General features: G+C 52.1%; 51 protein-coding genes, 1 tRNA gene and 8 pseudogenes (2 of these 60 cut by a window edge). 23 read left to right on the forward strand and 37 right to left on the reverse strand.

The features are described from left to right. Positions 1-233 carry the final stretch of an NO-inducible flavohemoprotein gene (gene hmpA / locus A4S02_RS09285; protein ID WP_070323592.1) on the forward strand. 982 nt of this gene lie to the left of the window's left edge, so only the last 233 of its 1,215 coding nucleotides appear in the window; its start codon lies off the left edge, out of view; the stop codon is at positions 231-233. A 53-nt stretch (positions 234-286) separates the two neighbouring features. Here hmpA and A4S02_RS09290 read toward each other — a convergent pair whose 3' ends face one another. The 5 genes from A4S02_RS09290 to cysG form a co-directional block, all read right to left on the reverse strand. After that, the gene (locus tag A4S02_RS09290) at positions 287-961 is read right to left on the reverse strand and encodes a methionine ABC transporter permease (protein ID WP_070323593.1); all 675 of its coding nucleotides are present in this window, start codon (positions 959-961) and stop codon (positions 287-289) included. Further along, positions 942-1,925, reverse strand: a complete 984-nt coding sequence (locus tag A4S02_RS09295) for a methionine ABC transporter ATP-binding protein (RefSeq protein WP_003626376.1) — start codon at positions 1,923-1,925, stop codon at positions 942-944. The genes A4S02_RS09290 and A4S02_RS09295 overlap by 20 nt, the downstream gene beginning before the upstream one ends. Further along, entirely contained in the window at positions 1,922-2,734 is an 813-nt protein-coding gene (locus A4S02_RS09300; RefSeq protein ID WP_070323594.1) for a MetQ/NlpA family ABC transporter substrate-binding protein, read from the reverse strand. The genes A4S02_RS09295 and A4S02_RS09300 overlap by 4 nt, the downstream gene beginning before the upstream one ends. Before the next feature lie 98 nt (positions 2,735-2,832). Then, positions 2,833-4,260, reverse strand: coding sequence for an FAD-binding oxidoreductase (locus A4S02_RS09305; protein ID WP_070323595.1), 1,428 nt, complete (start codon positions 4,258-4,260; stop codon positions 2,833-2,835). 88 nt (positions 4,261-4,348) lie between these two features. Then, positions 4,349-5,752: a siroheme synthase CysG gene (cysG, locus tag A4S02_RS09310; protein WP_070323596.1), complete on the reverse strand. Its 1,404-nt coding sequence runs from the start codon at positions 5,750-5,752 to the stop codon at positions 4,349-4,351. Between the two features lie 399 nt (positions 5,753-6,151). On the opposite strand from cysG, the gene A4S02_RS09315 reads away from it, so the two are divergent. Next, positions 6,152-6,227 (forward strand) — tRNA-Glu (locus tag A4S02_RS09315). A 373-nt stretch (positions 6,228-6,600) separates the two neighbouring features. On the opposite strand, the gene A4S02_RS09320 is transcribed toward A4S02_RS09315, so the two are convergent. Both A4S02_RS09320 and A4S02_RS09325 read right to left on the reverse strand, forming a co-directional pair. Continuing rightward, positions 6,601-7,965 (reverse strand): IS1380 family transposase, encoded by a 1,365-nt coding sequence (locus A4S02_RS09320; RefSeq protein WP_070323597.1) that lies wholly within the window; start codon positions 7,963-7,965, stop codon positions 6,601-6,603. 334 nt (positions 7,966-8,299) lie between these two features. Then, a complete protein-coding gene (locus tag A4S02_RS09325) occupies positions 8,300-9,256 on the reverse strand; it encodes an alpha/beta hydrolase (protein WP_070323598.1) in 957 nt (318 codons plus the stop codon). A gap of 285 nt (positions 9,257-9,541) precedes the next feature. Between A4S02_RS09325 and A4S02_RS09330 the strand changes: the two genes are divergently transcribed. Further along, positions 9,542-10,018 (forward strand): MarR family winged helix-turn-helix transcriptional regulator, encoded by a 477-nt coding sequence (locus A4S02_RS09330; protein ID WP_228142342.1) that lies wholly within the window; start codon positions 9,542-9,544, stop codon positions 10,016-10,018. Positions 10,019-10,064: 46 nt separating this feature from the next. On the opposite strand, the gene A4S02_RS09335 is transcribed toward A4S02_RS09330, so the two are convergent. From A4S02_RS09335 to A4S02_RS09390, 12 genes and pseudogenes are all read right to left on the reverse strand, one after another. After that, entirely contained in the window at positions 10,065-11,294 is a 1,230-nt protein-coding gene (locus A4S02_RS09335; protein WP_228142343.1) for an amidase, read from the reverse strand. A gap of 49 nt (positions 11,295-11,343) precedes the next feature. Further along, complete coding sequence (locus A4S02_RS09340; RefSeq protein WP_014457352.1) at positions 11,344-11,820, reverse strand: flavin reductase family protein; 477 nt, start codon at positions 11,818-11,820, stop codon at positions 11,344-11,346. Further along, a complete protein-coding gene (locus A4S02_RS09345) occupies positions 11,817-12,575 on the reverse strand; it encodes a class II aldolase/adducin family protein (RefSeq protein ID WP_070323600.1) in 759 nt (252 codons plus the stop codon). Before A4S02_RS09345 ends, A4S02_RS09340 begins: the two co-directional genes overlap by 4 nt. Before the next feature lie 20 nt (positions 12,576-12,595). Then, positions 12,596-13,573: a ketopantoate reductase family protein gene (locus tag A4S02_RS09350; protein ID WP_228142344.1), complete on the reverse strand. Its 978-nt coding sequence runs from the start codon at positions 13,571-13,573 to the stop codon at positions 12,596-12,598. Continuing rightward, complete coding sequence (locus A4S02_RS09355; protein ID WP_070323601.1) at positions 13,570-14,529, reverse strand: PDR/VanB family oxidoreductase; 960 nt, start codon at positions 14,527-14,529, stop codon at positions 13,570-13,572. The genes A4S02_RS09350 and A4S02_RS09355 overlap by 4 nt, the downstream gene beginning before the upstream one ends. Then, the gene (locus A4S02_RS09360; RefSeq protein ID WP_014457356.1) at positions 14,526-15,260 is read right to left on the reverse strand and encodes an SDR family NAD(P)-dependent oxidoreductase; all 735 of its coding nucleotides are present in this window, start codon (positions 15,258-15,260) and stop codon (positions 14,526-14,528) included. Before A4S02_RS09360 ends, A4S02_RS09355 begins: the two co-directional genes overlap by 4 nt. After that, entirely contained in the window at positions 15,260-15,733 is a 474-nt protein-coding gene (locus A4S02_RS09365) for an aromatic-ring-hydroxylating dioxygenase subunit beta (RefSeq protein ID WP_070323602.1), read from the reverse strand. The genes A4S02_RS09360 and A4S02_RS09365 overlap by 1 nt, the downstream gene beginning before the upstream one ends. Then, on the reverse strand, positions 15,730-16,995 hold the full coding sequence (locus A4S02_RS09370) for an aromatic ring-hydroxylating oxygenase subunit alpha (RefSeq protein ID WP_070323603.1): 1,266 nt from the start codon (positions 16,993-16,995) through the stop codon (positions 15,730-15,732). The genes A4S02_RS09365 and A4S02_RS09370 overlap by 4 nt, the downstream gene beginning before the upstream one ends. 99 nt (positions 16,996-17,094) lie before the next feature. After that, positions 17,095-17,454, reverse strand: coding sequence for a hypothetical protein (locus A4S02_RS09375; protein ID WP_003625884.1), 360 nt, complete (start codon positions 17,452-17,454; stop codon positions 17,095-17,097). Between the two features lie 19 nt (positions 17,455-17,473). Next, positions 17,474-18,628 (reverse strand): acyl-CoA dehydrogenase family protein, encoded by a 1,155-nt coding sequence (locus tag A4S02_RS09380; protein ID WP_070323604.1) that lies wholly within the window; start codon positions 18,626-18,628, stop codon positions 17,474-17,476. Between the two features lie 229 nt (positions 18,629-18,857). Continuing rightward, positions 18,858-20,504 carry a carbohydrate porin gene (locus tag A4S02_RS09385; RefSeq protein ID WP_070323605.1) on the reverse strand — a complete coding sequence of 549 codons (1,647 nt, stop codon included), beginning with the start codon at positions 20,502-20,504 and terminating at the stop codon, positions 18,858-18,860. 446 nt (positions 20,505-20,950) lie between these two features. Continuing rightward, a pseudogene (locus tag A4S02_RS09390) lies at positions 20,951-21,990 on the reverse strand (IS3 family transposase); the annotation flags it as partial. A gap of 93 nt (positions 21,991-22,083) precedes the next feature. Between A4S02_RS09390 and A4S02_RS09400 the strand changes: the two are divergent. Beyond that, positions 22,084-23,469, forward strand: a complete 1,386-nt coding sequence (locus A4S02_RS09400) for an IS1380 family transposase (protein ID WP_070323251.1) — start codon at positions 22,084-22,086, stop codon at positions 23,467-23,469. 184 nt (positions 23,470-23,653) lie between these two features. Here the strand turns inward: A4S02_RS09400 and A4S02_RS09405 are convergent. Then, positions 23,654-23,806 (reverse strand): annotated as a pseudogene (locus tag A4S02_RS09405) (transposase); the annotation flags it as partial. A 252-nt stretch (positions 23,807-24,058) separates the two neighbouring features. On the opposite strand from A4S02_RS09405, the gene A4S02_RS09410 reads away from it, so the two are divergent. The 7 genes and pseudogenes from A4S02_RS09410 (at position 24,059) to A4S02_RS09440 (ending at position 33,407) form a co-directional block, all read left to right on the forward strand. After that, positions 24,059-25,546, forward strand: a complete 1,488-nt coding sequence (locus tag A4S02_RS09410) for an aldehyde dehydrogenase family protein (protein ID WP_070323607.1) — start codon at positions 24,059-24,061, stop codon at positions 25,544-25,546. Positions 25,547-25,551: 5 nt separating this feature from the next. After that, the gene (locus tag A4S02_RS09415; RefSeq protein ID WP_070323608.1) at positions 25,552-27,687 is read left to right on the forward strand and encodes a PQQ-dependent dehydrogenase, methanol/ethanol family; all 2,136 of its coding nucleotides are present in this window, start codon (positions 25,552-25,554) and stop codon (positions 27,685-27,687) included. Between the two features lie 35 nt (positions 27,688-27,722). Continuing rightward, on the forward strand, positions 27,723-29,048 hold the full coding sequence (locus A4S02_RS09420) for an MFS transporter (RefSeq protein WP_070323609.1): 1,326 nt from the start codon (positions 27,723-27,725) through the stop codon (positions 29,046-29,048). 24 nt (positions 29,049-29,072) lie between these two features. Further along, complete coding sequence (locus A4S02_RS09425; protein ID WP_070323610.1) at positions 29,073-29,648, forward strand: nuclear transport factor 2 family protein; 576 nt, start codon at positions 29,073-29,075, stop codon at positions 29,646-29,648. 237 nt (positions 29,649-29,885) lie between these two features. Continuing rightward, positions 29,886-30,644: pseudogene (locus A4S02_RS09430) on the forward strand (IS5-like element IS12528 family transposase); the annotation flags it as partial. A gap of 93 nt (positions 30,645-30,737) precedes the next feature. After that, positions 30,738-32,123 carry an IS1380-like element IS1380A family transposase gene (locus A4S02_RS09435; RefSeq protein WP_070323612.1) on the forward strand — a complete coding sequence of 462 codons (1,386 nt, stop codon included), beginning with the start codon at positions 30,738-30,740 and terminating at the stop codon, positions 32,121-32,123. 261 nt (positions 32,124-32,384) lie between these two features. Continuing rightward, positions 32,385-33,407 carry an IS110 family RNA-guided transposase gene (locus tag A4S02_RS09440; protein WP_070323524.1) on the forward strand — a complete coding sequence of 341 codons (1,023 nt, stop codon included), beginning with the start codon at positions 32,385-32,387 and terminating at the stop codon, positions 33,405-33,407. 543 nt (positions 33,408-33,950) lie between these two features. Here the strand turns inward: A4S02_RS09440 and A4S02_RS09445 are convergent. Both A4S02_RS09445 and A4S02_RS09450 read right to left on the reverse strand, forming a co-directional pair. Beyond that, positions 33,951-34,991: an IS110 family RNA-guided transposase gene (locus A4S02_RS09445; RefSeq protein ID WP_070323512.1), complete on the reverse strand. Its 1,041-nt coding sequence runs from the start codon at positions 34,989-34,991 to the stop codon at positions 33,951-33,953. 89 nt (positions 34,992-35,080) lie between these two features. Beyond that, positions 35,081-35,365 (reverse strand): annotated as a pseudogene (locus tag A4S02_RS09450) (transposase); the annotation flags it as partial. 336 nt (positions 35,366-35,701) lie between these two features. Between A4S02_RS09450 and A4S02_RS09455 the strand changes: the two are divergent. Further along, positions 35,702-36,802 carry a Hint domain-containing protein gene (locus A4S02_RS09455; protein WP_228142345.1) on the forward strand — a complete coding sequence of 367 codons (1,101 nt, stop codon included), beginning with the start codon at positions 35,702-35,704 and terminating at the stop codon, positions 36,800-36,802. A 79-nt stretch (positions 36,803-36,881) separates the two neighbouring features. On the opposite strand, the gene A4S02_RS16135 is transcribed toward A4S02_RS09455, so the two are convergent. Further along, positions 36,882-37,034: a helix-turn-helix domain-containing protein gene (locus A4S02_RS16135; protein WP_228142346.1), complete on the reverse strand. Its 153-nt coding sequence runs from the start codon at positions 37,032-37,034 to the stop codon at positions 36,882-36,884. A gap of 64 nt (positions 37,035-37,098) precedes the next feature. Continuing rightward, positions 37,099-37,488, reverse strand: coding sequence for a recombinase family protein (locus A4S02_RS16140; RefSeq protein WP_228142347.1), 390 nt, complete (start codon positions 37,486-37,488; stop codon positions 37,099-37,101). A gap of 257 nt (positions 37,489-37,745) precedes the next feature. On the opposite strand from A4S02_RS16140, the gene A4S02_RS09465 reads away from it, so the two are divergent. Further along, complete coding sequence (locus A4S02_RS09465) at positions 37,746-39,503, forward strand: Hint domain-containing protein (RefSeq protein ID WP_070323613.1); 1,758 nt, start codon at positions 37,746-37,748, stop codon at positions 39,501-39,503. Positions 39,504-39,599: 96 nt separating this feature from the next. Here A4S02_RS09465 and A4S02_RS09470 read toward each other — a convergent pair whose 3' ends face one another. From A4S02_RS09470 to A4S02_RS16150, 4 genes and pseudogenes are all read right to left on the reverse strand, one after another. Then, positions 39,600-40,139 carry a hypothetical protein gene (locus A4S02_RS09470; RefSeq protein ID WP_070323614.1) on the reverse strand — a complete coding sequence of 180 codons (540 nt, stop codon included), beginning with the start codon at positions 40,137-40,139 and terminating at the stop codon, positions 39,600-39,602. 43 nt (positions 40,140-40,182) lie between these two features. Next, on the reverse strand, positions 40,183-40,830 hold the full coding sequence (locus A4S02_RS09475; RefSeq protein ID WP_228142348.1) for a hypothetical protein: 648 nt from the start codon (positions 40,828-40,830) through the stop codon (positions 40,183-40,185). Then, positions 40,831-41,631, reverse strand: a pseudogene (locus A4S02_RS16360) (winged helix-turn-helix domain-containing protein). Further along, positions 41,631-42,041: a hypothetical protein gene (locus tag A4S02_RS16150; protein ID WP_228142350.1), complete on the reverse strand. Its 411-nt coding sequence runs from the start codon at positions 42,039-42,041 to the stop codon at positions 41,631-41,633. Before A4S02_RS16150 ends, A4S02_RS16360 begins: the two are co-directional and overlap by 1 nt. A gap of 415 nt (positions 42,042-42,456) precedes the next feature. Between A4S02_RS16150 and A4S02_RS09490 the strand changes: the two genes are divergently transcribed. The 3 genes from A4S02_RS09490 (at position 42,457) to A4S02_RS09495 (ending at position 45,431) form a co-directional block, all read left to right on the forward strand. Beyond that, positions 42,457-43,251, forward strand: coding sequence for a LexA family transcriptional regulator (locus A4S02_RS09490; RefSeq protein ID WP_070323615.1), 795 nt, complete (start codon positions 42,457-42,459; stop codon positions 43,249-43,251). 216 nt (positions 43,252-43,467) lie between these two features. Further along, on the forward strand, positions 43,468-43,743 hold the full coding sequence (locus A4S02_RS16155) for a hypothetical protein (RefSeq protein WP_070324424.1): 276 nt from the start codon (positions 43,468-43,470) through the stop codon (positions 43,741-43,743). Beyond that, the gene (locus A4S02_RS09495) at positions 43,740-45,431 is read left to right on the forward strand and encodes a Hint domain-containing protein (RefSeq protein WP_228142351.1); all 1,692 of its coding nucleotides are present in this window, start codon (positions 43,740-43,742) and stop codon (positions 45,429-45,431) included. Before A4S02_RS16155 ends, A4S02_RS09495 begins: the two co-directional genes overlap by 4 nt. Positions 45,432-45,472: 41 nt before the next feature. On the opposite strand, the gene A4S02_RS09500 is transcribed toward A4S02_RS09495, so the two are convergent. Continuing rightward, positions 45,473-45,691: a hypothetical protein gene (locus A4S02_RS09500; protein WP_019089924.1), complete on the reverse strand. Its 219-nt coding sequence runs from the start codon at positions 45,689-45,691 to the stop codon at positions 45,473-45,475. Positions 45,692-45,812: 121 nt separating this feature from the next. Then, positions 45,813-45,926 (reverse strand): annotated as a pseudogene (locus A4S02_RS16365) (LysE family translocator); the annotation flags it as partial. 1 nt (position 45,927) lies between these two features. Here A4S02_RS16365 and A4S02_RS09505 point away from each other — a divergent pair. Then, positions 45,928-46,422: pseudogene (locus tag A4S02_RS09505) on the forward strand (Hint domain-containing protein); the annotation flags it as partial. Between the two features lie 244 nt (positions 46,423-46,666). Beyond that, positions 46,667-47,056 carry a hypothetical protein gene (locus tag A4S02_RS09510; protein WP_070323616.1) on the forward strand — a complete coding sequence of 130 codons (390 nt, stop codon included), beginning with the start codon at positions 46,667-46,669 and terminating at the stop codon, positions 47,054-47,056. Positions 47,057-47,068: 12 nt separating this feature from the next. Here the strand turns inward: A4S02_RS09510 and A4S02_RS09515 are convergent, their stop codons facing one another. After that, positions 47,069-47,506, reverse strand: coding sequence for a lysozyme inhibitor LprI family protein (locus A4S02_RS09515; protein WP_070323617.1), 438 nt, complete (start codon positions 47,504-47,506; stop codon positions 47,069-47,071). A 202-nt stretch (positions 47,507-47,708) separates the two neighbouring features. Here A4S02_RS09515 and A4S02_RS09520 point away from each other — a divergent pair, with 202 nt between their 5' ends. The 3 genes from A4S02_RS09520 (at position 47,709) to A4S02_RS09530 (ending at position 49,903) form a co-directional block, all read left to right on the forward strand. Then, entirely contained in the window at positions 47,709-48,026 is a 318-nt protein-coding gene (locus A4S02_RS09520; RefSeq protein ID WP_070323618.1) for a hypothetical protein, read from the forward strand. Positions 48,027-48,117: 91 nt separating this feature from the next. Beyond that, positions 48,118-49,368 (forward strand): FAD-dependent oxidoreductase, encoded by a 1,251-nt coding sequence (locus A4S02_RS09525; protein ID WP_070323619.1) that lies wholly within the window; start codon positions 48,118-48,120, stop codon positions 49,366-49,368. 4 nt (positions 49,369-49,372) lie between these two features. Continuing rightward, the gene (locus A4S02_RS09530) at positions 49,373-49,903 is read left to right on the forward strand and encodes a c-type cytochrome (RefSeq protein ID WP_070323620.1); all 531 of its coding nucleotides are present in this window, start codon (positions 49,373-49,375) and stop codon (positions 49,901-49,903) included. Positions 49,904-49,985: 82 nt separating this feature from the next. Here the strand turns inward: A4S02_RS09530 and A4S02_RS09535 are convergent, their stop codons facing one another. Then, complete coding sequence (locus tag A4S02_RS09535; RefSeq protein ID WP_070323621.1) at positions 49,986-52,202, reverse strand: TonB-dependent siderophore receptor; 2,217 nt, start codon at positions 52,200-52,202, stop codon at positions 49,986-49,988. Positions 52,203-52,552: 350 nt separating this feature from the next. Here A4S02_RS09535 and A4S02_RS15185 point away from each other — a divergent pair. Then, a pseudogene (locus A4S02_RS15185) lies at positions 52,553-53,308 on the forward strand (IS5 family transposase). A gap of 186 nt (positions 53,309-53,494) precedes the next feature. On the opposite strand, the gene A4S02_RS09550 reads toward A4S02_RS15185, so the two are convergent. From A4S02_RS09550 to A4S02_RS09565, 5 genes are all read right to left on the reverse strand, one after another. Next, positions 53,495-54,184 carry an invasion associated locus B family protein gene (locus tag A4S02_RS09550; protein ID WP_070323622.1) on the reverse strand — a complete coding sequence of 230 codons (690 nt, stop codon included), beginning with the start codon at positions 54,182-54,184 and terminating at the stop codon, positions 53,495-53,497. A gap of 63 nt (positions 54,185-54,247) precedes the next feature. Beyond that, a complete protein-coding gene (locus tag A4S02_RS09555) occupies positions 54,248-54,625 on the reverse strand; it encodes a hypothetical protein (RefSeq protein ID WP_006117042.1) in 378 nt (125 codons plus the stop codon). Positions 54,626-54,674: 49 nt separating this feature from the next. Then, positions 54,675-55,046 (reverse strand): GIY-YIG nuclease family protein, encoded by a 372-nt coding sequence (locus tag A4S02_RS16165; RefSeq protein WP_228142354.1) that lies wholly within the window; start codon positions 55,044-55,046, stop codon positions 54,675-54,677. Between the two features lie 45 nt (positions 55,047-55,091). Further along, the gene (locus A4S02_RS16170; RefSeq protein ID WP_228142355.1) at positions 55,092-55,340 is read right to left on the reverse strand and encodes a hypothetical protein; all 249 of its coding nucleotides are present in this window, start codon (positions 55,338-55,340) and stop codon (positions 55,092-55,094) included. Then, complete coding sequence (locus A4S02_RS09565) at positions 55,312-56,475, reverse strand: Hint domain-containing protein (RefSeq protein WP_228142356.1); 1,164 nt, start codon at positions 56,473-56,475, stop codon at positions 55,312-55,314. The genes A4S02_RS16170 and A4S02_RS09565 overlap by 29 nt, the downstream gene beginning before the upstream one ends. Before the next feature lie 390 nt (positions 56,476-56,865). Here A4S02_RS09565 and A4S02_RS09570 point away from each other — a divergent pair, with 390 nt between their 5' ends. Next, a protein-coding gene (locus A4S02_RS09570; protein ID WP_019089936.1) for an META domain-containing protein crosses the window boundary here: on the forward strand, positions 56,866-57,671 show its 5' portion. Its footprint extends 19 nt past the window's final position; only the first 806 of its 825 coding nucleotides appear in the window; it begins with the start codon at positions 56,866-56,868; its stop codon lies beyond the right edge, outside the window.

Genomic DNA, 57,671 nt, shown 5'->3' on the forward strand with positions numbered 1-57,671 from the left:
ATTCTCCCATGCCCACAAACCGTTCAAACAAGAACGTAAAGTTGCATGAAGGCAGAATCACTGCAGAATGGCTTAAACCCCGTGTAGATATCACTACAGATTACAATATCTGTGGGCCTGATAGCTTTATGCGGGACATGATTAAAGCTCTTACCGAAGCTGGCGTGCCAGAAAACCAGATCCACTATGAATTCTTTGGATCTGCAGCAGATGCGGAACTTGTAGGCGCTTAATTTTATAATCTTCTCTCTATTCGATTAAGAATAGAGAGAAGATTCTTCCAATCTTAATCTGCACTTCTGGTACGTTCTGAATGGCGCAATATACGTGAAAGCCAGTTACCCAAGGCCTGCATACCCGTCACCAACACAATCAATACAGTAACCACCCCTAACATCACTGTTGTATTGAAGCGCTGATAACCATAGCGAATAGCCAGATCCCCCAAACCACCGGCACCAATAGTGCCTGCCATGGCTGATGCACCCACCAAGGTTACCAGTGTAACTGTTATGCCGGATACAAGCGCAGGCATGCTTTCTGGTAGCAAAACATACCGGATAACCATCCAGCGCGTTCCGCCCATGGCGCGCACGGCATCAACCAATCCATGATCAACTTCCCGCAGGGAAACCTCAGCAATGCGCGCAAAATACGGAATAGCGGCAATGGAAAGCGGAACAATGGCAGCAGTTGTGCCCAACGCACTGCCCACGATCATTCGGGTAAATGGAATAAGCAGCACCAACAGAATAATAAATGGCACAGCCCGGATGGCATCAATCACCACACCAAGCAAACGTGGCAGCACCGGCAATGGATAAAGGCCGCCTCGCCCAGCTACAACCATAAAAACGGCTAATGGCAGCCCAAAAAGAACCGCAATAAAACCGGATACCAACACCATTATCAGCGTTTCGCCAGTGGCGTGCCATAGCAGATCAAGAATGAGCCGGGACATAGCCTACCACTTCTGCTGCATGACAATTTTGCTGAAGAAAGTTCATGGTTGCGACGGAAACATCCCCGACCTGTAAAAGAACATCCAAAACCTGATATTCTGCATCTTCAGCAGGAATAACGCGTAATAAGGAAGCCTGTGTCTGGCACATCTCCTGCACATTTTGCAGTAACGGTGCCATAATCAGGTTTTGATCCACCGTTAGTCTTACCACTGCGTGGCTACCTTCCTGCGGGCTACGTTCCATATTGGGGGGTAAAGCAGCTTGCAGGCTTGTTTCTTCCAAAATATCAGCGGGCAGACCACGTGCTATGATCCGACCATGATCCAGCACCAGAACATGCTTGGCCAATGCACGCACAACGTCCATTTCATGCGTGATAAAAACAATGGTCAGCCCCAATTCACGATTGATGCTGTTTAACAAAGCCAATATCGACTCTGTTGTTTCCGGGTCTAGCGCAGAAGTTGCTTCATCGCACAACAGCAAGGCAGGTTGTGCTGCAAGGGCACGGGCAATACCAACACGCTGCTTTTGCCCGCCAGATAACATGGCAGGATATTTATTGGCGTGATCAGCCAACCCCACTAGATCAAGCAGTTCTGCGACACGTTTTACCCGCTGATCACGCGGGATACCTGCAATTTCCAATGGCAAAGCCACATTGGCGGCAACGGTGCGGGATGTCAGCAAATTGAAATGCTGAAACACCAGCCCGATACGCCGCCGTAAGGGAATGATCTGAGATTCTGGCAGAACTGCCAGATCCTGCCCTTCCAGCAGAATACGCCCGGATTGAGGACGATCCAGCCCACATAGGCACCGCAACAAGGTGGACTTTCCCGCCCCTGAACGCCCGATGATGCCAAGGCTATCGCCCTTGCCCACCGTAAAAGAAATATCCTTGAGGGCAGGCTGCCCGCCAAATGAGCGGGTAAGATGTTCAACCTGTAAAAGACTCATGACCAACCCGGCACAACCGCACCATGAAATGCCTGCGCCAATGCCTGTTTGACATTATCTTGCTGAAAAGCTGAAACAAGCTTGCTGACCCACGGTGCATTTTTGTCTGTCTCATTCACAGCAATAAAGCAGACATACGGGTTATTTTGCGGGGCTTCCTGTGCAATCCGCTCTTTCTGCAGATCAATGCCTGCTTTGTTGGCCCAATCTGTATTCACCACAGCCGCATCCATATCTGGCAGCGCGCGCCCCACCATTCCGGCATCCATTTCTTTTACAGAAATCTGGCGTGGATTTTCGGTAATATCTAACGCTGTGGGCACCAGACCGGCATCTTCCGCCACTTTGATCAGCCCCAATTTCTGCAACAGCAAAAGGGCGCGCCCCTCATTCGTCGGGTCATTCGGCACACCAATCACGGCCTTGTTTGGTAATTCTGCAACAGATTTCCAGCGCCGAGAATACAGACCTATGGGAGACAGATAGGTGTTACCTACAGGCACGATATGGAAATTCTTGGCCTTGTTCTGCGCTTCCAGAAAAGGCCCATGCTGGAATGCATTTGCATCCAGTTCGTGCTCAGCCAATGCCTCGTTCGGTGCATTGTAATCTGAAAACGGGATGATCTTGAGGGTCAGACCTTCCTTGGCAGCGTTTTCCGCCACCACGCGCCAGACATCTTCATCCTCACCAGCAATAATGCCGATGCGCAGAACCTGACCATCAGCATGTGCAACACCGTAGGGGGCCATCATGGCCACGCCCATTCCGGCAAGCATTACCCTACGGGATAAAAAGGACGAAGACATGATTTATAGTCCATTTCAGATAAATACGATTTTGTGTGTATAAACAGAAAATAACACGCAGATGTCAAGTTTATACGGGTAAGTTGCCTGAACGCTCCTTACCCTTTGAACACAGGCCCTTCTGGCAATAGTTTCCCGGGGTTAAGAATGTTCAGCGGATCCAGCGTTGCTTTCAACGCCCGCATGACAGAGAGCGCCCCTGCCCCGTGCTCTGTTTCCAGAAACTCCAGCTTTCCCAAACCTACGCCATGTTCACCGCTGCATGAACCGCCCATCGCCAGAGCTCGTGCAACAATCTTGCGGTCAAGATCAAGCGCACGCACATGTCCGGCATCACTATCTTCTGTCATAATCAGAGTGTGGAAATTTCCATCACCCACATGCCCCAGAATAGCAGCCTGCAGGCCAGAAGCTGCAATATCCTGCCGAACGCCATCTATCAGATCTGCCAGGCGTGAAATGGGCACAATGCAGTCTGTGCTGATAACACGTGCTGATGGATCAATTGCCTTTGCTGCCCAGAACGCATTATGCCGCGCCTTCCAAAGGCGCGCACGTTCATCGGCCGTATCTGCCCACATAAAGCGCAAACCGTTATTTTCGCGCGCAATATCTTCGGTCACACTCACCTGCTCACGCACAGATTCTGGTGCACCCGCAAATTCAAAAAACAGAGTTGTCAGAGGCTGCAAATCTGTGAGGCCAGAATAGCTGATACTTGCAGCCATCTGTACTTCGTCCATCAATTCCACACGGGCAATAGGCACGCCCATCTGAATAATCTCAATAGCCGTGCTGACAGCATCATGCAGATTTTCGAACTGGCAAATAGCAGCGGAAAGCTGTTCGGGAATACCATGCAGGCGCAACTGCACCTCTGTAATAATCCCCAACGTGCCTTCAGACCCTACGAACAAAGACGTAAGATCATACCCGGTGGAAGACTTGCGCACCCGCCCACCAGTACGAATAACTTCTCCATTTGCCAGAACAACTGTTAGTCCAAGCACATTTTCCTTCATGGTGCCGTAACGCACCGCGGCTGTGCCAGAAGCACGCGTGGCGCACATGCCGCCCAAGGTTGCTTCACCACCCGGATCAACCGGAAAAAACAGACCTGTATCCCGCAACTGGACATTCAAGTCTTGCCGGGTAAGACCCGCCTGCACGCGGCAATCCAGATCAGCCGGATTAACTTCCAGCACTTCTGTCATACGGGAAAGATCAAGGCTGATGGCATGTTCTGGTGGCGTGACATGCCCTTCCACCGATGTACCTGCGCCAAATGCAACCACTGGCACCTGATGATGATGGCAAAGTTTAAGCACATCGGATACATCCGCCGTGCTTTCAGCAAACACCACAGCCGCTGGCATGCGGGACACCTGCAAAGCCTCTCCATGGCTATGGGCTTTACAAACAGATTCATTGCACGAAACACGTTCACCAAACTGCGCTTTCAACTGCGCCAGCACAGCTTCAGCCCGTTTGGGTGCATCTGCATGAGGGAATGAAGTGTTTGTCATGCGCTATCCAGTCTTCCCGATAGATAGTGGTTTAAAATCGGCAGCCAAAGATGCCGCAAATATCAACGGTTTGGTCTTGTATCTGCAATCAATGATGCGGTGAGATCACACGATGGCGTACAACCTCTCCTACAATCACCAATGCCGGGCTTTGTATCTGCTGCTCTGCTACCAGATCTGGTAACGTTGCCAACGTGCCCTCACATACTCTTTGCTCTGGCAAAGTACCTTTTTCCACCACCGCAACAGGCCAGTTTTCAGGCAATCCGTGCTTAACAAGCTGGGCACAAAGCTGAGAAATCATTGTCAGCCCCATGTAAATCACCACTGTCTGATTTTTTAGGGCAATAGTTTCCCATTCCAAATTCAGCACACCATCTGCACGTGCATGCCCCGTAATAAACAGGCATGCCTGTGCACAATCACGATGTGTTAGGGGAATACCGGCATACGCGGCACATCCATTGGCAGCAGAAATACCTGGAACAATCCGAAAAGGCACACCGGCCTCTACCAGTGTTTCCAGTTCTTCCCCGCCCCTGCCAAATATAAAGGGATCTCCGCCTTTCAGGCGCAAAACCCGTTGGCCAGCCTGCGCACGACGCACCAGTTCATAATTGATATCTTCTTGCGGCAATGTATGGCGATTACGCTTTTTGCCTACAAAAACACGTTCCGCATCTCGCCGCACGTAATTCAGAATTTCTGGACCAACCAGATTGTCATACAGAATAACATCCGCATCCTGCATAAGCCGCAAAGCCGCCAGAGTGAGCAAATCAGGATTACCCGGCCCGGCTCCTACCAACCAGACCTCGCCCCGTGCAGCATTTCCCTCTTCCAACTCCTGCAGGTTGCGTGTGGCTTCAGCCTTATCTCCAGCCAAAGCCGCGCGTGCACCTTCTCCATCAAGAAAATGCTCCCATAGCTGCCGACGTGCAGAGGTATCTGGAATACGTTGGCGCAGTTCATCCCGCATGGTGGACATAAAGTCCGCCAGACGGTGCAACCCTTCTGGGAGAACACGCTCCACCATTGTTCTTAGTCTACGGGCCAGAACAGGCGCAGCACCTCCGGTAGAAATGGCTACCTGCACCTTCCCCCGTGTAACCAGTGCAGGCGTAATAAATGTAGAAATAGCCGGATCATCCACCGCACACACCGGCACATTATGGGCCTTACATAGAGTTGCGAGTGTTTGATTCAGATCTCGGTCATTGGTTGCCAGATAAACCAGACGGCAGCCTGAAAGACGCGGCTGCAAATCCTGCACAGATGTATCCTGCGCAAAATGGTGTATGGCACCTTTATCCACCATACGCTCAAGTTCGGAACACAAGGAAGCCGAAAGCACTTCCACCCGCGCACCTGTAGATACAAGAAGCTGTACCTTGCTGGCGGCTACATTTCCGCCGCCCACAACAAGAACCCGCTCGCCTTCCATGCGAAACACGACGGGAAACCAACCTGTATTTTCTGACAAACCTTGCATACTGCCTCTGCAAGCAGGCTTCTGCTCCAGATGCAAGGGGCCAGACACCTTAAATACAAAAAAGATTTCTAGCGCCTGACTTTTGGAGCAAAAAGTAACCAGAAAATGTATGAGTGTTACTAACAAAGGCTAGCTTACGCCCAAAAAACATTTGAGAAATTTATATTCTCCGCAGTTTGTTGTTAAGCCCGTGCACCAGCATTACCGTTGCTTCATCATTCCTGACCATCGTTATTGCAGCTGAAAACAGTCTTTTTCCGTTACTCCTATCCATGCATCTGTCCGTATTCCGTCACAAATTGAGCATTTGCCTGCATTTTCTTACCAAACGCATATGCACCTTAAAGAATCTTCTTGTGCTCAAGATGTTTTTCTCGTAGGAAGCCGCATCAGCCTCTTGTCCCGTTCGTCTAGAGGCCTAGGACACCGCCCTTTCACGGCGGCAACACGGGTTCGAATCCCGTACGGGACGCCACTTTTGCTCAAAACTAAAAACCTTAAGGTTTCGTTTCGAGTGGCTTGAGATAAGCAGGTTCAGAAATCTGCCTTTCCTTTCAAAAATACAGGCACTCCATTCTTTACAGGCTCGATTCCTCTATCGAGCTTGCGTCACAAATGCCGAGAGCAAGAACGGCTCCTCGACGCGGATTTCTCACACTTGAGGCAATTTCGGGTCATTTTGTAGAGTTCAGTCATCCCACAGGAGCCCGATCTGGAATATTGACGATATTCTGCTTCTGGCGGCGGGTTCTGAACGCAGTGAGGGTGTCACGGCCTGAGAAGGCAGTGTTGGTGGAAGCTATGTGGTCTGTGCGCTGTCTATTTCTTCAGATGGCCTGCCGGAGCCTTCACAATCGTGCATGAGCGAGGGCGAATTCATGCTGACAGGGGAACATGTCCGGCATGGACAGGACAATCCGACGGACGCTGAGCGTTACACGTGTCGCGATTTTGAGCAGTCGTGCGCGTATGGTGCCACAGGTCGCCGTCTCCAGGCTGGTCTGGCCAAGGGCCAGTCTTTGCAGAGCGGTCAGCAGGACATAGGCTGCGGCCGAGAACCACAGCCGGAGCTGGTTGGCCCGGATGGTGTGGGACGAGGTCCTGTCTGAGAACAGATCCATCTGGCATTCCTTGATGCGGTTTTCCATATCCCCGCGTGCGCAGTAAATCTGTTCGTAGAGATGGCGGGGGTCGGACATTCCCTGCGGTAGCGTGGTGACAATAAAGCGATGATAGCGGTTGCCGTGGCGCCATTCGGCCTTGGCCACGACCCGCCTGCGGCGCGTCCAGCTGTCCTTTGTGATCCAGTCAAAGGAGGCGAAACCGCGCGCCGCTTTGCCTGTCGTGGCGGCTTCGTCACGAACCTCAGCGGACAAAGAGGCAATCCGGTCATACAGGCGGGTGTTGCCTGCAAGCCCAAACAGGAAGTCAACGTGGTTGTCTTCGCACCATGTCATCAGACTGTCCCGGGCGAAACCGCTGTCCCCACGCACCAGGATACGCACCCGGGGCCAGCGGCTCCTGATCTGCTCCACGATCCGGCGGATGTCTGCCAGTGCTTCCTTCCCCGGGTCCCTGTCTGCCGTGCGCAGGGTAGCGCTGAGGAGATGGTCCCCGCAGAAGATGTATAACGGCAGATAGCAGTTATGGCCGTAATATCCATGAAAGGCCCGGCCTTCCTGATGGCCATGGATACGGTCATCGGTGGCATCCACATCCAGAACGATCCGGGCGGGTGCGCGCTCATGCTGGTCCATGAAAAGCGTCACGAACAGGGTAGCCAGGGCCTCATGATCAGCAATGATGCGGCAGTAACGATCTGCCTGCTGCCCACTGCGCTCTAGCCGGTTCAGCGTGGATTTTCCTGCCAGTGCCGCACAGTTGGCCCGGCTTCCTGACAGACGTCCCGATACCAGACCCATGACAGGATCATGACGTAAAGCGTCATGGTCATTAAGGTCTTCATAGCCCAGTGCCAGGCCCATGATCCGCTGACGGACAAGGTCTTCAACCCGGTATTCCACAAAGGCAGGATGCCGCTCATCGCGAAAACATGCAGCAAAACGGCGACTGAACCCCAGACTATCATCGACCTGCTTTACCAGGATGACACCGCCATCCGAACTCATGCGACCCCCGTCAAAACGGGCTACAACACGCCGTCCATAGGAGGCTGGAAACTCATACGCGCCTGCGCTACACTCTGTCTGCATCGGGTTTTCTTATAGCTTACGAAAATTTCTTTTACACAAAATAGACTTTTTCATAATCTAACCCGATGTACAACCCTTCTGTGAGATTTCCGCGTCGACGATCCGAGGTACGGTCACGCACGGGACCGTTCTGCTGCAGGCATTGCTACACCTAACGGAACTCACTGCGGAAAATAATAACGGAAGCATCCATCATGATCACCTCATTCGGTGATGTCTTCCATCCGATAGTTTTGGCTTTGAGCACATTGAACACATGCATGCCCGTATTAAGTCTGATGGATCAGAAGATCATGATATGCTCTTGGTTTTGTAAAACAGAAAAATGACGCTTCTAAACGGAAAGTACGCGTTTTAGAGCTGTAAAATAGGAATGTCTGAACTGTATGCTCAATGGTGCATCAGGAATGAATACATCAAACACGTGATAAGCACCGGGAACGACACAGACTTCTGTTGGCACACCCGCTGCCATCAAGCGCCGTGCATATTCGAGATCCTCATCCAGAAACAAGTCTAGCGACCCGACCCCGATATAAGCCGGCGGCAGCCCTGCCAGATCTTTCGCACGAAACGCCGCCGCATATTCAGAAACGCCTGCGCTTCCAGGCGCCTTACCCAAATAAGCATTCCATGCATAGTGATTGGCAGAACGGGTCCATATATACTGCCCTAATTCTGGCGAGGGCATGACAGTGGTGCCCGTTCGGTCATCCAACATGGGGTAGATGAGCAACTGGAAAAGAACTTTCACTTCTGCTCTGTCTCGTGCCAACAAGGCAAGACAGGCGGTTAGACCTCCACCGGCACTATCCCCACCGATGACCAGACGATCACGATCAATATCCAGATGAGCAGACTGCTCATGAACCCATTTCAGAACAGCATAACAGTCCTCTATCGCCGCTGGGTATGGAGCCTCGGGCGCGAGACGGTAATCAACAGAAAAGATCACCAAGCCCAGTTCGTTCACAAGCTGTCGGCATCTCGCATCATCCACTTCCGGCGTACCGCTGACAATGCCGCCGCTATGAATGTAAACCAGTGCTGGTGCATACGGATGTTTATCTTTGGGCCGGTAAATCACGACCGGAACATCTGGAGCGCCAGAAGGCCCGGGCACATGACACTCTTCGAGAGTGACATCTGGATATTCGGTAACCGGCACATTACGAATAGCCGCGATAAACGCCTTGCGGGTTGCTGCGAGGTTTTGATCCGAAAGACCATCAAAGGATGGCAGGACTTTCAGAGCCTCCCTGAATTCTGATGCAACAGAATTTTGAATCATGAAGATTTCTCCGCGTTGTTTCTCCTCACGATAGATCGGATTACGCAGATACTGACATCACGTATAACTGATTGAACAGAAAGTGTTTTTACCGCGTCTTATTCTGGCCAGTCGTTAGATTCCAAAATATTTCGAAGCGAGCCTCGGCTTATTTTGTCATAGTGAAGTTTAAGCCGATAAAAAACATTCCCACAAAGCCGGACACTGCACATGCGCAGCAGATTACTTCACAGGCCAATACAAAAAGGCTAGAGCATTCTACAGTGCATCATGAGGAATGAGATTGTGGTAAAATCACGTAGTGGCAAGGTGTGGCGTCAGGCAGACCCTAAAGATCAACTTTTTTCCTCCGATGCCTCGCCTTTTTTCCACCTGACCCGTCTTGTCAGCCTCTACCAGATACGCATGGACGCACATCTTAAGCCCATTGGCATGGATATTCCCCGATGGCGTGTGCTTGCTATTTTACACGAGCACGAATACGCGCCCATTGGCCGGATTGCAGACTTGGCCGTTATCCGTATTTCTACCATGACCAAATTGATCTATCGTATGGAAAACGAAGATCTCATCAGCACCTCTGTTTCAGAACATGACGCACGGGTTACGGACGTTCGTCTTACAGAAAAAGGTATGCAAGTATTTACAGAAGTGCGCGGCATTGCCTCTCTTATTTTTGGCCGAGCTTTCCATAATTTTGACGATCATGAAATTCGCACATTAATAAATACATGCAGTAAAATATATCAGAATATTTATTAATCGGTAACCAGAGGATTTGTATCCTCCAGTTACCATTATGATAAAATTAACCAGAACAAAGCGGACGGTCTGGCAAAATCTGTTCTGCCCATAAGCCATAAGATAATAGGGCTTCATCCACTCCATAGCGTCCTAGAAATTGCACGCCAATAGGCAAACCAGCCTTATTCACCATACCCGGCAAAGTAAGAGAAGGCAGGTACAAAAGTGTCCATAAACGGCTAAAAAGCGGGCTACCTGTACCTTCTTCCAATAAAGGTGCAACTCCCGGTGCTGCGGGAGCAAGAAGTACATCATACGTTTCAAACAGGATATCTGCTTTTTGCCGTAGATTTTGTGCTTTTGCTAGCGCCTCCTCATAATCCTGTCGGGTAATAGCCTGACCAGCTTTAATCAACGCGGCTATCTGTGGGCTTATTTGTTCACGCTTTGTTGTATATTCCCATGCGAGAGACTGAGCTGCTTCATAACTCATAATGGTCAGATGCAGATCCGCGCCTTCTTCAAAATCTGCCAAATCTACTTCTTCAAGAGATGTATGTTGCCCGAACAAATCCGCAGCACTTTGCAGAGCCTGATGCATGTCTGCATCTCCTTGGCTCCACCACGGGGTTTTGCAAAACCCGATGCGTTTCGGCTTTTGCAAGGGCAGTTCAACGCTTGCTGATTTTGGCCCTTTTAATACATTATCAGCTTTAATTGCCGAAGTTACATCTCGCGTAACAACACCCAGCGCATCAAATGATGGGGCCAGATATTTCACCCCTGCTGCATTGTAGCGTACATAAGAAGGTTTAAAACCAACAATACCGCAATAAGATGCCGGACGGGTAAGAGACGCAGCTGTTTGAGACGCAATACCTATATCCACCATACCACATGCTACAGCCGCAGCAGATCCACTAGATGAACCTCCCGGTGTGCGTGCTGTATCATATGGATTTACTGTTGGGCCGGGTTGAAAAAAAGCAAATTCTGTTGTGACTGTTTTACCAGCCACCAATGCACCTGCCTGCTTTAGCAATGTAACACAGGCTGCATCTGCACGAGATTGATTGTTCTTGTAGATGCCGGACCCATACTCGGTGAAATATGCTTCAGTTTCTACAATATCTTTTACGCCAACGCTCATCCCTGTCAGAGACCCAGCAGAAAGATAGGCTGCATCCCGCCGTATCTGTTCGGGATTGTACTGCGTAAATGCATGAATCTTACCTTCATGCTTGTTAATTGTATCAATAAGGTTTTCAGCAATAACCGTGGGATCTGGCAGCATAACCATTCCTTTGCAGAACTGTAGGTAGGTTCGTATTTACATGTTATTTTTAGAACAAATTGAAACCACCTTTAAAATACAACAAAGGTTCTGTACCTGTTACTTTCACGTAGTCTGGGCTTCCTAGAAAGATTTCGTGAGAGCCACCTGTTAAAGTTTCTTGTACAGAACAGGAAATATGCACAAGAGCATCCTTTACAAACAAACTACCATTTTCATGACAAAGTGTTTCTGTCTCTACATTTTTATCCAATGCTGGAGATGCAAAGAAATAAGCTTTATCTTCCTGATTTTTGGAGAGAATGCTCAGTGCAAAACGTCCACTTTCCGCAATGGCCTTATAAGTTGAACTTTTGCGGTTGAGGCAAACTAACAGTAAAACAGGATCCAAGGAAACAGAACTTAGCGCACTAATAGTAGCCCCCTGTGCCCCCTGCTCTCCTTGGGCAGTTACAACGGCTACCCCTGTTGCAAAATGCGACATTGCTTTGCGAAAATCATCTCGCATTGTGGTGTTAGCATTCATACTTGATCTCCTGCCCACAGGGGGCCTCGTTCTTTACGTATTTTGCGCACTGCTGCATCAAACATCTTTTGGGCAGCTTGTGAATTTGCAATCACGCCTTCTGCATCTTGCGCACAGCGCCGGCGTATTTCATCTGAAAGAGTAATGTCTTTTCCGGGAATCATACCTGTCTGGCACTGAATTTCGGCCGCTCTTTGCACAATCCAAAGCAGGAAAAAGGCACGTGGTACATCTGCTCCACCAACAGCAACACCATGATTCCGCAAAACCAGAACATGCTTGTTGCCCAAGCTGGCAAGCATACGTGGGCGTTCATCATCATAAAGGGTGATACCTTCAAAATCATGATACCCAACGCGTTCAAAAAGCTGCGCCCCGTAAAAATTATCGTGGCTAAAGCCTTGCTCTTTCATGGCAACAGCACAGACAGCATTGGTATGTGTATGAATAACACAATGAATGTCATTTCGCGCACCATGAATAGAGCCATGTAACGCAAATCCTGCCGGATTAGGCTTATTTGCACTGTTACTGATAATATGCCCGTCAGCATCCACAATCAGTAAGTTTTCTGGCGTGACTTCATCATAATTTAAACCAAAAGCATTTACCAAATAACGCTTTGGTTCACCCGGAAGGCGGACTGAAATATGATTAAAAATCATTTCAGTCCATCCAAAATAATCAATGAGATGATAACATTCCGCTAATTGAATACGGAGCTTTGTTTCATCAGCACTCCACAAGTCCGACATTTTTACTTCCTTTTGCAAGCTTAATAACGTCTTGATGCTTTGTTACGTGTCAGGCCTACAAGTGCTTCTGTAGTAGGAAGAACAAGCCCATGATGGTGCGCAAGGCGTATAATAACATCCCCCATGGCAGCTAATTCCAATGGCTTATTCCGAAGATAATCTTGCAACATGAATGTGGGATGATTTCCCCCTTGTTCCACTTTGCTCATTAACTCATCAATGGGAAGTAAGCCGCCAATTCCACAGTCCTGACCAAGAACCTGAATTTCTACAAGACACCGCCTGACCAATACGCAAAGATCTGGATTGGAAGAGAGAATTTTTAAAGTTCCCTCACATAGAACTGATAAAAAATTTGTTGCAACATTCAAAGAAAGTTTGTTCCAGATTTCCTTTTTAATATCAGATGTTTCTGCAAAATGCCCTTCTCCACCTTCCAGCCACGTCAAAACCCTATCAACAGTATTCTGACCGGGTAGTGCATTCCCCAATATAAATCGAGGAGAGCCAGAAATATTTACTTTCCCTGGCGCAGTTACCTGAGCAAAAGCATAAGCAACACACCCTATAATATTCTCGGTTGGAATACTGCCAAGATTACCTTCTGGGTCCAAAGTATGGGTAATCTTTTTAACAACACTTCGTGCTGTATTTGTCTGTGCAATCATCCACCATGGCAGGCCATTCAGAACAGGTATAATAAGTGTGTTCGGGCCTACGGCATGGCTAACAGTTTTGAACAGATCAGGCAGTTGGTAGGATTTACCAGAAAGAATGATCAGATCCTGTATTTCAGAAGGTGCGCGATCATTTACTCTAAGAGAATGCCGCGTAATTTCTGATCCATTCTGACAAACCAATCCATTCTCGCGTAAGGCTTGTAAAGTGCTGCCCCGTGCAACAACAGATAGTATGACTGGTCTGGATGAAAGAATGGATGCAAAGGTTCCACCCATTCCTCCCATACCGGCAATACAAACACGAGGTATTTTGTTCATAGGTCTACTACAAGCAAAGGAGTTTTGGATCGTGAGCAACAAAGAGCAATCTGATCCGTTTTTTCTTCGTCTGTCAGATATTCGTCACGATGGTCTGGCTCACCTTCCAGAACAGATACAACACATGTGCCACAGATACCTTGCTCACAACTTACAGGCACACGCACACCAGAACGGGCAAAAGCTGCTGCTATGGTTTCATCTTCTGCAACCTGAACACGCACCCCGCTTTTGGCAGCCAGCACTTCAAATCCAGCCCCACCTTCTACGGGTTGGGCAGAAAAGGCTTCCTGATGCACATGCTCTTCTGGCAATCCACAAGCGCTACCTGCCTGCGCAACGGCCTGCATCAACCCTTCTGGACCACACACATACACATGAACCCCAGATCCGTTTTGATCTATCCATTGGGCAAGCGTATTCTGCACGTTAAAGCGTGGCCGTTCTGCCTGACTGTGATCATGAATAACAACATGGTCGGCAAAAGGAAGAGCCTGTAAAACAGGCGCAAAAACCGGATCACGCGCAACATAGTGCAGAGCAAAGTTTTGCGCTTTATCATACAGTTCATATGCCATTGCGATCATCGGCGTAACGCCTATGCCACCACCAATAAGCAAACTGCTTTCTGCATCACAATCCAATGGAAACAAATTACGTGGTAGGCTGATCTGAAGTTGTGCCCCATCACGCACAAGACGATGCACAGCAATGGACCCTCCTCGAGATTTAGGGTCCAACAGCACAGCTAAAGAATACCGCTTCCGATCAGCCGGGTTCCCGCACAAGGAGTATTGGCGGATCAACCCTTCTTCAAGATACAGGTCAATATGGGCACCAGCTTCCCACACCGGCAGATCTGCTCCATTAGAGGCTTTGAGATCAAAGCAAAGGACAGATCCGCGCAATTGACATGCATCTACTGTAACATTCAACAAATGAGATTGTCTGGTCATCGCAAATACAATCCACTGTTAATATCAATTGTAGATCCCGTTAGCCCATCAGCATCTTCACGCGCCATTTCCACAACCATGCGCGCCACCGTAATGGGGCGGCCTAGCTTACCTGTTGGCAATGCAGCTTTAAGAGCTGGCAAACGATCTGCACCAATTGTTGCTGCAACAGACGGTAGATCTAACGGACCTGGCGCTATTGCATTAACGGTAATCCCTAACGGCGCCAGATCCCGCGCAAACACTTTGGTAAGGGTATGAATACCCCCTTTTGAGGCTGCATAATGTGCCCCTGTAGCAGATCCACCATTTTGCCCCGCCAACGAGCCGATATTTACAATTCGCCCGCTCTGCTTGGCTGCGACAAGACGCCGTGCAAACCGCTGGCTACACAGGAAAGTCCCACACAGGTTAACCGATATAATACGCTCAAACGTTGGCATATCAATTTCCAGCACAGGCTGTGCCTTCATAACTGCCGCGTTATTTACCAAGAGCCATGGTAAGCCAAAGCGTTCTTCAACCTGGTCCAGAACCTGTTCGACCGAGTTTTCATTGCTTACATCCAGCCCGAAAACAGCAACCTTTTCCTCGCCATGTTCCTTTACCAAATGTTGAGCCACATCTGGGTTGATATCCGCAATTGCAACCCGATAGCCCGCCTGCACGAGGCTTGACACTATAATAGCACCAAGCCCCTGCGCTCCGCCTGTTACCAAAGCCGTCCGCATTATAGGATATAACTCACGGCTGTTAGAGACTCTGTTGATCCTAAAATCTTAATGACTTTCTGATCGATTTTTAGAGAATCTTCTTCTTTCACCAACGTAAATATCACATTGGCTGCATAAGAACGCTCCCGCCCTTGCCGAAGCTCCGTTAACAACTGGGCGCAACGGAGCACACATCGCTGATCATCAGATTCCAGAAGCCTGTAGCGTGAAAGCAACCGGATTGTCTGTGCTGGAGGAGCTGCTGAAATAGCGCGCCCCCCAATCAAACGTTCAACGCGTTTTTGACGCATTTCAGCATCATCATACGCATAGTTCAGTGTATCGGCGTAATCGTCTGCATCAGGATCAATAGGAATAATATAAAAACCTGATTGCGTATAAAGCTTGAGCCATTCAGTAAACTGTCCATCATCCAGCAGATCAGCTTCTAACGTTACAAGCTCTACGGCATCATTCAGAGAAATGCTCATGCTTCATTCTCCTCGGTCATATCTGCAAACCACTGCCGGTACGCAGCGCGCATTCCTGTTTCTGCACTGACATCACTATAGAGATTACCGTTTTCACGCTTTGCTTCGTGCCCGATACCTCGATTTAACAAAATGGGAATATCGCGCCCTGCAAGTGAACCGCGCTGCACACGATCCCATGCTTCTGCATCATCAGGCGTGCCAAAACCCATTGGCCCTTGAAAGTGTTCATGAAGGCGCAACCGAGCCTGATTGGCGATAGCTGGGCCACCATCCATTCCAATAGCAATATGCCGTATTTCTGTTTCGTTTACAGACAAAGGCCGTAGAACACGGAAAAATGCCATTGAACACGCAAGATTTGGAAACAGATTGAGATTGAAACCCGTTCCACCGACAGCACGCACAATGCGTCTGACTTCTTGAGGTGTGTGATCCTTACTTAGATCTTCAGCCAATTTTTCAAAGCGCATGGGAATGGGACGATCCAGATCTTCTTCAAGATCCACCAAATCTGGAATCATAACCATAACAGAGTGGCCATGCCCCAAGTCTTCTACATATCCCTCTCCATCTAGGAAGGAGAATGTATCTTCTGTCTCCTTATCAACAGAATCAAGATATGGCTTATGAACTATAGGGAAGTGGTAAGCATCTGTTGTGTTTTCGAGCTGGATTTTCCAGTTTCCCGGAAAAGTAAATTTATGCTCACCCATGGTTTTAATGGGCCAATAAGCACCCTGCTTCATGAACAGATCAATCCACGGTTTGGCCCGGCCAAGCCAGTCTTCCAAAGACATAATGGATTTATCAAAGGTGGCAAAAATCAATCCATTATATTCTTCCACTCTCAGATTTACGAGAGGAAGCTTGGATTTATCAAGTTGACCGGTATAGCCGTCCTGATGCGGCACACCACGTAACGCGCCATCCAACCCATAGGCCCAGCCATGATATGGGCATACAAAACTGGCGGCTTTACCGTGCTTTTGCTCACACACAGTCGCCCCACGGTGGCGGCAGCGGTTAAGCATAACATGCACCACACCCTGCCTATCCCGTGAAACAATAACAGGGTGGCTACCAACAAAAGTGGTAATAAATTGACCTGGTTCAGGAAGCTCACTCCGATGAGCAACCCATATCCAGTTATGCATGAAAATACGGTCCATTTCCATGTCATACAGATCAGAATTGCTGTAAATGGACCCATCAGCACGATCTTCTGCGAGAAGCTGTTTGACATCAGGAAAAGCTGTCATGAACGCAAATCCTCTTTATGAAGGATCAAAAAATATTGTTCGCCTATTACGGGCGGAAACCTTGCATGCCTTTTTCAGACACAGAACGAGTCATATGTTTTAGGCTGGAACTTCAAGCACGCGGCCCATGCGGGCTTCCACTCTGAGGTAACGCCAGAGCCGATGCTCACCCACTTCTGTTACACGGAACAGGTTGCAAGCAGCGGTAACGGTTTCCACGCTATCAACATCTGCAAGAATATAGCAGGTCCACGGGAAAGCATGAGATGCACCGACCATAACCTGATCATCATCCATCGTTCCCAGAATTGTCAGCCCTGGCAGGGAGTTCATGCCTTTCAGCATTTCACCCACTCCTGCCCATACTGTTTTGATGCCAGATGCAGGCAAATCAAAAAATGTCTGTGTTACACCAATACAAAACAGAACGCGCAATGGCTTTTTGTCTGGATTTGACATTGTTTTTCTCACTTATAAATTATGGATAACCAGGGCGCCCGCCACGACCAAGCATGACACGGCCTGCAGCTTCGTAATTTCCGCGCCCCATAAAGGCATGTTGCGCAACAACAACGCAGTCTTGCAAACAACGTGCCAGAATGTGGTCTTTATGAACGGCAGCAATGCCACCCAGAGCAAAACAGGTTCGGGCTACCTCGGCACATGTTTGTGCAGCATGGGTTGCAGCCAGCCGAATACGGTTTGCAAGATCTTCCGTAACAGTGCCACCATCACTCAGGACATCCCATGCTTCTGCTGTAACACCATAAAAAGCAGCACGCGCAGCGGAAAGCTGAGCAGAAACCTCACCAACCGCGGCCTGAACCTGAGCACGATCAGCCATTGTAGGGGCACCAGTGATGGATTTACGCCCAGCGGCCATTTTGACAACTTCATCAATAGCCCGCTGCGCACAACCCAAACCAACAACAGAAAGGACCTGTGCGGCGAAACATAGGGAAGGATAGCGATAGAGAGGCAAATCCAGAGATGAGGCACCACCTCGGATAAACGTCCATTCCGGCGCAACCTCTACATCACTCACCACCACATCGTGGCTACCTGTGCCAGAAAGGCCAATGGTGTTCCATGTTTCATCAATGGTTACATCAGTAGCTGGCAGAACTGCCGTACGGGGTAAACCGCACTCTTCATCTGCAACGGCAATACCAACACCGATAAAAGACGCCCCGGTGCACCCACTGGCAAATGGCCAACGACCTTTTACAACAAAATGGTCATTTTTAACCTGCACAGGTTGAGCCGGAAAAATGGCGCCAGCAAAAACAATATCAGGCCCGTTGGCATATAATTTCTTGAGTGTTTCAAGGGGCAATGCAACCAGATAAGTTGCAGAAACACCAAAGCTGGCAACCCAACCGGCCGAGGCATCGGCCCAGCCAATGCGTTCTATCAATTCAAGGAAAGACATGGGGGACACTTCCATTCCCCCAAATTGACGCGCAACCAATGCACGATACACGCCAATTTCTTGAAATTTTTCAATGATATCTTTGGTGATCCTGCGGTTTTCCCGGAACTCAAGAGCACGGGAACTGATGTCCTCGATCAGAGCATCAAAAGCAGGCCCTTTGGCCAGATCAGCTTTGCATTCTGGCGTCTGGATCAACATGAATGTTTCTCCCCTTCACGTTTCAAGGCCGATGCCACTGATGCGGGCTTCGCGTCCTTTCTGCCCAGAGATGGAGGTTATTTCTTAACCTCCCGAATCTCCTGCAGTCTGTTTATATCGAAAACGTAACCTTAATTAGTTTACATTTCCACTTATTTTTCTCATTTTTCTCAAAAAATATTTTCCCTAAATCCAAAGCCAAGTATGACTGGGGGCCACACGCTTTTTATCAGGGGAACTCTGCCATTTTATCGAGATAAACAAAGAGTGTTGCACCCACCTCCAGCGCATTATGGGGGTGCTTGGCAGTCATTGGAGCGTAATAGGTGTTGGGATTGATGACGTACTGTAGGCTTGGTTCCAATGCCACATTCGGGAACAAAAACGTATGTGCATGAATATCTGCAACAAGATGATCTGCACCTGGACGTTTTCCATCACCCCCACTTATTTTGTTAGCTTGGCCAAGAAAGTCCTGCTCCCGCGTGCCCAGCTTGCTCCAGTGGAATTGGATGCCGTAACTATCCAAAGGATGCGAGGCAAACGGAGCTTGAACAAATGCCCCCAAATATGCTTCTGCTTGTATAGGAGCATAACTTTGAAAATCTGTACCTGCACCACCATAAACGGCTAATGCCATACCGTGTGGGTCTTTGGTTGCACCATGGTCCTTACGCCACACATATTGTTGCCCACTAAAGAAAATACCGGACATACCTGTATGCATCTGCGCCGCAGAGCTTTTATCATACAGCTGAGAGGTACCACGCACAGTGCGAATAGGATCTTGCACGGTTGAGGAATTATAATACCCCAAGAACTCATACATGGATGGATAAGCCGTTTTATCAAACCCGCGCAGGTATCCAATCTCACCCACCCCGGTGGCCCCATTGGATGTGCCCGTATCCCACTTCCAGCCATTTGTAAAAAACGTTGTTTTATTCACCTCTGTAGCGGCAGCCTGAATGTACAAAGAAGGTGTAATATGGTACATAATGTGACCAGACCATGTGGCATACACAAACGTACTTACCCCAGCATCTTGAGACCAAATATCCTTAAAGCAGGTTAGAATCTGATTACAGTTTGGAATTAAGAAATACCGTGAAATATTTGCACGGCCGCCTTCAATTTCCAGTTTGTTATTCATGAGCTTTTGATCAAGCGTGAGCTCACTGAGATAATTACCACGGAATAGATGCGGAGGCTGATAGCCGATAATGTTATCGCCTACCTGCTGAGACCAGTGCTTATCATTATTACGCAGGAAAAAGATATCTTCCCCAAAGTTGATTTGCGCCCCTTTCCAGCCAATTAACTTTTCCAGATCGAATTGGGTTTCAATAACCCCCAAAGAGTTTTGCAACCTTGTACCGGGGCGAACACCCCCCACAACATTGCTGACAAAATTATCGATCAGAAGCAGATGAAATGTAATGCCATGATCTTTTAACGGTTTAAGTGCATTGTAAAAAATACCTTTTTTAGGCTGATTACTTGCAACCGCTACAGGAACAGCCGGCATGATTTTCGTGCTGATATTGTTAGGAGCTGACATAGAATCACTATCATCATCTACCCGCTTCTTACCTGTAACTGTTAACTCACGAGATTTTTTTAAGAGATCCGAGGCGGCAGATGAATCGGCAATCCCGCTCTCTATTTGGGATGTTGCGGCATGTTCTTGCAATAGAGCTGGTTGAGCTGTGGCACCTGGCGCAGATTGGGCCCTTGCTGTGCCACTTTCCACAACAACAGCAGCACAAGAGAGCATGAAGAATACGCTAAGCGTATTACAGGCCTTGTTCAAATGGTGTGACATGCAACAGAAAGCTCCCCGCCACTTTCCTTGATATTGGACAGAAACACGCATTTTTTCATTCCGGAATCACAATGTTATAGACAAAAAACAGTTCTTCCTTCCGCTCAGAAACCGGAATCCTGAAAACGGGTTTTGTCATGTTGCTGCATGAGCTCACAAACGACTCTTTTTGTCCTTACGCCGATGTTTCTCATGATGATTATCCTTTTGATGGTTGCTTGGTCTATTGGCCTGCCTGAATCTAGCGCGCCATCACCCTTTTATTAGAACAATATGAAAGTGAAATTTCCACTAAAAAACTTTTCTCAGGATCATTATTTTTATATCAAAATGAACATGCTTAAAAATTAATCACAACGTGCAGATCAATGCCGAAAAAATGTGCGTTCCCGATGCTGCTTTTGGTGCGGGTTTTATGTGTTCTCTATCATGAAAAATGAGGTGGTCCCGTCCGTTCGGACAGTTTTGCGGGCTTGATAAGCTATACCCGGTTGTTGTTATGCCGCCCTTCTGACGGCGTTGCTGTTGGCCATCTGGTCCGGGGTTAACCCCGGACCAGATAGCGTCGGCACGTTATGATACGCCTCATCGGGCGTTCGTCCAGCCAGCGCCGTATGCGGACGCCTTTCGTTATAATGGGCGATCCATCTGCCAAGTCCGGCCCTCAGTTCTGATCCGGTCTCGAACGCGTGCAGGTAGACGCATTCATATTTCAGCGACCGCCACAGGCGCTCGATGAACACGTTGTCCAGCCAGCGACCGCGCCCATCCATGCTGATGCGGATCTGACGCTCTTCCAGTATCCCGCTGAAACGGGGTGTCGTAAATTGCGACCCCTGGTCAGTATTGAAAATGTCCGGGGCGCCATAGCGCATGAGGGCATCCTGTAGCGCCTCGATACAGAACTCCACGTCCATCGTGTTCGACAGACGCCAGGACAGGACCTTGCGCGTGAACCAGTCCATGATCGCCACAAGATAGAGAAATCCCCGTTTCATGGGAATATATGTGATATCGGAACACCAGACCTGGTCAGGCCGATTGATGACCAGATCCCGTAGCAGATATGGATATTTCCGATGTTCCGGATGGGGCACGGTCGTGCGCGGCTTCTGGTAGATCGCCCGCAGGCCCATGGTCGCCATGAGCCGCCGGACCCGCTTGCGGCCCACTTCATGTCCCAGGCGGCGCAGATGCCATGTCATCTGCCGTGAGCCATAATACGGCGTTTCCAGGAACTGGGCGTCGATCAGTCGCATCAGCTCCAGATTGGCTTCGCTCTGTGGCACAGGCCGATAGTAGACGCCCGACCGGTTGAGTTGCAGCAGCGTGCATTGCCGGATTATCGGCAGGCATGCTCTCTTCGGGTCAATCATCTGCCGCCTCTGATCACGCCCAACCGAGCAGAGGCATCCCGCAAAAAATCCCGTTCCACCAGCAACTGGCCGATCTTGGCGTGCAGTTTCTCTACATCAGCAGGGCTGACTGAAGGTTCCGTTACTGACTTACCAGAAAAAAGGCTTGCCATGCCTTCGACGCGGAAATCTCACAGAAGGGTTGTACATCGGGTTAGATTATGAAAAAGTCTGTTTTGTACAAAATAATTTTTCATAAGCAATAAACGAACCCGATGCAGACAGAGTGTAGCGCAGGCGCGTATGAGTTTCCAGCCTCCTGTGGACGGCGTGTTGTGGCCCGTTTTGACGGGGGTCGCATGAGTTCGGATGGGGGCGTCATTCTGGTGAAGCAGGCTGATGACATTCTGGGGCTCAGCCGCCGCTTTGCTGCCTGTTTTCGCGATGAACGGCATCCCGGCTTTGTGGAATACCGGGTTGAAGACCTTGTCCGTCAGCGGATCATGGGCCTGGCACTGGGCTATGAAGACCTTAATGACCATGACGCTTTACGTCATGATCCTGTCATGGGTCTGGTATCGGGACGTCTGTCAGGAAGCCGGGCCAACTGTGCGGCACTGGCAGGCAAATCCACGCTGAACCGGTTGGAGCGCAGTGGGCAGCAGGCAGATCGTTACTGCCGCATCATTGCTGATCATGAGGCCCTGGCTACCCTGTTCGTGACGCTTTTCATGGACCAGCATGAGCGCGCACCCGCCCGGATCGTTCTGGATGTGGATGCCACCGATGACCGTATCCATGGCCATCAGGAAGGCCGCGCCTTTCATGGATATTACGGCCATAACTGCTATCTTCCCCTGTATGTCTTCTGCGGGGACCATCTCCTCAGCGCTACCCTGCGCACGGCAGACAGGGACCCGGGGAAGGAAGCACTGGCAGACATCCGCCGGATCGTGGAGCAGATCAGGAGCCGTTGGCCCCGGGTGCGTATCCTGGTGCGTGGGGACAGCGGTTTCGCCCGGGACAGTCTGATGACATGGTGCGAAGACAACCACGTTGACTTCCTGTTCGGGCTTGCAGGCAACACCCGCCTGTATGACCGGATTGCCTCTTTGTCCGCTGAGGTTCGTGACGAAGCCGCCACGACAGGCAGAGCTGCGCGCGGCTTTGCCTCCTTTGACTGGATCACAAAGGACAGCTGGACGCGCCGCAGGCGGGTCGTGGCCAAGGCCGAATGGCGCCATGGCAACCGCTATCATCGCTTTATTGTCACCACGCTACCGCAGGGAATGTCCGACCCCCGCCATCTCTACGAACAGATTTACTGCGCACGCGGGGATATGGAAAACCGCATCAAGGAATGCCAGATGGATCTGTTCTCAGACAGGACCTCGTCCCACACCATCCGGGCCAACCAGCTCCGGCTGTGGTTCTCGGCCGCAGCCTATGTCCTGCTGACCGCTCTGCAAAGACTGGCCCTTGGCCAGACCAGCCTGGAGACGGCGACCTGTGGCACCATACGCGCACGACTGCTCAAAATCGCGACACGTGTAACGCTCAGCGTCCGTCGGATTGTCCTGTCCATGCCGGACATGTTCCCCTGTCAGCATGAATTCGCCCTCGCTCATGCACGATTGCGAAGGCTCCGGCAGGCCATCTGAAGAAACAGACAGTGCACAGACCACATAGCTTCCACCAACACTGCCTTCTCAGGCCGTGACACCCTCACTGCGTTCAGAACCCGCCGCCAGAAGCAGAATATCGTCAATATTCCAGATCGGGCTCCTGTGGGATGACTGAACTCTACAAAATGACCTGAAATTGCCTCAAGTGTGAGAAATCCGCGTCGATCGCCTGGCGCTTCCATTGGGCGATCATCGTCTGATGCACGCCATGTTTCGAAGCCAGTTCCGCCAGCGTCAGTTCCCCACGGATCGCCTCCAGCGCAACCCGTGACTTGAACTCTGCCGCATACCGTTTCCGCGTAATCTTGCCCATAAAACCCGTCCTCGTTCAGGCCAGATGATAGCTTATCGCCCTGTCCGAAAAATGGGAACCACCTCTAAATTTATATATGGCTGCGACATATCACGGAAATAATTTCGTATTATTTTAGAAATTCTTTTATCTTTAATAAGTTTTCTAAGATAAATTGTCAGAACAATAATTTCTTTCCGTCATAAAATTCTGTTGACATATACGGAATGAATCTGTCCTATTTCGTTATCAAAACATACATAGGCATTGGTCATGGACTCTTTGCTGGCATCCGTCGCCAATTTTGTTTCCATATCACATGAATTATACATAAATGGTGGAGCTGTTCCCTCTAGCGGTGATGCACGCTTACCTATTTATGATCCCTCTACCGGCATGCAAATTGCATCAACAGTCGATGCTACTGCGCAGGATGTAGATCGCGCTGTTACGTCTGCTTTCAACAGTTTCAGATCTGGTGTCTGGAAAGATATGCGCCCTGCTGAAAGGGAACGCATTCTTTTACGCTTGGCTGACCTTGTAGAACGTGATGCTGAAATATTGGCTCAGCTTGAAACATTGGAACAAGGCAAATCACTTGCCATCTCACGTGCACTAGAAGCAGGTGGTGCACAAACCTGGATACGATACGTAGCTGGTCTGGCTACAACAATTACTGGCAAGACATTTGATGTCTCTATCCCCTTTCCGCCAGATGCGCGTTATACATCCTATACACGGCGCACACCTATAGGCGTTGTAGCTGGCATTATTCCGTGGAACTTCCCTCTGCTAATAGGTGTATGGAAGGTTCTTCCTGCCTTGGCTGCTGGTTGCTCTGTTGTTGCCAAGCCAGCCGAAACCACCCCTTTAACGCTTCTATATCTTGCGCGCCTAGCAACAGAAGCCGGTGTGCCTGATGGCGTTTTTAATGTGGTTACAGGTCGCGGCACCGTTGCGGGCAGTCAGCTTGTTAACCATCCTCTTGTCAGCAAAATCAGTTTTACGGGCTCCACTCCTGTCGGCAAAGCCATTGCCCGCAGTTGTGCGGATAGCCTGAAACGGTTCTCATTAGAATTGGGCGGTAAAAACCCTGCCATCGTTTTGGATGATGCAGATCTGGAGCAAACCGTCCAAGGGCTTATGCTGGCATCATTCCTTAATCAGGGGCAGGTTTGTGCTGCATGCTCGCGCATTTATGTCACCGATAAAATGTTTGACCCCTTAAGGAATGCCCTTACGCAAGCCATTCAAAATATGACTGTTGGCGCAGGCATGAACCTTCAAGCACAAATCAATCCTGTGGTCTCAGCAGTCCAACAAAAGAAAATTCTTTCTTACGTTCAAAACGCCGATACTGAAGCTGAACAGGTTATTATTGGCCAAAACGGCCCCAATGCAGAGGGATATTACGTTCCCCCAACGCTCATCATAAATCCATCTCCTGAAGCCACCTGCGTAACGGAAGAAATTTTTGGGCCCGTTCTGACCTTAACGCGTACATCAGATGCAAACGAAGCACTGCAACTAGCAAATACCTCTTCCTTTGGGCTAGCCGCCAGCGTGTGGACGCAAAACCTACAAGCCGCCATGACCCTACCCGCACAACTGGAAGCCGGAACCGTATGGGTTAACAGCCACGTCATGATTGATCCCAACATGCCATTTGGTGGGCTGAAACAATCCGGATCTGGAACAGACTTTGGATCTGACTGGTTGGATAGCTTCACTATCCAGAAATCCATCTGTATTCGCCATTAAAGAGAATGCTTATGTCCCCTCGCCCTCTTGTTCTGGCGTTACTTGCCGCATCTTTTCTCTCTCCGTCTGTTTATGCAACGGGAACAGACCCCATTGTTGAACAGGCTGACAGTCATCCTGAAAACTGGCCAACCTATGGCCGTACATATGCTGAGCAGCGGTATAGTCCGCTTGCTCAAATTACGGATCATAATGTTCAGAACCTGCATTTGGCATGGTATCAGGATCTGGATACAAACCGCGGGCAAGAGGCCACACCTCTTGTCATTGATGGTGTTATGTACATCAGTACAAATTGGAGCCATGTTGAAGCTCTGGATGCAGCCACAGGCCACGTTTTATGGAAGTACGACCCCAAAGTTCCGGGGAATGTTGCGGTAAAAGGCTGCTGTGACACGGTTAATCGTGGTGTTGCTTACTGGCAAGGCCGTATTTACGTTGGAACATTCGATGGCCGCCTGATTGCCTTAGATGCCAAAACAGGCCATGTGGTTTGGAGTGTTCACACCATTCCACATGATGCAACGTTAGGAGACATTCGCTCCTACACGGTGGACGGGGCTCCGCGCATTGTTAAAGGCATTGTTATTATTGGCAATGGCGGTGCTGAGTTTGGTGCGCGCGGATTTGTCTCTGGTTTTGATGCAAAAACAGGCGCGTTACGCTGGCGCTTTTTTACTGTTCCAGCACCATCTAACAAACCTGACCATGCGGCATCCGACAAAGCATTGCATGATATTGCCTATCCTACATGGAGCCCAAAAGGCAGCTGGACCAAATCTGGCGGTGGGGGAACCGTATGGGACAGCATTGTTTATGATCCAAAAACAGATCTGGTTTATCTTGGCGTTGGCAACGGTGCGCCATGGAATTACAAATTCCGTTCTGACGGGGTTGGTGACAATCTATTTCTAGCCAGCATTGTTGCCATAAAACCTGAAACTGGCGAATATGTATGGCATTTTCAGGAAACACCAAAAGATCAGTGGGATTTCACCGCCTCGCAGCCTATTATGGTAATGGATTTACCCATTCATGGCGAGCAACGGCATGTTATTGTGCAAGCGCCAAAAAATGGTTTTTTCTATATTCTGGATGCGCAAACAGGTGAGTTTCTTTCTGCTGTTCCTTACACGTTTCAAAACTGGGCACACAGCATAGATTCCAAAACAGGTCGCCCAGATATTAACCCAGATGCTTTATGGTCTCTTACCAATAAGCCGTGGTTTAGTATCCCCGGTTCCCTGGGCGGGCATAACTGGGCCCCTATGGCTTATAACCCCCAAACCAAATTGGTATATATTCCTGCCCAACAACTCCCTGAACCCTTTTTGTCTGACCCTAAATGGCATATGCACAAACAGGGCGTTAATATGGGTATGGATATGACCGGCCTGCCGGATGATCCAAAAGTTCTAACAGAGGTCAGTAAAACCGTAAAAGGTTGGTTACTGGCATGGAACCCCGCCGAACAAAAAGCTGCCTTTACCATTCCCCATTCAGCACCTTGGAATGGTGGCGTTCTAACAACTGCGGGTAATCTGGTTTTTCAGGGGCTTTCAACAGGTTTGTTTGAAGCTTATCGCGCAACAGATGGACACACGCTTTTTTCATTTGATGCACAAACAGGCATTGTTGCGCCACCCATTTCCTACATGGTGGACGGCAAACAATATATAGCCGTAGAAGCCGGTTGGGGCGGTGTTTTCCCACTTATGGGTGGCGCTTTGGCGCGTTTGCATAATAGTAGCATAAACCATTCCCGTATCTTGGTCTTTGCACTGGATGGCACTGCAAACCTCCCACCAGTGCAAAATTCAGCACCTCAGCCTATAGCGCCTACAGGAACATTCTCGCCCGAAAAGGCAAAACTGGGTTACCAGAAATATCAACAATATTGTTTGGCATGCCATGGAGATAACGCCGTAGGCGGGGGCGTACTGCCAGATTTGCGGTGGTCTGCATTTATCAATTCCACCCAGTCTTTCAGAGATGTTGTGAATAAAGGTGTTCTCTCCGAATACGGAATGGTCAGCTTTAGTAAAGAAATTTCTCCCGAACAGGTGGAAGATATCAGAAACTTTCTACTGCAACGGGCCACAAGCAGTTACCAATCTCTAGAAGACAAAAAGACGCCATAATTCCTGCTTCTCAAAAAAGTTTTGAGGAAAAATCCATGTCTCCTGTCCGCCCAGTTACAACTATTTTTCTCTTTATGTTGGCTTATCTGTTTTCCTACATTGATAGGCAGATACTATCTCTTCTTATAGGACCCATCCAATCAGACCTACTGATAACAGATACGCAATTTGCATTTTTGAATGGCCTTGCCTTCTCTTTGCTATATGCCATTTTGGGTTTCCCTCTTGCATCCCTGAGTGACAGATATCCACGACCGCCTATTATTGCGGGAGGCGTTATTTTATGGAGCCTCGCCACCATGGCTTGTGGGCTTTCACACAGCTTCTGGTCTCTGTTCCTGTGTCGTGTTCTGGTTGGGTTGGGAGAAGCCACTTTGGCTCCTGCGGCTTATTCTTTCTTGGCAGATAGTGTGCCTAAAGAAAAACTTTCTGGCACACTCGCTATTTTTTTCCTTGGATCTTTTTTAGGGTCAGGCTGTGCGTTTCTTTTTGGCGGCCCACTTCTGCATATTGTGCAACAGCATAATTTTGCTGGCATGCACGCTTGGCAAATATGTTTTATAATTGTTGGCTTTCCTGGCCTGCTCTTAGGCGGCATTATCGCCAAGCTTGTGCATGAGGTTCCACATAGAAAATCTATTGTAAAACCTGTTTCTGCTCAAAAAACAATTGCATTTTTCAGAATGCACCCAGCTTTCTTTAGTCTTCATATGTTAAGCTATACGCTTTTGGCAGTAACGCTCTTTTCTCTCTTCAGCTGGATGCCCGCTCAGATGATGCGTATCCATCATTTTTCACACGCTGATCTGGGAATTACGTTAGGTAGCATTGTTATTATTTGTGGTTGTGCTGGGGTTTATACCAGCGGGCGCCTTATTGATATACTGAGTGCTTGTGGCATATGGTATGCACCCCAACTTGTGGCAGCCTTTGCTGCTCTATGTGCCACTGCCCCGCTTGTTATAAGTGTAACAACTTCTAATACGCATCTTGCTGTCGCCGCATTTGCTGTTGCCTTCTATTTTGCATCTTTTCCAATGCCGCCCTCAGCTACTGTTTTACAAATTGCAGTGCCAACCACGATGCGTGCACGTTTTTCTGCGGCCATGTTGTTTTGTAATGCTATCGGGGGTCTATCTGGCGGGTCGCTACTTATTGGCACGTTAAACGATCATTTTTTCCATTCGCCATTAGCTATTGGCACATCAATGGCTATTGTTTCTGGCACGGCTAGTTTTTTAGGAGCCTTGCTGCTTTTCGCAAGTATTCCATCTTACAAACTTTTATGCTCCACGGCTAACACCAAGGTTTCTTATACATCTGACTTACCCACAAATAGTATGAAAACAAGTCGTATTTAGAATCAGTTTATCGGAAAAAGAAACATGACGCATGACCTAAATCTAGAAAATAAACTTAAAGCCCTTGTTCAGCGCGTAGAGGAACTGGAAGGGGAAGCCGCGATAAGGCGTTTACAGGCGCGTTACATGTTTTTGTGTGACACCCCTTGCCCTGAATTTGGTATTCAAACGGATAAAGACCGTATAGATCGCATTATGGATCTCTATACAGAAGATGCTATTTGGGAAGGTGTAGGTGAATACTACACCAACCAATTCGGCCGCTGTATTGGCAAAGCAGCTATTCGCACGCATTTTGAAAATTTTTGGCTTCAAAAACGCAATCCTGCACTTATTCTCAATGTGCATTACCTCACATCGGAACAAATCCATGTGCACGGCAATACTGGCGATGGACAATGGGTGCATTGTCAGCCATGGATTTTCAATGATGGAAGTTCATTATTACGATCTAGCCGCCTTAATAATCTTTTCCGTAAAGAAAATGGAGTTTGGAAAATCAGCCGGACACGCACGGAAAATGTTTTTATATCTCCCCTACCCAAAAATTGGGCAGAAAGCATTCCCTCACGCTCATTTTTAATGGATGAAGATACATGAACATTTGAACAGTAAAAATTATTTATACTTTAAGAAATTTTTACTGTTAGTATTAAGTCATTAGAAGATAGTTACCAGCAGAGAAATCAGACATCAATTATAAGATATATACTTATGCCGATTAAGTGCCTGAGCTTCCTTTACAAACCAAACACTGCGAGTGTCTGCGTTTAGAGTCCTTTTGGAAATTCGCTATGATAGGTTTTCAAGAGGTTTTGAGCGTGATTCAAAGGCAGGATGTGGACGCCAGCACAACGAGGCCGCATGGCCGGAATTACACGCAAGACGAAACGCTATCCGTCTGATCTGACAGATGAGGAATGGGAGCGCATAGCGCCTCTGATGCCCCCTGCGAACCGGCGTGGTCGGAAACGGACAACCGATTTCCGTGAGATCATCAATGCTCTGCGCTATCTCGTGCGCTCAGGCTGCGGTTGGGAGATGCTTCCGGTTCATTTTGGCCCATGGCAAACGGTTTACTGGTGGTTCCGCAGGCTGATGCGCCGTTTCCTGTTCCAGACCATTCATGATGTCTGTCTGATGCTCGATCGTGAAGCGACAGGACGCGAAACCAGTCCATCGGGTGGTGTCATTGATAGCCAGAGTATCAAGGCACCCCACGCAAAGACACGTGGTTATGACGCAGGCAAGAAGATCGTCGGTCGGAAACGTCACATCGCAGTTGATACGGATGGCCGCCTTCTCCTGGTCCAGCTGACAACAGCCGATATTTCGGACAGTGCAGGAGGACAGATGATCCTTGATGCCATTCGTAAACGCTGGCCTTGGGTGAAGCACCTGTTTGCCGATGGAGCCTATGACCGTCTCCAGTTGATGGATAAGGCCACGTTTCTCGACTTCACAGTCGAGATCATCCGGCGGTCAGAGACAGCAAAAGGGTTTGAAATCCTGCCGCGTCGGTGGGTTGTGGAACGGACCTTCGGTTGGATGATCCGCTGGCGTCGCCTTGTAAAGGACTACGAACAGCGGATCGACGCGGAAATCTCACGGAAGGGTTGTACATCGGGTTAGATTATGAAAAAGTCTATTTTGTGTAAAAGAAATTTTCGTAAGCTATAAGAAAACCCGATGCAGACAGAGTGTAGCGCAGGCGCGTATGAATTTCCAGCCTCCTATGGACGGCGTGTTGTGGCCCGTTTTGACGGGGGTCGCATGAGTTCGGATGGGGGCGTCATTCTGGTGAAGCAGGCTGATGACATTCTGGGTCTCAGCCGCCGCTTTGCTGCCTGTTTTCGCGATAAGCGGCATCCCGGCTTTGTGGAATACCGGGTTGAAGACCTTGTCCGTCAGCGGATCATGGGCCTGGCACTGGGCTATGAAGATCTCAATGATCACGATGCCCTGCGGCATGACCTGATCTTTGGTCTGGCCTCGGGCCGTCTGTCAGGAGGCCGGGCAAACTGCGCAGCATTGGCTGGCAAATCCACGCTGAACCGGTTGGAGCGCAGTGGGCAGCAGGCAGATCGTTACTGCCGCATCATTGCTGATCATGAGGCCCTGGCTACCCTGTTCGTGACGCTTTTCATGGACCAGCATGAGCGCGCACCCGCCCGGATCGTTCTGGATGTGGATGCCACCGATGACCGTATCCATGGCCATCAGGAAGGCCGCGCCTTTCATGGATATTACGGCCATAACTGCTATCTTCCCCTGTATGTCTTCTGCGGGGACCATCTCCTCAGCGCTACCCTGCGCACGGCAGACAGGGACCCGAGGAAGGAAGCACTGGCAGACATCCGCCGGATCGTGGAGCAGATCAGGAGCCGCTGGCCCCGGGTGCGTATCCTGGTGCGTGGGGACAGCGGTTTCGCCCGGGACAGTCTGATGACATGGTGCGAAGACAACCACGTTGACTTCCTGTTCGGGCTTGCAGGCAACACCCGCCTGTATGACCGGATTGCCTCTTTGTCCGCTGAGGTTCGTGACGAAGCCGCCACGACAGGCAGAGCTGCGCGCGGTTTCGCCTCCTTTGACTGGATCACAAAGGACAGCTGGACGCGCCGCAGGCGGGTCGTGGCCAAGGCCGAATGGCGCCACGGCAACCGCTATCATCGCTTTATTGTCACCACGCTACCGCAGGGAATGTCCGACCCCCGCCATCTCTACGAACAGATTTACTGCGCACGCGGGGATATGGAAAACCGCATCAAGGAATGCCAGATGGATCTGTTCTCAGACAGGACCTCGTCCCACACCATCCGGGCCAACCAGCTCCGGCTGTGGTTCTCGGCCGCAGCCTATGTCCTGCTGACCGCTCTGCAAAGACTGGCCCTTGGCCAGACCAGCCTGGAGACGGCGACCTGTGGCACCATACGCGCACGACTGCTCAAAATCGCGACACGTGTCACGCTCAGCGTCCGTCGGATTGTCCTGTCCATGCCGGACATGTTCCCCTGTCAGCATGAATTCGCCCTCGCTCATGCACGATTGCGAAGGCTCCGGCAGGCCATCTGAAGAAACAGACAGTGCACAGACCACATAGCTTCCACCAACACTGCCTTCTCAGGCCGTGACACCCTCACTGCGTTCAGAACCCGCCGCCAGAAGCAGAATATCGTCAATATTCCAGATCGGGCTCCTGTGGGATGACTGAATTCTACAAAATGACCTGAAATTGCCTCAAGTGTGAGATGGGGTGGTTGCCGTCCTCCCCGCACGGCATCGCAATGTGCCAGAATGGTCGTTGGAAGAAACGACTGCGCGAAAGGACGGCAGATGAAGGATACAGTGATAGGCGTTGATCTGGCAAAGAACATTTTCCAGGTTCATGGAGCTTCGCGTGCGGGCGAGGTGATGTTTCGCAAAAAGCTGCGTCGTCAGCAGTTTATGCAGTTCATGGCCACGCAGCCGCCTGCTCTGGTCGTTCTTGAAGCGTGCGGGAGCGCGCATTACTGGGCTCGCGAACTGGCAGGAGCTGGTCACGAGGTCAGACTGATCGCTCCGCAGTATGTGAAGCCTTTCGTGAAGCGCCAGAAGAACGATGCTGCTGATGCGGAAGCGATTGTCATTGCGGCCCGTCAGCCGGAAATGCGCTTTGTCGAACCACGCACTGAAGCGCAGCAGGCGCGTGGCGTTCTTTTCCGGGCCCGGCAGCGTCTGGTGCACCAGCGCACGGAACTGGTGAATGCCCTGCGTGCCGTTCTGTATGAATTCGGTCTCGTCGTGCCACAGGGGATTGCGCATATCAGACACATTGAAGCCATGCTGGATGAGGCGGTTCTGCCAGAGGCTGTGAAGCAGGAATGCCTTGATCCGCTGCGACAGATTTCGGAGCAGAGTGTGCGGATTGATGTCAGAACAAAGAAGATCAGGATGCTTGCCCAGGAAAGTGAAAACACCTGCAGATTGCAGAGCATGCCTGGAGTGGGTCCTCTGACCGCTCTTGCGATTGAAGCTTTTGCGCCTGACCTGCAGAGCTTCCGGCGCGGGCGCGACTTTGCTGCGTGGCTGGGGCTGGTGCCCCGTCAGTTCTCATCTGGCGGAAAGGAAAGGCTGGGGAAGATATCAAAAGCCGGGCAGGCTGATATCCGCAGGCTTCTCATCATGGGCGCCATGACCCAGGTGAACTGGGCCAGCCGTAAGGCCCCTGCACCGGGAAGCTGGCTGGCACGGATGCTGGCCCGCAAGCCCCGTATGCTGGTAGCCATTGCGCTGGCCAACAGGATGGCACGAGCCATCTGGGCCATGGCAACAAAACAGGAGGATTATCGGGATCCGGCCCTGTCCGTGGCAGCCTGAGCGATGGCTCGGCTCCCGCGGATGGAACCGGTAGGGGTGTGAGAGGGCGATGACCTGAATGGGCGCATGATCGTCTGATCCGGATCGGAAAAACCAGTGGATTTCTCTGTGCTTTAAAGCACGCCTGTGAGATTTGGATCTGATCCGCTGATCACCATACTGGCCAGTGGCTTCTGAAAGGCCACATCAACAGGCCTTACAGAAGACCGCACACGATCACACGTCAATATGGGTCAGAAAACTCTTGCATAACGGACGGCAACCATATGTGGACGGCTCCCCCTTGCAAGGGGCTAGGCAAGAAAATGATCGGATCTTTGCTTCCATATGTCCGGCCTGTTGATGCGGCCATAGGGTCGCTGGCCAAGATGGCTTCCGCAGCGTGAGCCCCAAACACAGAAGCGGTCTTTGATGACCACTGGTTGCCACGGGTTTTCTCACGCCATGGATCGATCGATCACACCATCTGCTCTATTACTTGCAAGCCACGACCTCAGCTCGGCACGAGAGCGTCAAATGTCAGCGCATCGTGCCAGGCTAAGCTCAAACAGCAGCTGCGCCGAGTTGCTGCAGAAGGCGCTTATAGTGTTCGCCGCTGACCATCAGTTTCCAGGCAATCCGCGCAATCTTATTGGCAAGGGCCACCGCTGCGAGTTTCGGTTTTTTGCGCTCCAGCAATTCACGTAACCAAGATGAGGCATTCTTCCCATTGGTCCGCCGGGCATGCGACACGACTGCGGTCGCGCCAACCACCAGCGTGCTTCGCAAGACCTCATCGCCAGCGCGTGTGATTCTGCCAAGCCTTGTTTTTCCACCGGTTGAGTGATCCCTGGGCGTCAATCCGATCCAGGCCGCAAAGGCTCGACCCGATTTGAACAGATGCGGATCAGGCGTTTTCATCATCAGCAGCGCTGCGCCGATCGGGCCAACGCCCGGAATTTTCGCAAGACGCTGACTGCATTCGTTGGCGCGGTGCCATGCCATCACCTTGCCCTCAAGCTGTTCGATTTCACCTTGCAATTCAGCATATTCCTTTGCGTGAAGGGCAAACAACTCGCGCGTCAATGTGGGCAGGCTTTCGTCCGCAGCGATCCGATCAAGGAGTGCCTCAATCCGGCACATGCCTTTGGGCGCCGTGATCCCAAACTCGGCAGCATATCCCCGGATCGTATTGGCGAGCTGTGTGCGGTTCCGGATAAGTCGTGCCCGCATTCCAATCAGCATCAACGCTGCCTGCTCTTCCTCGCTCTTGAGCGGGACGAACCGCATTGTAGGCCGACTCATCGCTTCACAGAGGGCTTCCGCGTCGGCGGCATCGTTTTTCCCGCGCTTGACATAAGGCTTCACGAGCTGCGGCGCGATCAGCTTCACTGTGTGTCCCAGACACGAGAGCACCCGCCCCCAGTAATGGGAGGCGCCACAGGCCTCAATCGCGATTTCAATCGGGGGCAGTTTCTCAAAAAACTTTACCATCTCCCGGCGGGATAGCTTCCTGCGCAAAACAGGCTGCTCCTTCGCGTTTACACCGTGCAATTGGAAAACACTTTTTGACGTGTCCATGCCAATACGGATAATTTGTTCCATGGGTGGCCTCCTCTGTGAATTCTGCAACGACTTCACCTTGGCACATCGCGATGCCGTTGGGAGCCGTCCACCCCATCACAGAAGAAATCCGCGTCGATCATCATGTATTCGTTGTCGTAATCAGCGGCCAGATAACGAAATATCCGTTCGATGACGCCGCTTTCACACCAGCGGCGCAGACGCCGGTGCACGTTTTTCCAGTCACCGAAACGGGCAGGAAGGTCGCGCCATGGAATACCGGCGCGATAGCGATACAGCACCGCCTCCACGAACAGACGGTTGTTCACCGCAGTGCCGCCGACATAGCCTTCTCGACCAGGAAGAAGATCCTTTATCCGCTCCCACTGGTCATCGCGTAAACTATAGCGCCGCATCTGTCTGTCTCCCCAAAAAAACGGGAAAACAGTCAGCACACGCAGACACAAAGTACAACCCTCACGTGCCACTCTCAGGGCTTAACTGACGACACGCCGTAAGCCTCACCCCAGTTTATTTGCTTTTATCGCTTGGCAAATTTTTTGTGGCTGGTACAGTAAGACACATACAAGGCCTGATGGATGCAATTGCTACTCATTTGGCATTTAGAACTCACCCCTCAGGTTTTGGGAAAAAAATTTCTGGATGCGCCTTGTTCTATCAGGATCAAGGAACATTTTATGTTGAAGCACAGATACGGAAATGTTTTCCGTGGTGTAAGTCAGAAGGAAGAAATGACAGCGCTTCCCCGCCATGCGGTTGTGCATGACATTCACGACAAATCCGGTCAGAACCTTCCTGAGGGTGCCTCTGCACGCCATCCAGATATCTCTGTGCCGGGTGTTCTTCACAACACCAACATCCATACCCAGTCTGAGCCGCAGCCTGTTCAAAGCCTGAACCCCGGCCATATGCTGGTAACGTATGACCCGGAAATGGCAGAAATGCCTGCCTCCGTCACCAAGGTTATGCCCCAGCATATTTGCGTGCTGCCCGGCCTGCCAGAGGATGAGGCCGGATACCCCATACGGGTGTTGCAAGATGCCATTGCAGATGGCCTGCCCACGCAAGATGTGCTGCTAACACCAGACCAATGCCTGTTTTTTGAAAACAAGTTTGTGCCCGCAGCCCTGCTGGTCAACCGGCTTTCCATTTTGTACGATCATAACTTCGAGCGCTACACGGCCTACCCGCTAGAAACAGATGGCCCCGCCATTATTGTGGCAGAAGGCCTGCTGGTGGCCAGCGCGCTACCCCCCTGCCCCAATGATACACACTGGCACACCCGCACAGATGCCCCCGTGGTAACAGAGCGCGAGGTTGTGGCCGCCCTGTACCACCGCCTGCTGGCACGGGCAAAAAGCCGCGGCCTTAGCCACGCCTTGTTTAACCCGCCCGAAATTACGCATGAGCATGATCTTAGCCTGATTACAGATACCGGCAAGCTTATCCGCAAAATGCGCGAGCAAAACAATCTGGCCATGTTTATGCTGCCGCCCAACGTGCATGAGGTGCATCTTTCCTCCCGCGCAAGCAGGCCGGTAGATGTTATAGCACCTTATGTGCAAGATAAACGGCGCTTGGGCATACGTGTGGGGGAAATTACCCTTCAGGAAAACAGAAAGCCCCGCAAAATTTCTTCACATATGGAGAAAGACCTCTGCGGCTGGCATGAGCATGATGGTGAACCCGGCCGCTGGACAGACGGCCACGCCCACCTGCCCATGATATCAGAGCGCAGCAAAAACAAGATGGGGCTTTTGTCTGTTCAGATTCTGGATAGCATTCCGTATCTGAAGCACGATTTCCACGGCCCCCGCAAAGCCCACAAGTAATTTAAAGGGTTTTGCAAACCATTCGTTCAGGATGATGACTCTATAAAAAGAGACAGAGTCATGCTCCTGAACGAATATTTTATGATTTACGAGGAACTTTTTTCAATAACCTCGAAAACATACTAATACTTACATTATATTCCTGAGCAATTTCACGCAGTGTACGCCCTTTAGCACGCGCCTCTGCCACGGCTTCAAACTGCTGCTGTGTTAATTTACTGGGGCGGCCCATGCGGCACCCGGCAGACATTGCCTTGTGCCGACCAGAAGACATGCGTTGGTGAATAAAGCGTTTTTCAAGTTCCTCCAACCTCCAGCATAAGTGTGCCACGCCCAGCAGACGTATTGATCCATGGTTCCTTTAAAGAAACCAGCGTGCAGTTTCTATTTTGAACCTGCATAACAATATCACGCAAATGCCTCCAACTGCTTACAATGCAATCCATTTGCGCGACAGCAATGTGCGCGCCCGCCTTTTGCCGTGCAATAAACTGCAAAAAAGCTGATCCTGACTTTGAAAAAGAACCAGTAGTTATAACATAACATCCTGATTCCTGCAGAAGCCTTTTTTGTGCATCCCTGCTGGCAAAAGGGCAATCTGCACTCACATACCCTATAATCATAACCTTCTCCGCGTGCAGATAATTTGCTGATGTGAAATTTGATAAAGTTTCCTTTTTTTTCAAAAAAGCTCGGAACTTTCTTGAAAATTCTTATAACATCGCCGGCGCCATATAGAAACAATGTAGCGTAAAAACAGTTTCATTCAAATTATGTATTAATTTTAATTTTGTAAATGTTGTTTATATTTAAACGTTTTTTCTACAACATTACTATTTTTGAAAATAATTATCCGTAACGCTTCATCAGCGTTTGCCCATATTATACATTACAAGAATCAGAAATATTCTTTATTTCCAGTACATCATTTAGGAATACGCCGATGTCCAGTCTTTATGGTTATGGCAACACTGTTACCACCAGCGGCAGCTATACACTTTACCCAGTGGGTTGGGTTCTGGGCCTTGTATCTCTTGGCGGAGCTGGCGCTACTTTTGAAGGGAGCAATGTTACAGCCACGCTTGATTTTGCACCTACAATTATTGGTGCCATTAACCCCTACAGCGTTACGGCAGAAGATGGCGCAAACGTTACTGTTGATGTTGGCTCTACCGTGCTGGGCCTGCTTACGGGTTCTACCTTTACAGCAGATGGCGGCACCATTTCCCTTACCGGTGCCAATATTATTACCGCCCTTACCGGCACAACATACAATATAGAAAACGGCGGCACGCTTAATTTGGGCGTTGTGCAGCAATCCGAAATTTCCGCGCTCAGCGGTGCAGGTATTACATTTGGCAGCGGTGGTGGCACGCTGGTGGTCACACCCGCAAGCGGCGTAGAAATTCTAACCTTCACCAATATCGATGGTTTTGGTAACGCCGGAGCAACTATCGAAGTTCCCGGTGCGGGCTACGTTACAAACGCCACTTACGATGGCTCGGATACAACCATTACCACCAACACCGGCATTACCGTTGTTGTGAACGGAGATTACACCCCCGCCGCCAACAGCCTTTACCAAACAACAGATGGCGGCAACCTGTACCTTAGCGCCACGGCGCAAAACAGCACCGGCACAACGGGCGTTCTGGTTTGCTTTTTGCCCGGCAGCATGATCCGCACACCCAAAGGTGATGTGGCTGTAGAAAACCTTGTTGTGGGGCAGGAAGTTCTTGCATTTGCAGCAGATGGCCAGCCTGTTGCGCGCCGCATTACATGGGCAGGCAAGGCACACGCCCGCACCAACCCATCTGCCGCGGATGATCTTGCAGGCTACCCCGTGCGCGTGCGCGCCAACGCCATTGCCGATGGTGTGCCCGCAGCAGATTTGCTGATTACGCCAGAACATTGCCTGTATTTGCAAGGCCGGTTTGTGCCTGCACGTATGCTGGTAAACGGCACATCCATTGTGTACGACACAAGCTTTGCAGGGTACGATTACTACCATATCGAAACCGAAGGCCACGCCGTTATTATGGCCAATGGTATGCTAACAGAAAGCTATCTGGATACGGGCAACCGTGGCAGCTTTACGCAAGCTGGCCCTGTGGCACGCATTGGCGGCACAGTAAAAAGCTGGGCGCAGGATGCCGCCGCCAAACTAGAAACCAGCCGCGCATTTGTAGAACCGCTGTTTCATACTCTGGCAGAACGTGGCAGCACGCTTTATGCGAACACCCCCGCACAGCCAGCCACAGTTTGCGCACAGCCAAACCTGCATCTGGTTACCGCGCAGGGCCATGCTGTGCACCCGCTGCGGCATGAAAACGGCATCTACACCTTTATGCTGCCCGCACAGGCTGCACAAAACGTCTTTCTGGTATCCCGCACATTCCGCCCGTGCGATGCAGAAGGCCCGTTTGTAGATGATCGGCGCACGTTGGGCGTGGCTGTTGGGCAGATCAGCCTGACATCCGCAGGCACGCACCAGCCTGTAACGGCACATCTCAACACCAATGCGCTAGAAGGCTGGCACGCCGCAGAAGCATCTGGGCAGGTGCGGTGGACAAACAGCCATGCCAAGCTGCCGCTGCCCGCGACATTGCAGGGGCTTTGCCAGGTGCACGTGCAGGTTTTGGCAACAGGCACTTACACTGTGGCCGCACACGCTGCACAGGCAGAAGCTGCTCTGGCGTAAAAACCACGCGTTACGTTCATACGCTTTGCAAAAAAGGGGCCGGTGCGTGTGCATCGGCCCCTTTTTGCGTAGGCATGCTGCTACGGGTTCTACGGGTTAGGGCTGTGCGCCTTTCTTTTCTGTGCCTGCGTTTTTGTGCTTGCTGGCCTTTTTGGCTTGCTCCGCACGGCGGAACGTTACCTCCAGCGCGGCAAGCTGCTCCAACACCAACGCACATTGCGCCGCAATCTTGCGCTGTGCAGAACTACTGGAAATAGTGGGAAACAACGCCTCCCCCATTGCGCGGAAGGAAAGTTCATCCACCAACATCATGCGCAAACGCTGGTGCGCGCACAGGCCCAGCGCATCACGCACCGCCGTAATGCGCGCCATAGCCTTTGCCCGCGCCATTTGCCAGGATACGGCATCATGCCGCACGGTTTGCCCCTGTGGGGCGGGGTTGGTGTGTTCCAGATAATCAAAATAGCCAAACACATAGTTGTGGCACCATTGCTCTGCGGCATCGGCGGCGTCTTGCGTAATATCCCCTGCCTGTAACAACCCCTGCACCGTGCGGCGTGGCCTGTTAAGGGCGGCCTGCGCCACAAGGCCAGCGGGGGCAGATGTTTGGGCTAAGGCTGCGGCCTGTGTTTTCATGTGTGTTCCGTGTTTTTAAGGATGTTTGCAAAATGTGCGTGGGTTATGGCGTACGCGTGTGCAGCCCCAGCAGGGCCTTGCAGCCGTGGGCATCGCGCCAGATGATGTTGGCAAAAGGCAGGATTACAGCACGCAACTCCGCCGGAGCAGGCCAACGCGCGCCCACCGGGTAGCCATTGCGGGCAGGCTGCCGCGCCCATGCCAGACGCGCCTGCGGGCACCACGCCCCGGCGGGAATATCTGCGCACACTTCATAAATAGCGCGGCACTGCGCTGCGGCATCTGCCGCCCCCGGTGGGTTGGAAACAAGCTGCCCCAGCTTTTTCAGCCACGCCGCCACAACGGGCTGGCTTACGGGCTGCATGGCCAGTTGCACGCGCTGCCAACACGCCTGCGCTTGGGCTTCTACATCCGGCGGCATATCTTGCGCAGTTAACGCCACACCTTCACGCTTTGCAGCAAACAGCGCCTGCATATCTGGCGGCGCGGGCGTGTAGCCTCCGCCGTGGCGTGTGTGGGGTGTGTGCGTTATGGCCCCCGCACCCTCCGCCTGCGCCACGCGGGCACCATGATATGCCCGCACTTGCGGTTCTGTACCGTTTTGGGCCGGGCCGCCTTGCGCACCGCCAAGGTGTATTTGTGCCCGTTGCGCCGTAGTGTGGTGCGCTGGGGCGTTGTGTGGGTGTGGCACTTACACGCCCTCCATATCCGGCACGCCTTCCCACGCGGCCATGCGCAGGGCGTAGCTGCAACTGGGTGCGCAGGGTGGCATCTATCCACGCCACGGGTTCGGCGGGGTTAAAGCGGGCGCATTCGGCCAGCACGTTCAGCACCACGGCGGCATCATCACCCGTCAGCTTCAGCCAGCGGCCCAGAATGGCACGGGCGGAACGCTCTGGCCTGCCGGTGGCCTTTTTTAAAAAATCCAGACCAGATTTAAACAGATGCGTGCGCGCATCCGTGTCCGGCCCGAACTTTGTGAGGGGATGTTCTGCTTCTGCCTCTGTTTCTGCCTCTGCTTCTTGGAGTATAACCGCAGCACGTGGTGGAGACGTTATCCCCTGCCCTGCCTCCGGTAATGGCGTATCGGCCTTAAGCTGCGGGTTGCCACCGGTGCGGCCCCGGCATCGGATGCGGCGCGGTCTCTTACCAAACGGCGCGAATACGGCACGCCCTCCGCCGTGGTGGCATACACGCCAGCATCTTGCAGCTCTGCCATATAGCGCCGCACCTGCTGCGGGCTTACACCCACCATTTGGGCAATCTGGCGCGGGTGCAGGGGTTTGCCGTTCACACATAAATGGCCGTAAGGCTCGGCCTCGTGCATCAGGCACAGCAGGCGCATCCACAAGCCCTGCGCCGCCAAGCTGCACAACCGCAAAGCCGGATCTCGCTCATGGTCTTGCCACCAGAATTTAGACCATCTGCGCCGCGTGCTGGCGGGGGTGGCGGCTGGCGTTGCAGATGTTGGGGAGGAAGCTGAACGGGGCATCAGGCAGCGCCTCCGTTCCACAGCAGGGCTTGGGCTAGGGCGGCTTCATCCTGCTGCCATGTGGTGGGGGTGGTGTGTGCTTGCATGGGCTGCCAGTGTTCCAGCCCTTTCCATAACCCGCGCATGGCAATGGGGTGGCCTGCGGGCAGGGGTTCGGGGTCTCTTACCAGTTCGGCATAGCCTTTGGGCTGGGGCGCATGGGCGGGGGCTTGGGCTTTTAGGGCATCTTCATACCGCATGAGCACCTGCCGCACGCCCTCCATACACCGGCCCACTTCCCGCCCGATCCGCCGGAAGGAATAGCCCTTGCGCCGTAGCCCCACCATGTTGGCCACCACTTGGGCCGATGTGCCGGGCCGCTGCGCCTGCTGGCAGGCCAGAGCACTTACCCCGCCCTGCGCAGGCAGCACCAGCGCCGGTGTGGATTCGGCACAGTGTTGTGATGTATCACACCATTTTAACGGGTTAGAAACATTCTCACCCGTCCCTTTCTGCCCCTTAAGGGCCGGGGTGCCCCCTTTTGCACACCCTGATGCAGCGCTGTGGCACCGGGGGGCATAACCCCACCCCTTTTGGGTGCACGAAACAGGTTGGGAAATTGCAAAACATTATTGTTTGAAATGGTATTTGGTAAAATATCAAACACAATGGAACCAGAAACAGGCATAATGGGGTATCCGTGGTTGCTGGGTGGCTGGCCATTTACACCACCAAAACATGGCCTGCCCCGGACGCTATGGTGACCACTCCCGCAGCGTCAACCCAAAAATTGTGATATATCCCCTTTTGCACCCACGCCCCCCGGCATGGAATAGTGCGCAGGCAATGACAAGATCACCTGTGGCAGATGAACTGGAACGCCGGATGGCCCTGCTTGGGCTTTCCCAAAAAGCACTGGCCCGTAAGGCGGGGGTGGGCGATACCTATGTGCGCGATATTCTTAAGGGGAAGTCTCGTAATCCGGGTGGGGAAAAACTGGAATGCATTGCCGCAGTGTTGGGCTGCACCGCGCGGGATCTGCTTTTTCCCGGCGTAGACCATGCCCAGCCGGGGCTGATGCTGCGTGAACGCCGCACGCCTTATCTGCCGCCGCCGTTCACACCTGCCACGGCCCCAACGCGCGGGCGTATGCTGCATTCTTCTGCACAGTCAACACGTATGGCACCCCCCCTCCCTTCTGCGCCGCCGGTGCCCGTGCCGCCGGGCTATGTTATGGTGCCTTTTCTGGCACAGCGCGGCACGGCCTCTGGCCGGTATGATGAAGCGCAGTTGCTGGGCCGCCCCAAATATTTTGAAGAAAGCCTGATAACCCAGCGCCTGAACGCCCGCGCCGAAGATTTGCGCGCCCTTACCGTAGAGGGCCAAGCCATGGAGCCTTTGCTGCGTGATGGCGATACGGTGCTGATGGATACACGGCGCATTACCCTGGCAGAACCGGGGCTTTTTGTGCTGTTTGATGGGGAAAACGTGGTGTGCCGCTGGGCAGAACGCACGTTTGACCCCCAAGCCCGCCCCTTGGTGCAGATAAGCTGCGAAAACAAAAGGTTTTCTGCCTGCACCCTGCCCGCCAGCCGGGTGCAGATACTGGGCCACGTTGTATGGTATGCGCACTGCGTATAGGCACTGCGACTTTTCTGCAACACCCCTATTAAGGGTTGGTTAAAAACTCACTTTTTCGTTAACAAGACCCTTGCGGTCCTGTTTCCATCTGCGTAAACACGTCCTTATCAAATGCGTTAATAGCGCCCTAACAATACCTTAAAGCGAACAAAAATACCAAGTACTGGTGTGTTTGTTTGATTGCTTTACTGTGTTTATGCAGGACGATACAGAATTATGACAACACCCGACTGGACCTCCGGTTCATCATACACGTGGGTTGGCCCCGCCACAGGTGGGGTGTGGACAGATGCCAGCAATTGGGAATACGACGGCCAGCCCGCAACGCATGTGCCAGATGCCCAAACAGGTGGCACCATTACCATTCCGGCAGATGTTACCACTTTGGGGCCGGGCAACTCCGTTGTATTAGATGTGCAAGGCACGCTTAATATTGCCAGCGGCAGCAGCAATCTGGCCTTTCAAACGCTTACGGCGGAAACGTTAACGTGAGCCGCACGCTGCAACTGAGCAGCGGCTTGCAGATAAACAGCGGCGGCACTGCCACGTTTGAAGGTGTGACGCAGGATTGGACCAACCCAACCCTTAACTTTTCCTCGCAGCCGGGTGGCACCCTTAATATTGATAACTCCAATATCGTTATGGGGAATATTAACGGCAGCGGTGGTCAGGGTGCGCTCAATATTACGGGTGGGTCTGTTGTCAGCACAGCGGGCAATTCTACCAACATGTCTGGCCTCATTACTGTCACTGGTTCTACTTTTACAGAGAATACCTCCCTTACCGGCACGCTTACGCTGAATGATGGCGCAACCGCCACGCTGGGCACAAACTCGTGGCCATCAGATGGCTCCACCGTTGTGTTTGGTTCTGGCAACAACACGCTTGTGCTGCCCAACCAGCAGTATGCCGCCAACAAGGTGACCATAGAAAACCTGAAAAACGGTGACAGGCTGGGCGTGGAAAGCACGGAAGTAACCACCGCCACGCTTTCTGCCAACAACGTAAAGTTGGACACCACATCGGGCACGCCTATTCAGGCCAAGGCTGTTACGTATGATAGCTCCTTCACCACCGCGCCAACGGGAAGTGACACCCAAACCACCACCATTGATAACGCTCAGGGCGTGATCTGCTTTTTGGCAGGCAGCATGATTGCCACGCCCAAGGGTGTGGTGGCGGTGGAAGACATCCGCCGGGGTGATGAGGTGTTAACGTTTGTAAACGGCGTAACCCATGTGCGCCCGGTGGTGTGGGCTGGCATGGCGCAGGCCACGGTAAACCCCGCCCTGCCCGATGATATGGCAGGCTACCCCGTGCGCATTCTGGCCGATGCCATTGCGCCGGGTGTGCCGTATCAGGATCTGCTGGTTACGGCGGAACATGGCATTTTTGCCAATGGCTATTTGGTGCCTGCGCGTATGTTGGTAAATGGCAGCAGCATCTTTTTTGATCGCGCCGTAACAGAATACGCCTATTACCATGTAGAAACAGCCGAACACAGCATTATCATGGCCAACGGGATGCTGACGGAAAGCTACTTGGATACAGGCAACCGCCGCAATTTTGTATCTGATGGCAATGTTGTGACCATTGGGGCCAAGGCCAAAAACTGGGCAGAACACGCCGCCGTGCCGCTGGGCACCGCCCGCCATGTGGTAGAACCCATGTGGCGTGTGCTGGCCGCGCGTGCGCCAGAAGTTGCAGGCCATATGGCAGCTTCTGCCAAGCCAGACATGACCCACAACCACGGGCTGCACCTTGTTACGGCAGCGGGCACGGTTATCCGGCCTTTGCGGGCTATGGGGCGCAATATCTCCTTTATGCTGCCGGCTGGGATGGAAAGCGTGCGCCTTGTTTCCCGCGCTGCGCGCCCGTGTGATGTAGAAGGCCCGTTTGTTGATAAACGCCGCGTGCTGGGTGTGCTGGCAGGCCGCGTAACGGTGCTTTCTGCTGGCACCGCCACAGAGATAACGGCGCATCTGGCAGAAGCAGATGGTGCAAATGGCTGGCAGGATATGCCCCAACCCACAACACGGTGGACAGATGGCAACGCCCTTCTGCCACTGGGCACCACCACGGCACGCGGCCCCGCGCTGCTAACGGTGGAAGTGCTACAGGCTGGTCCTTATCTGGCCACACCGGCAGAATTTACGCTGCCAGTAGCCGCCAACGGCTAACGCCTCCTTTGCCCCCGCATGTTGCCCAACGTGCGGGGGTTTTAGTTTCCGCCGCCGGGCCTGTTCTTCCATTCTATGGATTGATCGGCGATGTAATAGGTAATAGCGGAAATAAACAGCCATAGCGGCCCCGCCACGCTGTTTTCCAGCACCAACGCCACGCCCACGCTAAATGCGGCAATAGAAAGCGCAAGAATAACGCAGCAGCACAGCACGGCCAGAGGCCAGCTTTTGGGCCATCCCTTTTTAGGCTGAGACATGTGGCGGCGGTATCCTCATCTTGCCCGCGCAACGAGGGCTGTGGTGCTGTGTTATTGCGTATCGTAATCAACTGGGCGGCTTGGCACAATATACGCAGCGAATGGCAGCCCTACCGTGGCCCTATGCGCGCCCACGCAACAGCACGGCCCCAAAGCCCACAAACACACTGCCTGTTATGCGGTTAAACACCCGGCGGATGGATGGGCGCTGCAACTGCTGGGCCAGTGTGTAACCTGTATTCCGCCAGATTGAAGCCCGCACACCGCAGGGCGCATGCGTTGCACCGCACACCACACATGCCCCAGAACTGCGTTTGGTAACAGAAAATGGCGCCACCATCTGGCCCGCAAACTGCAAAAACGGCACGTATAACTTCATCCTACCCACCAATACGCAGGCGGTGCGCATTGTCTCCCGCGTCAGCCGCCCGGCAGATGCAATTGGCCCGTTTGTGGATGATAGGCGCACCCTTGGCGTGGCTGTGGGGGATATCACCCTGCTGTCTGCCGCAACGCAGCAGGCTGTAACGGCCCATTTGCAAGCCCAAAAGCCCGAAGGCTGGTTTGCAGGAGAACAGGCAGACCTTGCCTGGACAAACGGCAACGCCGCGCTGCCCCTGCCCACACAGCATACGCAGGGGGCTATTTGCATGCTGTCTGTTAAAATCCGCGCGGCCGGGCCTTACCTGCTGACAGACACCATGCAGAACACCGCAGCCAAAACGGCCTGATCTACCAAAATTACTGATATATTCCGGCGTTTTAAAGCGTTATTTGGGCCAGTGCAAAAATGTACTGGCCCTTTACGCTGGCTTTATTGCATTTAAATTTTTCCCATATCTTATCCTGCTATTTTATCTGAAAATATTTACAAACCGTGCAGAGCTTTACCAACAACATGGCCATGCTCTTGCCTTAATTGGCATATGATATGCAAAAGTGAGTGCAACACGCTTTAGCAAAAGGCATTGGGCTATGTTTCAGCGCATGAAGTCTCTCCTAACATTCCACAACACGCCATCGGAAGAATGGCGAAAAATGCCCCTGCATCTGCGCCGCTTTCTGTATGCCACTTTTGTGATGGAAGGCTTATTGTGCGCTTATCTGCTCAAAAGCGTGGCATCTCCCCTATTCCACCTCACCCTGTTGCTGCCGGGGGCATTTGTGCAGCATCAGGTTTCCTTCGCCCAGTTTTCACTGATTGTTTCAATGTATCTAACTGTTGCCGCTATTGGGGCTATGGCAATAGGTACTTTTCTTTTGCGCAAAAATTATGAAAAAAGCATGATGCGGTATGCCGTTATTCAGGAAGTTCGGCAGAGCCACGCACGCATTCGCGCCCGCAGAAACAGAAACAGGCGCTAAAGCGCAGCCGCCTTACCACCACTTGTTTGTAAAAACCGGCTTGGGCAATGTGGGGGGCGTGCTATCGGGGTATGTCAGCCACGTCTGCCAGATATCCATAGTGCGGTTACGGGTCAGGCGCAGCATACATGTTTGCGCCATGCTGGAGCGGATTGTACCATCTGACCACGCCTCATAGACTGCGTTGCATTCTGCATCCTTATACTGCTTCCAATGCTGCTGCGCTGTATGAAAATCCGCCAAAGCGTGTTCTGGATTTGCCGATTCACGCATACGCCCCTCCGCCGCCGCAATGTAGTGCTCCATCTCCTTTTGCGCCTGTGCCACACCATCGGCCAGACAGGCCGAAATTTCCGGCGTTGTCTCACCCGGACACTTGGCCGCAGCACGTGCCTGCACACTGCACAGCAGGCTAGCCACCCCCAGCAGGAAAACATTTTGTATCTTCATAGCGCGCGCATCCTTGGGCCTGTTTATGTGTTGCAACCTGCTATTTCTGCCCAAAGGTAGGATGCCAAATTTGTTGCGCCCATGCCGCAACTTTTTTGGGGGTTACGCAGCACAACGGTTACGGTTGGGTGGGGTACATCTTTCCCGTCCCCATAGTCCTGCCTAACCGTGCAAGAAACCCCACCTTGCACGAAAGCCGATTATGCCCACACCGCCAGCGCCTTCCGCCCCGCGCAAGCAACCTTTGCCCAACACGCAGGATTGGCCGCCCTTGCCCGGCACACGTGCCTATATGGCCCGCCAGCTTGCGCAGGATACCGCCACCGTGCACCAGATTGTGACAGTTTTGCAAAACTGCGCCGGGCAGATTACCCCGCTTGTGGCGCAGCTTTACTTCACCACCGGCCCGCTAACGGTGCTGGATTGCGCCGCCACCATGCACGCGCTGGCGGATGACATTGCACATGATGACCCCCAAACACTGGCCGAACTGGCGGCAGAGCGCAGCCGCACCGGCTGATATGTGGGTTTTGGAAACACCCCCGCCCTGCTATGTTGCCCCCTCGCCACCGCTGCGCAACAAAACAGAAACCGTATAGAGGAAGCCCCTTTTGAAACGCAGAAACCTTTTTGCCGCTTCTCTGGCTGCCGGTGCATTGGCCGCCGGGCGCAAAAGCTGGGCCAGCGTGCCAGAGGCCGCACAGGCCATGGGCCGCACCGCGCCGCCCGGCACCGTACCCGCCCTAACGCCCGCCCGCGTGCATGCAGACCAGATAATAGACATTAAGGTGTGCCTGCGCCCCTTCCGCCCCACTGGCCCGCGGCTGGAAATAGAGCCGGTGGCAGATAAAATTGTGGTGCACAATTATGGGCACGGCGGCAGCGGGTGGTCTCTTTCCTGGGGGTCTGCCGCTATGGCGGTAGAACGCGCCGCCCCGCTGATGGAAAAACGCGTGGCCGTTATTGGCTGCGGCATTATTGGCCTAACAACCGCCATAACCGCCCAGCGCGCGGGCATGAACGTAACCATTTATGCGCGGGATATGCTGCCGCATACGCGCTCTGTTCGGGCCAATGGCAGTTGGACACCGGATTCACGCATTGCGCTGATAACCGCCGCCACGCCAGATTTTGCCGCCAGATGGGAGCGCATGGCGCGGTATTCTTGGCAAACCTACCGGGAATATCTGGGCCTGCCCGGCAACCCGGTGGATTTTAGAGACAATTACATTCTCTCTGACACTCCGCCGGATGAGGCCGACCATACCGAGCCTGCGCCCGACATTAGCAAAGGCTCCTATGCCTCTACCGGCGTGCCGCAAAGCGAGGCCGAATTTGCCAAATATGGTGACAGGATAAAGGATATTATTCCCGCAGCCGAGCTTCTGGCCGGGGCGGATAATCCCTTCCCTGTGGCGTATGCACGGCGCAAGCCCATTATGATTTACAACTTTGGCGCGTTCGGCCACGCCCTGTTGTCTGACTTCTATCAGGCAGGCGGACGTATTGAGATACGGGAGTTCCATAGCCTCTCCGAGGTGGCAGACCTGCCCGAACGTGTGGTGTTTAACTGCACCGGCTATGCGGCGCGGGATCTATGGGGCGATAAATCTCTTATTCCCGTGCGCGGGCAAACGGCGTGGCTGCCGCCGCAACCCGCTGCCAATTATGGCGTGCGCTATAAGGGTGCGGCCATGCTTTCTAAATCCGATGGGCTGATGGTGCAGGGCGTCAACCTTTCCGGCCTGGGGGAACTGGAAGGCGTGGGCAACAGTATGGAACAACCCAACCGTGCGGAGGCCGAACAGGCTGTGGCCGTGTTTGAAGATCTGTTCTCCCGCTTTCGGCCACGCAGAGGATAACGGCATGGCACAGCACCCTATTTTTGCAAAACATGCCCAAAAGGCCAAAGGGTTTTGCACCGCCCTGTTGGCTGCAACCGGGCTTGTGGCCACAGTACATGTTGCACTGGCTGCCCCACGCCATGCCCCTGCGGCCCCGCCTGCCCCTGCCGCCCCAAGTTTTACGGCAGAACAGGCAGACCACGGGGCACAAATTTACGCAGGTACCTGCGCCATGTGCCACGGCGCTGGGCTGGAAGGTGCGCATGATATGCCGCCATTGCGCGGGCTGTTTGTGGCGCGCTGGGCCAATACATCGCTCAACAAGTTGTATGCTTACATTACCCACGCCATGCCGCTGATGGCACCGGGCACCCTGCCCCCGCAGGACAACATAGATGTGATTGCGTTTTTGCTGCGAGAAAACGGCACAGAGCCGGGGCACACACCCCTGCCGGCGGATGAAAACCGCCTGGCGCAAATGGTGTTTCCTGTCCCCAATGCGCTGCCACCTGTAAAAGCGGCGCAACCGGGCAAGGCCCCACGCACACGGTAACAAAAAACCCCGCCCACTGGTTACGGTGGGCGGGGTTTTTAAATGTATCTGGCACTTTAGCCTGTTTTACAAAACAGATGGCTTACCACTTAAAGCCAATGCTGCCTTGGGCATTGCGGCGCTCTCCATAATAGCACCATTCCTGCCCGTAAGAGGCATAGGCCATGCAGTTGCCGATATACTTTTTATCAAACAGGTTGCGCACGCTGGCCGCTACGCTCCACCCCCGCAGGGAGGGAGAAAGGTTAGACAGATCATACCCAATGGAGCCATCAAACACCGTATATTGCGGCACATGCACGCTGCCGTAGGAGGCCTGCCCCCCATAGCTTGGGGCGGAATAACGCAGGCCGCCGCCAAATCCAAAACCCTTCATCACACCTTTGGGCATGGTGTAATATGCAAACAGAGAGGCATTGCCCTTGCCAGACTGCATAAGCGGCTTGCCGGTGGAATCATCCTTTACCTTCTGCACGCTTACGGCAGCGGTAATCATCAGGTTTTTATACGGCTGGGCGTGGGCTTCAAATTCAAAACCATCTGAATGCACCTTGCCACTTTGCGTATTGTAGCCCAGATTCCCCACAGCCACCAGCACGTTGGATTGTTCAATATGGAAGCCCGCGGCCGTAAGCAACACAGATGTGCCGGGGAACTGATACTTCACGCCGCCTTCAAGCTGTTTGCCCAAGGAGGGATCAGCCTGCCGGAAGCTCTGCCCGCCATTGTTAGACACAATGCCAGACTGCGGCTGGAAGGATGTGGAATAGCTGATGTAAGGCGCAAGCCCGAAATCAAAGTGATACAGGCCAGAGGCACGCCATGTAATCTGGCGCGGGCTTTCATTGCTGCTGGAATGGCTTACAGATTCTATCTGGTGGGAACGGTACCAGTCATTCCGCAAGCTGCCTGTTACAATCAGGTTTTTCCAGCGCAGTTTATCCTGCGCATACATGCCAATCTGGTGTGAATCCGTGCGGTAGTTCATGTACGGGCTGCCCATGTCTGGCATGGTCATGTGGTAATTGGGGTGCAGCACGTTCAGAGAGGGGGCAGAAGCATAATAGCCCGCTTCTGTGGCGCTCTGCTGCATGTAATCAAACCCGAACATCATATCATGCGTGACAGGGCCGGTGCGCACATGGCCTTTAAACTGGCTATCAAACGCCAGATTATGCGTGTGCTCGTTGGTGCCAAAGGCAGAACGGCTGAGCATTGTGGGGTCTGAATCGTAATAACCGTTATCATACACGCTGCGGTATATGGTTTTTACATCATCATACCGGCCGCGGGTGCTAAAGCTCCAGTCATCATTAAACTTGTGGTTCAGAATATAGGTGATACCGCCCTGCCTGCGGTTGAACTTTTCAAAAGGCACGTCACCATCATAAAAGTTGCGCGGCAGGTAACCGTATGAGGCACGTTTGAGGGAGCCTACAAGCGGCACGCCGCCATAGGTGCCGTTTTCGGGGTCGTACTGATAATTGCCCAGCAGGGTAAGCGTGGTGGGGCCTTTGGCGCCAAAGGTAAAAGCGGGGCTTATGGAAAAACGGCGGCTGCCCGTGCGTGCAAGCTGGCTGTGCTGGCCATTAACCGTGCCATACAGCCGATACTGTACGGAACCATCCTTGGTGGCGTAACCGCCTACATCTGCATCCACTCGGTACAGATCAAAACTGCCGCCTGTGGTGGTAATATCTCCGTAAAACTGTTTGTCTATCGGCAGTTTGCTGGAAAGGGCTACAAGCCCGCCGGGGCTGGATTGCCCATACAGGGCAGAGGCCGGGCCTTTGAGCACTTCCACCCTATCTAGGCGGGATGTATCTGTTTGCGGTGTGGCGTAACCGGTGGGGCTATCCTGCACCTTCAGCCCATCCAAAAAGGTGGGCACAGTAAAGCCGCGCAGCATGAACTGATCATACCGCGTGCCCACGCCACCGCCGCGCAAATCAGACGTAATGCCCGCTGCGTATCGGATGGCCTGATTAAGGCTGAGCTCGCCGCGCACATCCATTTCATCCCGCGTAATCACTGTTACAGACTGCGCTGTTTCAATCAGCGGTGTGTTGGATTTGGTGGCGGAAGACGCCATGGTGGACGCCCTGCGTGCGCGCACTTCCACCTCTTCAACATGCACGGCGGATGCTGGCCCCTTATTGGTGGCCTTACCCTGTTTTGCTGCCGTTGCCCCAACCTGTTGAGACTGCCCGGATGTGGGTGTCCGGGTTGCTGCAAGAACCTTACCGCTTATGAAAAATGTAAGGGGAAGCGCACAAAAAATAACCTTGTTGCGGTGCATACCCGTTTTTACCCCGTGGTTCTTGCTGATCTGAGGTGTGGGCAGTTACCAACATTGCGAATCATTTGCAAGACCAAATGATGGTCAGATTTCTGCGGTTTTCTGCCGTTATATAGTGGGTTTAGCGGGTCATTTCCGGGGCGCTAAATATGCGTTTTATGCCGCGCACACCAGGCGCATGCACACACGCATTAGCCCACCAAAAATAGGCCGATGTGTTATAAACTATCTTTTAAAATTCAGGGGATTTACGGCGTGTCGTCAGTTAAGCCCTGAGAGTGGCACGTGAGGGTTGTACTTTGTGTCTGCGTGTGCTGACTGTTTTCCCGTTTTTTTGGGGAGACAGACAGATGCGGCGCTATAGTTTACGCGATGACCAGTGGGAGCGGATAAAGGATCTTCTTCCTGGTCGAGAAGGCTATGTCGGCGGCACTGCGGTGAACAACCGTCTGTTCGTGGAGGCGGTGCTGTATCGCTATCGCGCGGGTATTCCATGGCGCGACCTTCCTGCCCGTTTCGGTGACTGGAAAAACGTGCACCGGCGTCTGCGCCGCTGGTGTGAAAGCGGCGTCATCGACGCGGATATTTCGTTATCTGGCCGCTGATTACGACAACGAATACATGATGATCGACAGCACAATTGTCCGAGCGCATCAGCATAGTGCCGGAGCTCTCAAAAAAGGGGCACGGATCAGGCCATCGGACGATCACGAGGCGGGCTAACTACAAAGATCCATGCCATCTGCGACGCTCTGGGCAATCCAGTGGAACTCGGCATCACACCGGGACAGGATGCCGATATCACCCAGGCAGAACCACTTCTGGAAAACATCGAACCGGATGCTTTCCTTGCTGACAAGGCGTATGACGCGGACAGGTTGATCGATCGGCTGATACAGCGCGGGATTACCCCGGTCATCCCGCCAAAACGCAACAGAACGACACGACGGAAAACCGATTTTTCTCTCTACCGCGAACGGAACCTTGTTGAGAGGTTCTTCAATAAACTCAAGCAGTTTCGCGCTATCGCAACCCGCTACGATAAACTGAAATCGACCTTCCTCGCAGCCGTGCAGTTCGCCTCAATCATCATCCTGCTTAACTGACGACACGCCGTAGCAACAAATGCCGCCCGCAACACAGTGCCAAACAGGGGCTGAAAATCTGCTGTGGCAGGGCCGCCGCATCGGCTCGGAAGGGCCTGTTCTGGCCCTTCGCTGTGCGGGAAAAATGGGGGATGGCTGCTCTCTAAAATTTGCGCATGAGAACAGATTGCAGTTGCAACTGTGGCGTTAAGGAGACACCCCGCCATCCTTACCGGCCCAGCCATCTGCCGTATCCAGCGCAGGGGCCAACCCGCCAAGCGGGAAGTTTATGGTCAGCACGCCTGCATCACGCTTAGACAGCATCAGATGGCCCACTTTGCCACGGCGCAGGGCATCCATCAGTTCCAGCGTAAAGGTGGCCAACCCCAGGCAGCCTTTATTATCGCAATATTGCCATTCCAACGGCACGGGCGGCGCGTTATCCACCCCCAGAAAGGAATGTTTGCTGAGCGAAAGGCCAAGCGGCACCCGCACGATAATTTTGTATGGTGCATCAGAAAGCCGCGCTGTGCTGTTGGGGGGCACGGCACGCGCAATTTGCATGCTGCCAATGGTGCTGACAATGTGGTGCTGAACATCGTTCACCTGAAAGTTCTGCTGCACGCCGCACAAAAACGGCCTGTTAGTGGCGCTGTTAAAATTGCACTGCCAGCCCCAGTGCTCAATAACCCCGCTTTTACGGTCTATTTGGGTAATACCTGCCTGTGCGGGGCCAACGGGGCCTTTATCATGCAGCGTATCCAGTAATGTTGTATCTGCCTCCGGCGTTTTGCTGGCAGCCTGCACGGTGCTGCACATAAGTAATGCCAGAACACCACAAGCGGCAAAAAGCCCCACCCGCGCAAAATGCACTTTTAAAAAACGCTGCTGGGCCATGCCTAAAACTCCTGTTGTTTCACTTAACGCTGCACATGCTGCATGGGGCTGCCCCCTGCGCCGCTAGGGCACGGGCAAGGCGGCATTGCACCGCACGTAGGATTCCTTATCCCTAAAAATAAACAGCACATAGTAATCCAGCGCGCGGCCGCGCCTGCGGGTGGTGTGGGTGTAAAATGGAAACACATCCTGCGGGGGGCCATATTCTGGCGGCAGAGGATCACTCTCCAACAATGTTTCCACCCTGAACAGGGGCACATAAATATGCACCGGCCCGGGGTTGCGCCGCACATGCCATAAATTGCGCCGAAACTTGCGCAGCCGGTCTGGCAGAATGAAGATCATGTTTTCTTCAATAAACCGCTCATCCGGCTGGGCGCGGCGCAGGTAGCGCGTATCCTCCGGCATATCGCAAAAAAAGTTGTAGCCCTGTATTTTCATGCTTTTCTATTCTGCATCTTCGCGCTCTGTGCGCCATTCCTGCAAGGTTTTACCCTGATACTTCCAATAGAGTGGCCCACGGCACGCCAGATTGATACAAAGAACGCATGCGGGCAGCCACATCCCGCGCAATGCCTATTTTTATTAAATCCGGCATCACCGGGTTTGTCAGCACATAAACATAACCGGCATCTGTGCCAATTTCGGCAGTTTCTTCGGGGTCATATCCGCTGGGCTGGGGCATGAGGTATCCTTTGGTAACGTCCTCTCCCCTCTCCCATACCGTGCACACGCGTGCAACCAGGGCGTGTGCACACCAGCCCTTAGGCGTTATGGGGCACGCTGCCTGTTTGATCTGTAAGGAGGGAATAGACACCCAAGGCTCAAGCGCAAGGGAAACCAAAGATTGGTGTATAGTCATACTTTATAATACCCCTGCCCCAAAATTTGGAGCAGGGGTGTTTAATCAGGCCCGCAGAGCGGTTTCTTCCGGCTCTGCATTTCGGACAAGATAAGGGCCAGATGCCAGAACCTGCAAAGCAAGAAGTGCTACGGTTCCCGGCTCTCTATTGCCCAGGGGAAGGCAAGCGTTTCCTGATGTCCAGCGCATAGAGGAAGATTCTACGCCATGCCATCCTGCCAGATCTTCTTCCTGCAAATGAGATGTGATGGTGCGCGCCGTGTTACTATCTAAAACCCGGATATTCCCGACCAAAACTCCCAGATGACGATGGCCCGATAACATCACACGGCCGGCTGGCGTGCGATCTGATATGAACCGTTTCAATCCCTTCAGGAATCATGAATAGGGCGTAATCTTTTTCCGTGCGAAGCGGATAGATAACATGCCCACGGCCCGATGCCAGATAGAGGCCATTCTCGTTGGTTAGAGTTGGGGCTTCTGCTTGAAGCGGAAAGCCCTTTTCTGCTGCGCGTGCGCTGAACTTTCGGAATAATGGCTCAACAAAAGCGGGGGAAACGTTAAGAGGCGCTGCGGCATCATCCCAAGTGAGATTGCGGCTGCGGATCATGGAAAGCACATCGCCTTCCTGCCGGAAACTATGCCGGTTTCCGGTATCAAGATAGCTCTCCGTCAAAACGCCATCTGCCGTGATGATGGCATGATCTTCGGTTTCAACGTGGTAATAATCGTAAGATGTGAAAGACTGATCGTAGAAGATGGACTGACCGTTCACGAGCATCCGTGCAGGAACGAAGCAACCTTCCAGAAAAAGGCAATGTTCGGGGGTGATAAGCATATCCTTGAAAGGCACGCCATCTGCTATGGCGTCCTTAAGGATGCGCACCGGGTATCCGGCCTGATCTGCGGAAAGAAAGGGCTTTACAACACAGGTGGATTTACCAATCCATGAGACCGTTTTCTGTTCCGTTTTACCGTTTACAAGCGCATCAACCCGGTCACCAATAGCCAGATTTTCGACCTTACACGTTAATCCATGAACAGAGATTTCCGTTCCCGCAAGAAAGCACGGATCAAAATCACGGTTCTGGAACGCAAGTGATGTGCTCGTCCCATCAGTTCCATTTATTTGCCAATGATTATTACTTCCGTATGAATCATTTACATATGTATATTTAGAGACATCAATATCTGAATCTGTTAATAAAAAATATCCACCCTTCGTATCACCCAATATTATTTGCTGTGAACCCTTCTTACCCCAAGTATAATTGTAATTATACTCCACGCCATTAATAGTAAAATGAGTACTATCAATAAAAGTTACCAATACACTATTTTGAATGTTAGATAATTTTCCTGATGAATCTATAGTCGCAAAGTTAAGTATGTTTTCTCCTGAGGAGGGAATAGTACTTGTTTTAGCCATTGTGATACTCTTAAAACCAATTGTTTGGAAAAATTTATTGTTAGATATATATTGTCTTATCTCAATGTCAAATGATTCTGCCTACAAACAAATCATCATTTAGATGATAAGAATCATTCATAGAGTGATAAGCGGACTATCAATACCTTTGCCCCAAGCGCAAATCTGCCTCTATATTTCATTTGTTCATTTTATATCATGTAAAAAGTAGAAATGGATGGCGTGCTTTCTCGCTCAAACCACGCCCCACCCCAATGTCTGGAGGAACGAGAATGGGGGGATGCGCCCCTTAACAGTTCTGGCATTATGCGGCACAGATAGGCACGCATTTTCCATCGCCCGGCGTGCCTGTGCTGCCAAGAGGCAACTGAAGTAGAAGGACACTTGGCCATGCGCCTTTCCGCCCCTTTTTCCCGCTCCGGGCTTTTTGCGCTGTGCGCTGCGGGCGCGGTGCTGGCAGGCTGTGCAGAACCCCGCACCACCACAACACCCGCTGGTAAGGAAGCCCCTGTGGCCGCCACCGGCCCCAAAGGTGTGTATGAAGCCCGCGGGAACGAACCCTTCTGGAACATGACACTGGCAGATGGCGCGCTTTCTGTTGAAACACCGGATGGCCCGCGCATGGCCCGCGTGATCCGCCATGCTTATTCTGAAAACGGCACCCGGTATTATGAGGCATCAGACGTAAAAGCCGCCCTAACCGCATCTGCCTGCACAGATAGCATGACTGGGCAGGTGTTTACAGATACTGTCACCCTTACCACCGCCACCAAAACCCTGCACGGATGCGGTGGCGCCCTTGTGCCCCCTACCAGCCTGAACAATACGCGCTGGGTGGTTACCGCCATGGATGGCCGCAGGCTGCGCGGCGGCAATTTTGTGCCCGATACAAATGACAGCGCCACGGATGAAAACCCCAACCCGGCGGCAGACATGTTTGCCCCCACGCTGGACATTAACGATACGGGCAAGATTTCTGGCTCCGATGGCTGCAACCGCTATGTGGGCGGGCTGGTGTTTGAGCCCAAGGGCAGCGTAAAGGCTATGCCAGCGGGCGGCATTAGCACGCTAATGGCCTGCCCCGGCAAACAGAACGACATTGCCAACACCTTTCGCCCGCTGCTGAACAGCGTAACCGGCTGGACAACAGATGGCACACACCTTGTGCTGCAAACCTCCGGCGGCAAAACCATGCG

Source organism: Acetobacter ascendens (genome assembly GCF_001766235.1).
GTDB classification, from domain to species: Bacteria; Pseudomonadota; Alphaproteobacteria; order Acetobacterales; family Acetobacteraceae; genus Acetobacter; species Acetobacter ascendens.

Excerpts from the sequence above, each read along its gene's own strand:
- A4S02_RS09530 (WP_070323620.1), top strand. The coding sequence starts at position 49,373 with ATGGCACAGCACCCTATTTTTGCAAAACATGCCCAAAAGGCCAAAGGG.
- A4S02_RS09335 (WP_228142343.1), bottom strand. The coding sequence starts at position 11,294 with ATGCTGCCAGATCCCACGGTTATTGCTGAAAACCTTATTGATACAATT.
- A4S02_RS09400 (WP_070323251.1), top strand. The coding sequence starts at position 22,084 with ATGCAGACAGAGTGTAGCGCAGGCGCGTATGAGTTTCCAGCCTCCTGT.
- A4S02_RS09435 (WP_070323612.1), top strand. The coding sequence starts at position 30,738 with ATGCAGACAGAGTGTAGCGCAGGCGCGTATGAATTTCCAGCCTCCTAT.
- A4S02_RS09440 (WP_070323524.1), top strand. The coding sequence starts at position 32,385 with ATGAAGGATACAGTGATAGGCGTTGATCTGGCAAAGAACATTTTCCAG.
- A4S02_RS09410 (WP_070323607.1), top strand. The coding sequence starts at position 24,059 with ATGGACTCTTTGCTGGCATCCGTCGCCAATTTTGTTTCCATATCACAT.
- cysG (WP_070323596.1), bottom strand. The coding sequence starts at position 5,752 with ATGCAAGGTTTGTCAGAAAATACAGGTTGGTTTCCCGTCGTGTTTCGC.
- A4S02_RS09305 (WP_070323595.1), bottom strand. The coding sequence starts at position 4,260 with ATGACAAACACTTCATTCCCTCATGCAGATGCACCCAAACGGGCTGAA.
- A4S02_RS09445 (WP_070323512.1), bottom strand. The coding sequence starts at position 34,991 with ATGGAACAAATTATCCGTATTGGCATGGACACGTCAAAAAGTGTTTTC.
- A4S02_RS09370 (WP_070323603.1), bottom strand. The coding sequence starts at position 16,995 with ATGACAGCTTTTCCTGATGTCAAACAGCTTCTCGCAGAAGATCGTGCT.
- A4S02_RS09415 (WP_070323608.1), top strand. The coding sequence starts at position 25,552 with ATGCTTATGTCCCCTCGCCCTCTTGTTCTGGCGTTACTTGCCGCATCT.
- A4S02_RS09360 (WP_014457356.1), bottom strand. The coding sequence starts at position 15,260 with ATGCGGACGGCTTTGGTAACAGGCGGAGCGCAGGGGCTTGGTGCTATT.
- A4S02_RS09375 (WP_003625884.1), bottom strand. The coding sequence starts at position 17,454 with ATGTCAAATCCAGACAAAAAGCCATTGCGCGTTCTGTTTTGTATTGGT.
- A4S02_RS16135 (WP_228142346.1), bottom strand. The coding sequence starts at position 37,034 with ATGGGCCGCCCCAGTAAATTAACACAGCAGCAGTTTGAAGCCGTGGCA.
- A4S02_RS09550 (WP_070323622.1), bottom strand. The coding sequence starts at position 54,184 with ATGGCCCAGCAGCGTTTTTTAAAAGTGCATTTTGCGCGGGTGGGGCTT.
- A4S02_RS09425 (WP_070323610.1), top strand. The coding sequence starts at position 29,073 with ATGACGCATGACCTAAATCTAGAAAATAAACTTAAAGCCCTTGTTCAG.
- A4S02_RS09490 (WP_070323615.1), top strand. The coding sequence starts at position 42,457 with ATGACAAGATCACCTGTGGCAGATGAACTGGAACGCCGGATGGCCCTG.
- A4S02_RS09300 (WP_070323594.1), bottom strand. The coding sequence starts at position 2,734 with ATGTCTTCGTCCTTTTTATCCCGTAGGGTAATGCTTGCCGGAATGGGC.
- A4S02_RS09520 (WP_070323618.1), top strand. The coding sequence starts at position 47,709 with ATGCCCACACCGCCAGCGCCTTCCGCCCCGCGCAAGCAACCTTTGCCC.
- A4S02_RS09345 (WP_070323600.1), bottom strand. The coding sequence starts at position 12,575 with ATGTCGGACTTGTGGAGTGCTGATGAAACAAAGCTCCGTATTCAATTA.
- A4S02_RS09515 (WP_070323617.1), bottom strand. The coding sequence starts at position 47,506 with ATGAAGATACAAAATGTTTTCCTGCTGGGGGTGGCTAGCCTGCTGTGC.
- A4S02_RS09295 (WP_003626376.1), bottom strand. The coding sequence starts at position 1,925 with ATGAGTCTTTTACAGGTTGAACATCTTACCCGCTCATTTGGCGGGCAG.
- A4S02_RS09380 (WP_070323604.1), bottom strand. The coding sequence starts at position 18,628 with ATGTTGATCCAGACGCCAGAATGCAAAGCTGATCTGGCCAAAGGGCCT.
- A4S02_RS09340 (WP_014457352.1), bottom strand. The coding sequence starts at position 11,820 with ATGAATGCTAACACCACAATGCGAGATGATTTTCGCAAAGCAATGTCG.
- A4S02_RS09385 (WP_070323605.1), bottom strand. The coding sequence starts at position 20,504 with ATGCGTGTTTCTGTCCAATATCAAGGAAAGTGGCGGGGAGCTTTCTGT.
- A4S02_RS09365 (WP_070323602.1), bottom strand. The coding sequence starts at position 15,733 with ATGAGCATTTCTCTGAATGATGCCGTAGAGCTTGTAACGTTAGAAGCT.
- A4S02_RS09555 (WP_006117042.1), bottom strand. The coding sequence starts at position 54,625 with ATGAAAATACAGGGCTACAACTTTTTTTGCGATATGCCGGAGGATACG.
- A4S02_RS09565 (WP_228142356.1), bottom strand. The coding sequence starts at position 56,475 with ATGGCTAAAACAAGTACTATTCCCTCCTCAGGAGAAAACATACTTAAC.
- A4S02_RS09290 (WP_070323593.1), bottom strand. The coding sequence starts at position 961 with ATGTCCCGGCTCATTCTTGATCTGCTATGGCACGCCACTGGCGAAACG.
- A4S02_RS09500 (WP_019089924.1), bottom strand. The coding sequence starts at position 45,691 with ATGTCTCAGCCTAAAAAGGGATGGCCCAAAAGCTGGCCTCTGGCCGTG.
- A4S02_RS09420 (WP_070323609.1), top strand. The coding sequence starts at position 27,723 with ATGTCTCCTGTCCGCCCAGTTACAACTATTTTTCTCTTTATGTTGGCT.
- A4S02_RS09350 (WP_228142344.1), bottom strand. The coding sequence starts at position 13,573 with ATGAACAAAATACCTCGTGTTTGTATTGCCGGTATGGGAGGAATGGGT.
- A4S02_RS09535 (WP_070323621.1), bottom strand. The coding sequence starts at position 52,202 with ATGCACCGCAACAAGGTTATTTTTTGTGCGCTTCCCCTTACATTTTTC.
- A4S02_RS16165 (WP_228142354.1), bottom strand. The coding sequence starts at position 55,046 with ATGACTATACACCAATCTTTGGTTTCCCTTGCGCTTGAGCCTTGGGTG.
- A4S02_RS09455 (WP_228142345.1), top strand. The coding sequence starts at position 35,702 with ATGACAGCGCTTCCCCGCCATGCGGTTGTGCATGACATTCACGACAAA.
- A4S02_RS09320 (WP_070323597.1), bottom strand. The coding sequence starts at position 7,965 with ATGCAGACAGAGTGTAGCGCAGGCGCGTATGAGTTTCCAGCCTCCTAT.
- A4S02_RS09465 (WP_070323613.1), top strand. The coding sequence starts at position 37,746 with ATGTCCAGTCTTTATGGTTATGGCAACACTGTTACCACCAGCGGCAGC.
- A4S02_RS09510 (WP_070323616.1), top strand. The coding sequence starts at position 46,667 with ATGTTTCAGCGCATGAAGTCTCTCCTAACATTCCACAACACGCCATCG.
- A4S02_RS16155 (WP_070324424.1), top strand. The coding sequence starts at position 43,468 with ATGACAACACCCGACTGGACCTCCGGTTCATCATACACGTGGGTTGGC.
- A4S02_RS09325 (WP_070323598.1), bottom strand. The coding sequence starts at position 9,256 with ATGATTCAAAATTCTGTTGCATCAGAATTCAGGGAGGCTCTGAAAGTC.
- A4S02_RS09470 (WP_070323614.1), bottom strand. The coding sequence starts at position 40,139 with ATGAAAACACAGGCCGCAGCCTTAGCCCAAACATCTGCCCCCGCTGGC.
- A4S02_RS09355 (WP_070323601.1), bottom strand. The coding sequence starts at position 14,529 with ATGACCAGACAATCTCATTTGTTGAATGTTACAGTAGATGCATGTCAA.